The organism is Xanthomonas hortorum (assembly GCF_024339125.1).
Lineage (GTDB): Bacteria > Pseudomonadota > Gammaproteobacteria > Xanthomonadales > Xanthomonadaceae > Xanthomonas > Xanthomonas hortorum.
Genome location: NZ_CP101417.1, coordinates 690,621 through 746,057, shown reverse-complemented (window position 1 = coordinate 746,057; position 55,437 = coordinate 690,621). Strand labels below are relative to the sequence as shown.

57 protein-coding genes, 2 tRNA genes and 1 pseudogene (2 of these 60 running past the window's edge) are annotated in these 55,437 nt (G+C 63.7%); 31 read left to right on the top strand and 29 right to left on the bottom strand.

What is annotated here, in order from left to right:
• The 12 genes from NMB96_RS03070 to sctU all read right to left on the bottom strand — a co-directional run.
• Positions 1-798: the 5' portion of a pectate lyase gene (locus NMB96_RS03070; protein ID WP_043889717.1), read on the bottom strand. The gene continues 231 nt to the left of window position 1, outside the view; the window shows 798 of its 1,029 coding nt (coding positions 1-798); its start codon is at positions 796-798; its stop codon lies beyond the left edge, outside the window.
• 270 nt (positions 799-1,068) lie between these two features.
• On the bottom strand, positions 1,069-1,551 hold the full coding sequence (locus NMB96_RS03065) for a CesT family type III secretion system chaperone (RefSeq protein WP_023903171.1): 483 nt from the start codon (positions 1,549-1,551) through the stop codon (positions 1,069-1,071).
• Positions 1,552-1,607: 56 nt separating this feature from the next.
• Positions 1,608-1,889, bottom strand: coding sequence for an HrpE family protein (gene hrpE, locus NMB96_RS03060; protein WP_023903172.1), 282 nt, complete (start codon positions 1,887-1,889; stop codon positions 1,608-1,610).
• A gap of 84 nt (positions 1,890-1,973) precedes the next feature.
• The gene (gene hrpD6 / locus NMB96_RS03055; RefSeq protein WP_023903173.1) at positions 1,974-2,216 is read right to left on the bottom strand and encodes an Hrp regulator HrpD6; all 243 of its coding nucleotides are present in this window, start codon (positions 2,214-2,216) and stop codon (positions 1,974-1,976) included.
• Between the two features lie 10 nt (positions 2,217-2,226).
• Positions 2,227-3,174 (bottom strand): HrpD5 family protein, encoded by a 948-nt coding sequence (hrpD5, locus tag NMB96_RS03050; protein WP_023903174.1) that lies wholly within the window; start codon positions 3,172-3,174, stop codon positions 2,227-2,229.
• Entirely contained in the window at positions 3,171-3,986 is an 816-nt protein-coding gene (locus tag NMB96_RS03045) for a hypothetical protein (protein ID WP_023903175.1), read from the bottom strand. The genes hrpD5 and NMB96_RS03045 overlap by 4 nt, the downstream gene beginning before the upstream one ends.
• Positions 3,983-4,243: a type III secretion system export apparatus subunit SctS gene (gene sctS, locus NMB96_RS03040; protein WP_005994479.1), complete on the bottom strand. Its 261-nt coding sequence runs from the start codon at positions 4,241-4,243 to the stop codon at positions 3,983-3,985. Before sctS ends, NMB96_RS03045 begins: the two co-directional genes overlap by 4 nt.
• A gap of 4 nt (positions 4,244-4,247) precedes the next feature.
• A complete protein-coding gene (gene sctR / locus NMB96_RS03035; RefSeq protein ID WP_043889035.1) occupies positions 4,248-4,892 on the bottom strand; it encodes a type III secretion system export apparatus subunit SctR in 645 nt (214 codons plus the stop codon).
• Positions 4,879-5,832: a type III secretion system cytoplasmic ring protein SctQ gene (gene sctQ, locus NMB96_RS03030; protein ID WP_183086775.1), complete on the bottom strand. Its 954-nt coding sequence runs from the start codon at positions 5,830-5,832 to the stop codon at positions 4,879-4,881. The genes sctR and sctQ overlap by 14 nt, the downstream gene beginning before the upstream one ends.
• Positions 5,833-5,925: 93 nt before the next feature.
• Positions 5,926-6,564: a type III secretion system protein SctP gene (gene sctP, locus NMB96_RS03025; RefSeq protein WP_023903178.1), complete on the bottom strand. Its 639-nt coding sequence runs from the start codon at positions 6,562-6,564 to the stop codon at positions 5,926-5,928.
• Positions 6,564-8,486, bottom strand: a complete 1,923-nt coding sequence (locus NMB96_RS03020; protein WP_023903179.1) for an FHIPEP family type III secretion protein — start codon at positions 8,484-8,486, stop codon at positions 6,564-6,566. Before NMB96_RS03020 ends, sctP begins: the two co-directional genes overlap by 1 nt.
• An 8-nt stretch (positions 8,487-8,494) precedes the next feature.
• A complete protein-coding gene (gene sctU / locus NMB96_RS03015) occupies positions 8,495-9,568 on the bottom strand; it encodes a type III secretion system export apparatus subunit SctU (RefSeq protein WP_023903180.1) in 1,074 nt (357 codons plus the stop codon).
• 213 nt (positions 9,569-9,781) lie between these two features.
• Here sctU and NMB96_RS03010 point away from each other — a divergent pair, with 213 nt between their 5' ends.
• From NMB96_RS03010 to sctC, 9 genes are all read left to right on the top strand, one after another.
• The gene (locus NMB96_RS03010; protein ID WP_023903181.1) at positions 9,782-10,237 is read left to right on the top strand and encodes an HrpB1 family type III secretion system apparatus protein; all 456 of its coding nucleotides are present in this window, start codon (positions 9,782-9,784) and stop codon (positions 10,235-10,237) included.
• 33 nt (positions 10,238-10,270) lie between these two features.
• The gene (locus NMB96_RS03005) at positions 10,271-10,663 is read left to right on the top strand and encodes a type III secretion protein HrpB2 (protein ID WP_006451032.1); all 393 of its coding nucleotides are present in this window, start codon (positions 10,271-10,273) and stop codon (positions 10,661-10,663) included.
• Between the two features lies 1 nt (position 10,664).
• On the top strand, positions 10,665-11,429 hold the full coding sequence (sctJ, locus tag NMB96_RS03000) for a type III secretion system inner membrane ring lipoprotein SctJ (RefSeq protein WP_023903182.1): 765 nt from the start codon (positions 10,665-10,667) through the stop codon (positions 11,427-11,429).
• Positions 11,430-11,438: 9 nt separating this feature from the next.
• Positions 11,439-12,068: a type III secretion protein HrpB4 gene (locus tag NMB96_RS02995; protein ID WP_023903183.1), complete on the top strand. Its 630-nt coding sequence runs from the start codon at positions 11,439-11,441 to the stop codon at positions 12,066-12,068.
• Positions 12,053-12,754 carry a type III secretion system stator protein SctL gene (sctL, locus tag NMB96_RS02990; RefSeq protein WP_023903184.1) on the top strand — a complete coding sequence of 234 codons (702 nt, stop codon included), beginning with the start codon at positions 12,053-12,055 and terminating at the stop codon, positions 12,752-12,754. Before NMB96_RS02995 ends, sctL begins: the two co-directional genes overlap by 16 nt.
• Positions 12,744-14,072 (top strand): type III secretion system ATPase SctN, encoded by a 1,329-nt coding sequence (gene sctN, locus NMB96_RS02985; protein ID WP_023903185.1) that lies wholly within the window; start codon positions 12,744-12,746, stop codon positions 14,070-14,072. The genes sctL and sctN overlap by 11 nt, the downstream gene beginning before the upstream one ends.
• Positions 14,065-14,574 (top strand): type III secretion protein HrpB7, encoded by a 510-nt coding sequence (locus tag NMB96_RS02980; RefSeq protein ID WP_023903186.1) that lies wholly within the window; start codon positions 14,065-14,067, stop codon positions 14,572-14,574. Before sctN ends, NMB96_RS02980 begins: the two co-directional genes overlap by 8 nt.
• Positions 14,571-15,401, top strand: coding sequence for a type III secretion system export apparatus subunit SctT (gene sctT, locus NMB96_RS02975; protein ID WP_183086629.1), 831 nt, complete (start codon positions 14,571-14,573; stop codon positions 15,399-15,401). Before NMB96_RS02980 ends, sctT begins: the two co-directional genes overlap by 4 nt.
• 180 nt (positions 15,402-15,581) lie before the next feature.
• Complete coding sequence (sctC, locus tag NMB96_RS02970; protein ID WP_255086184.1) at positions 15,582-17,402, top strand: type III secretion system outer membrane ring subunit SctC; 1,821 nt, start codon at positions 15,582-15,584, stop codon at positions 17,400-17,402.
• Positions 17,403-17,480: 78 nt separating this feature from the next.
• Here sctC and xopA (NMB96_RS02965) read toward each other — a convergent pair whose 3' ends face one another.
• Positions 17,481-18,005 (bottom strand): XopA/Hpa1 family type III secretion system protein, encoded by a 525-nt coding sequence (gene xopA / locus NMB96_RS02965; RefSeq protein ID WP_255086183.1) that lies wholly within the window; start codon positions 18,003-18,005, stop codon positions 17,481-17,483.
• A gap of 1,221 nt (positions 18,006-19,226) precedes the next feature.
• Positions 19,227-19,658 (bottom strand): XopA/Hpa1 family type III secretion system protein, encoded by a 432-nt coding sequence (gene xopA, locus NMB96_RS02960; protein WP_255086182.1) that lies wholly within the window; start codon positions 19,656-19,658, stop codon positions 19,227-19,229.
• A gap of 429 nt (positions 19,659-20,087) precedes the next feature.
• Between xopA (NMB96_RS02960) and NMB96_RS02955 the strand changes: the two genes are divergently transcribed.
• The gene (locus NMB96_RS02955; protein ID WP_225970192.1) at positions 20,088-20,570 is read left to right on the top strand and encodes a lytic transglycosylase domain-containing protein; all 483 of its coding nucleotides are present in this window, start codon (positions 20,088-20,090) and stop codon (positions 20,568-20,570) included.
• A gap of 339 nt (positions 20,571-20,909) precedes the next feature.
• Here NMB96_RS02955 and NMB96_RS02950 read toward each other — a convergent pair.
• A pseudogene (locus NMB96_RS02950) lies at positions 20,910-21,173 on the bottom strand (hypothetical protein); the annotation flags it as partial.
• A 764-nt stretch (positions 21,174-21,937) separates the two neighbouring features.
• On the opposite strand from NMB96_RS02950, the gene xopX (NMB96_RS02945) reads away from it, so the two are divergent.
• Positions 21,938-23,914 (top strand): XopX family type III secretion system effector, encoded by a 1,977-nt coding sequence (xopX, locus tag NMB96_RS02945; RefSeq protein ID WP_183086631.1) that lies wholly within the window; start codon positions 21,938-21,940, stop codon positions 23,912-23,914.
• A 214-nt stretch (positions 23,915-24,128) separates the two neighbouring features.
• Positions 24,129-26,258 carry a XopX family type III secretion system effector gene (xopX, locus tag NMB96_RS02940; protein WP_183086778.1) on the top strand — a complete coding sequence of 710 codons (2,130 nt, stop codon included), beginning with the start codon at positions 24,129-24,131 and terminating at the stop codon, positions 26,256-26,258.
• Between the two features lie 291 nt (positions 26,259-26,549).
• Here the strand turns inward: xopX (NMB96_RS02940) and xopN are convergent, their stop codons facing one another.
• The 3 genes from xopN to NMB96_RS02925 all read right to left on the bottom strand — a co-directional run bounded on the left by xopN (position 26,550) and on the right by NMB96_RS02925 (position 29,850).
• Positions 26,550-28,703, bottom strand: coding sequence for a type III secretion system effector XopN (gene xopN, locus NMB96_RS02935; RefSeq protein WP_255086180.1), 2,154 nt, complete (start codon positions 28,701-28,703; stop codon positions 26,550-26,552).
• Positions 28,642-28,818, bottom strand: a complete 177-nt coding sequence (locus NMB96_RS02930; RefSeq protein WP_023902385.1) for a hypothetical protein — start codon at positions 28,816-28,818, stop codon at positions 28,642-28,644. The genes xopN and NMB96_RS02930 overlap by 62 nt, the downstream gene beginning before the upstream one ends.
• A gap of 738 nt (positions 28,819-29,556) precedes the next feature.
• Positions 29,557-29,850 (bottom strand): hypothetical protein, encoded by a 294-nt coding sequence (locus tag NMB96_RS02925; RefSeq protein ID WP_043888883.1) that lies wholly within the window; start codon positions 29,848-29,850, stop codon positions 29,557-29,559.
• A 114-nt stretch (positions 29,851-29,964) separates the two neighbouring features.
• On the opposite strand from NMB96_RS02925, the gene NMB96_RS02920 reads away from it, so the two are divergent.
• The 5 genes from NMB96_RS02920 (at position 29,965) to NMB96_RS02900 (ending at position 34,187) form a co-directional block, all read left to right on the top strand.
• On the top strand, positions 29,965-30,543 hold the full coding sequence (locus NMB96_RS02920; RefSeq protein WP_043888884.1) for an anthranilate synthase component II: 579 nt from the start codon (positions 29,965-29,967) through the stop codon (positions 30,541-30,543).
• 169 nt (positions 30,544-30,712) lie between these two features.
• Positions 30,713-31,345 (top strand): flavin reductase family protein, encoded by a 633-nt coding sequence (locus tag NMB96_RS02915; RefSeq protein ID WP_023902389.1) that lies wholly within the window; start codon positions 30,713-30,715, stop codon positions 31,343-31,345.
• 115 nt (positions 31,346-31,460) lie between these two features.
• Positions 31,461-32,498, top strand: a complete 1,038-nt coding sequence (trpD, locus tag NMB96_RS02910) for an anthranilate phosphoribosyltransferase (RefSeq protein WP_023902390.1) — start codon at positions 31,461-31,463, stop codon at positions 32,496-32,498.
• A 182-nt stretch (positions 32,499-32,680) separates the two neighbouring features.
• The gene (gene trpC, locus NMB96_RS02905) at positions 32,681-33,478 is read left to right on the top strand and encodes an indole-3-glycerol phosphate synthase TrpC (RefSeq protein WP_006451015.1); all 798 of its coding nucleotides are present in this window, start codon (positions 32,681-32,683) and stop codon (positions 33,476-33,478) included.
• Positions 33,471-34,187, top strand: coding sequence for a haloacid dehalogenase-like hydrolase (locus tag NMB96_RS02900; RefSeq protein ID WP_104549709.1), 717 nt, complete (start codon positions 33,471-33,473; stop codon positions 34,185-34,187). Before trpC ends, NMB96_RS02900 begins: the two co-directional genes overlap by 8 nt.
• Before the next feature lie 120 nt (positions 34,188-34,307).
• Here NMB96_RS02900 and crp read toward each other — a convergent pair whose 3' ends face one another.
• A complete protein-coding gene (crp, locus tag NMB96_RS02895; protein ID WP_023902393.1) occupies positions 34,308-35,000 on the bottom strand; it encodes a cAMP-activated global transcriptional regulator CRP in 693 nt (230 codons plus the stop codon).
• 137 nt (positions 35,001-35,137) lie between these two features.
• On the opposite strand from crp, the gene speD reads away from it, so the two are divergent.
• Both speD and NMB96_RS02885 read left to right on the top strand, forming a co-directional pair.
• The gene (gene speD, locus NMB96_RS02890; protein ID WP_006451012.1) at positions 35,138-35,932 is read left to right on the top strand and encodes an adenosylmethionine decarboxylase; all 795 of its coding nucleotides are present in this window, start codon (positions 35,138-35,140) and stop codon (positions 35,930-35,932) included.
• A 161-nt stretch (positions 35,933-36,093) separates the two neighbouring features.
• Entirely contained in the window at positions 36,094-36,405 is a 312-nt protein-coding gene (locus NMB96_RS02885) for a DMT family transporter (RefSeq protein ID WP_255086178.1), read from the top strand.
• 10 nt (positions 36,406-36,415) lie between these two features.
• Here NMB96_RS02885 and coq7 read toward each other — a convergent pair whose 3' ends face one another.
• Positions 36,416-37,069: a 2-polyprenyl-3-methyl-6-methoxy-1,4-benzoquinone monooxygenase gene (gene coq7, locus NMB96_RS02880; RefSeq protein WP_255086177.1), complete on the bottom strand. Its 654-nt coding sequence runs from the start codon at positions 37,067-37,069 to the stop codon at positions 36,416-36,418.
• Positions 37,070-37,250: 181 nt separating this feature from the next.
• Between coq7 and rplM the strand changes: the two genes are divergently transcribed.
• Positions 37,251-37,679: a 50S ribosomal protein L13 gene (gene rplM / locus NMB96_RS02875; protein WP_006451009.1), complete on the top strand. Its 429-nt coding sequence runs from the start codon at positions 37,251-37,253 to the stop codon at positions 37,677-37,679.
• 2 nt (positions 37,680-37,681) lie between these two features.
• On the top strand, positions 37,682-38,074 hold the full coding sequence (gene rpsI / locus NMB96_RS02870) for a 30S ribosomal protein S9 (protein ID WP_006451008.1): 393 nt from the start codon (positions 37,682-37,684) through the stop codon (positions 38,072-38,074).
• A gap of 155 nt (positions 38,075-38,229) precedes the next feature.
• Here rpsI and NMB96_RS02865 read toward each other — a convergent pair.
• Positions 38,230-38,303, bottom strand: a tRNA-Gln gene (locus tag NMB96_RS02865).
• A gap of 52 nt (positions 38,304-38,355) precedes the next feature.
• Positions 38,356-38,432 (bottom strand) — tRNA-Met (locus NMB96_RS02860).
• A 118-nt stretch (positions 38,433-38,550) separates the two neighbouring features.
• Between NMB96_RS02860 and NMB96_RS02855 the strand changes: the two genes are divergently transcribed.
• The 3 genes from NMB96_RS02855 to bfr all read left to right on the top strand — a co-directional run bounded on the left by NMB96_RS02855 (position 38,551) and on the right by bfr (position 40,175).
• Positions 38,551-39,168, top strand: a complete 618-nt coding sequence (locus NMB96_RS02855; protein WP_006451007.1) for an RNA pyrophosphohydrolase — start codon at positions 38,551-38,553, stop codon at positions 39,166-39,168.
• A gap of 80 nt (positions 39,169-39,248) precedes the next feature.
• Positions 39,249-39,458 (top strand): (2Fe-2S)-binding protein, encoded by a 210-nt coding sequence (locus tag NMB96_RS02850; protein WP_043888885.1) that lies wholly within the window; start codon positions 39,249-39,251, stop codon positions 39,456-39,458.
• A gap of 246 nt (positions 39,459-39,704) precedes the next feature.
• A complete protein-coding gene (bfr, locus tag NMB96_RS02845) occupies positions 39,705-40,175 on the top strand; it encodes a bacterioferritin (RefSeq protein ID WP_005990707.1) in 471 nt (156 codons plus the stop codon).
• Between the two features lie 85 nt (positions 40,176-40,260).
• Here the strand turns inward: bfr and NMB96_RS02840 are convergent, their stop codons facing one another.
• From NMB96_RS02840 to NMB96_RS02830, 3 genes are read right to left on the bottom strand one after another with little or no spacing between them, the layout of a single operon-like run.
• Entirely contained in the window at positions 40,261-42,564 is a 2,304-nt protein-coding gene (locus tag NMB96_RS02840) for an ATP-binding protein (RefSeq protein WP_255086176.1), read from the bottom strand.
• 1 nt (position 42,565) lies between these two features.
• The gene (locus NMB96_RS02835) at positions 42,566-44,506 is read right to left on the bottom strand and encodes an EAL domain-containing protein (protein WP_255086174.1); all 1,941 of its coding nucleotides are present in this window, start codon (positions 44,504-44,506) and stop codon (positions 42,566-42,568) included.
• A 38-nt stretch (positions 44,507-44,544) separates the two neighbouring features.
• Positions 44,545-45,171, bottom strand: a complete 627-nt coding sequence (locus NMB96_RS02830; RefSeq protein WP_095575128.1) for a DUF4126 domain-containing protein — start codon at positions 45,169-45,171, stop codon at positions 44,545-44,547.
• Positions 45,172-45,325: 154 nt separating this feature from the next.
• Between NMB96_RS02830 and NMB96_RS02825 the strand changes: the two genes are divergently transcribed.
• The 6 genes from NMB96_RS02825 (at position 45,326) to NMB96_RS02800 (ending at position 50,920) form a co-directional block, all read left to right on the top strand.
• Positions 45,326-46,063, top strand: a complete 738-nt coding sequence (locus NMB96_RS02825) for a DUF6776 family protein (protein WP_168958086.1) — start codon at positions 45,326-45,328, stop codon at positions 46,061-46,063.
• 4 nt (positions 46,064-46,067) lie between these two features.
• A complete protein-coding gene (locus NMB96_RS02820) occupies positions 46,068-46,517 on the top strand; it encodes a bactofilin family protein (RefSeq protein ID WP_154844370.1) in 450 nt (149 codons plus the stop codon).
• 83 nt (positions 46,518-46,600) lie between these two features.
• Positions 46,601-46,987, top strand: a complete 387-nt coding sequence (erpA, locus tag NMB96_RS02815) for an iron-sulfur cluster insertion protein ErpA (RefSeq protein ID WP_006451000.1) — start codon at positions 46,601-46,603, stop codon at positions 46,985-46,987.
• Positions 46,988-47,467: 480 nt separating this feature from the next.
• Positions 47,468-48,730, top strand: a complete 1,263-nt coding sequence (locus tag NMB96_RS02810; protein WP_255086172.1) for a lipase family protein — start codon at positions 47,468-47,470, stop codon at positions 48,728-48,730.
• Positions 48,731-49,056: 326 nt separating this feature from the next.
• Positions 49,057-49,947 (top strand): NAD(+) diphosphatase, encoded by an 891-nt coding sequence (gene nudC, locus NMB96_RS02805; protein WP_043888889.1) that lies wholly within the window; start codon positions 49,057-49,059, stop codon positions 49,945-49,947.
• A gap of 79 nt (positions 49,948-50,026) precedes the next feature.
• Positions 50,027-50,920 (top strand): membrane protein, encoded by an 894-nt coding sequence (locus NMB96_RS02800; protein ID WP_006450997.1) that lies wholly within the window; start codon positions 50,027-50,029, stop codon positions 50,918-50,920.
• A 215-nt stretch (positions 50,921-51,135) separates the two neighbouring features.
• Here the strand turns inward: NMB96_RS02800 and NMB96_RS02795 are convergent, their stop codons facing one another.
• The 4 genes from NMB96_RS02795 to NMB96_RS02780 form a co-directional block, all read right to left on the bottom strand.
• On the bottom strand, positions 51,136-51,546 hold the full coding sequence (locus NMB96_RS02795; protein WP_102250944.1) for a DUF2752 domain-containing protein: 411 nt from the start codon (positions 51,544-51,546) through the stop codon (positions 51,136-51,138).
• The gene (locus NMB96_RS02790) at positions 51,546-51,890 is read right to left on the bottom strand and encodes a CD225/dispanin family protein (protein ID WP_006450995.1); all 345 of its coding nucleotides are present in this window, start codon (positions 51,888-51,890) and stop codon (positions 51,546-51,548) included. Before NMB96_RS02790 ends, NMB96_RS02795 begins: the two co-directional genes overlap by 1 nt.
• Before the next feature lie 318 nt (positions 51,891-52,208).
• Complete coding sequence (locus NMB96_RS02785; RefSeq protein WP_023902409.1) at positions 52,209-54,131, bottom strand: MFS transporter; 1,923 nt, start codon at positions 54,129-54,131, stop codon at positions 52,209-52,211.
• Positions 54,132-54,199: 68 nt separating this feature from the next.
• Positions 54,200-55,102, bottom strand: a complete 903-nt coding sequence (locus tag NMB96_RS02780; RefSeq protein WP_023902410.1) for a LysR family transcriptional regulator — start codon at positions 55,100-55,102, stop codon at positions 54,200-54,202.
• A gap of 97 nt (positions 55,103-55,199) precedes the next feature.
• Here NMB96_RS02780 and NMB96_RS02775 point away from each other — a divergent pair, with 97 nt between their 5' ends.
• Positions 55,200-55,437, top strand: partial view of an MFS transporter gene (locus tag NMB96_RS02775; protein ID WP_023902411.1) — the beginning only. The gene runs 953 nt beyond the window's last position; 238 of the gene's 1,191 nt are visible here — the first part of the coding sequence; it begins with the start codon at positions 55,200-55,202; its stop codon lies off the right edge, out of view.

The window sequence follows — 55,437 nt, the reverse complement described above, 5'->3', positions numbered from 1 at the left end:
GCCGTTGACGGTGTCGCCCGACATCACCACGTCGGCAGCGCCGTTGTCCTGCACGACCTTGTCTGCGGCGTTCTTGAACGTGCAATTGATGATTTCGACCTTCGGCCGGCCGCTGACCTCGGGGCTGCAACCGGCAATCCCCGCATCGTGCTCACGGTTGCCCTGCCCATCGATGGTGACTGCATCCTCGCTGACATCTTCGTTGACGCAGTTGACCATCTTGCCGCTGGCCATGAAATGCACACCGTCGCCGGTGCCACCCATGCGGACGTTGCAGAGGCTGCCACCGTCCTCGACGACGAAAAGTGGCTGCTGGTGCTCGTTCTGGGAGCCATCGCCCAGGCCTGGGCCACCGGTGTAAAGCTGGCCCTTGCCGTCGAACACCTCGCCCTTGTGCACCACGATGGGCTTGTTCTGGATGCCGGGTGGCGCGGTGACGACCTTGCCGGGAGGCAGTGGCGCCTGCGTGCCGGTCGGGCCTGGCGTGCCGTGAGCACCGTCGGTGGGCGTGGGTGTTGGAGTCGCCGAGTGACCCGGGTTGGTGTGCGATGCGCCGTTGCCGGCTCCCGTTCCGGAGGTGTTGCTGCCGTTGCCACCGTTGCCACCGTTGTTGCCATTGCCATTGCCATTGCCGGCACCGCTGCCGTGTTGCCCGCCGGGGTTGGTGGAACACGGCGGGTTCGATGGCGGCATCGATGGTGTCGGATTGAAGTTGGTCGGTTGCTGACCGTCACTGGATGGCTGATCTTGTGGCTGCATCATGTCGCTGAGCAGGCGTTGCATGCAGTACGCCAGCATGCTCATGATCACCGCAGTGAGGGCTTGCTGCTCCGAAGGGGAGAATGAGGACGGCTGTAAGCTCGCAGTGGTATGTGAGGGAATGGCGAGATTCATTGGCGAGTGTCCTTGCAAGAGATGGATGGCGGAAGAAATCCTGCGGTGGGGAAATAACCGCGCGACAGCGTAGCGATGCTATACAGCGCAGCGGATGCGCAAAGCCCCGGCAGCGTGCTGCGCAGTCGTGCATGTCTGGCTAACACCATCGGCATGCAGGCAACGCCGAGCACCTCACGCGCGTAGCCACAGATAGTTTCCCGTTGCGATTCCTTCGAACATTTCGTCGTGTGCAATGAAGATGTTGTTGTTCCAGTAACGGCCATGCTCGGCATAGTGGGCGAGCAGATCGCAGATCCAGGCGCCGTCGACGTCGTCGTCCAGCGGAACGCGCACGACCAGCACGATCACGCCGGCATCGTTCAATCCGAGTTGCGCCTGGTCCTGTGCATATACCGACAGGTTGGCTTCCAGCAGCAGCCGGAAGACCGTCAGGGTCCGTCCCGCAGGAGCAAGGCCGTAGGAGATGCGTAGGTAAAGCGCTTCTTCTTCCGGCGCTTGCTGTGCGTCATCGTCGGTCTGGGCTGCAGGCATGTGCAGATAGACTTCAAACCCGTCTACCCAGAGCAAACGACTGCTGAGCACCCCCTGCACATCCGGCAGGTCCAGTGCTTCGCACATCTGCTCAACGATCGCTTCGAATCGAGCGCTGCTCATCCGTCTTGCAACCTGACGCAGGACCGCATACCGGCCCCGCGTCATGTCAAAAGCCGTTACTGACCGACCAGGCTTTTTGCATTGTCGCCGGCCTTGCCGATGAACTTGTTGAGCGCCACGTTGAAGTCGAGATCGTTCTTGAGCATGGTGATCTTGTTGTTCATGCGCTTTTGATCCTCGTCCGAGGCGGTGAGGTCGCCGAGCAGCGAGTCAATCTGCCCGCTCGCCCCATGCGTTGCGGCGGCACCGGACATTCCATTTGAAATGCCTCCGGTAAAGCCGTCCATGCCCTGGCCGACGCGCGAGTGCAATGAACTCATTTCGGGAAGTAAAGCCATACGAAGACTCCTTAGCAGTTAATTAAAACGGGGGGCGCCTGCCGGCGCGTTTTACCTGGTCGAGGCGACCAAGGAAATCGATGGTCAAGGCATGCCGGCAACATGCGCGACGATGTCGCGCGCGGCGTTGATGCCGTCGTGCAAGACAGTGAAATCGTTGCGCGCGGCCTGATCGCTCGCTGCAGACCAGTGCACACGGATCTGTTGCGCTGTCGTATGCAGCGCTGCCTCGACGTTGCGCAGTCGCTCGCCGGAGACATCCAGCGACTTGGTCTGCAAGATCTTGATCATATCCTGGGTGACCGTGTCGGTCATGGCATCGAACATGGTGCGGTTCTCATGGCGCCGCTTGCTGCGGCAGGGAAGTCAGGTGCTTGGTGCCGTCCGGGGTCTCCACATAGTTCAGACCTTCGACCAACAGGGCGGCGTCGTAGTTGACGGGAGGTTTCACGGACGGGTCCTGCTGCGCGATATCCACGTGCAGCTTGCGGATTTCCGGGCCCAGATCGCTGCGCAGGTCGGCGATCCGCCGGATCGCGCGCTCTGCGTTGTCGCTGCTGCCGGCAATGGAGAAAACGCCCTGGCCGTCGTAACGCACGCTCAGGTCGCGGTCGGCCAAGGTATCGCGCAGGGTTGCTAATACCTCATCCACCACCACCACATCGACGGTGACCGCATGTTGATACCAATGCAATTGTGCGCGCAGGCGTGCCGCATCCGCACTGCTTGTCACCAGGCCCTCGACCCGCACGCGCGACCCGACCTGCTCCACGCGCGCTTCGCGCAAGCCCAGCTGTTTCAGCGTGGACGCGACTTGGTTGAGCTGGTGGTTCTGGCTTTTGGAGGCAGCAGCATGTAAGTGAGATACCGGTAGCAGAGAGGGCAGCAGCGCTGCGGCTACCAGCGCTAGCATGGCGCCCACCACTGCACGCATCGCAGTGCGCCTGGACCTTCGTGGCGGGGGGGGTGCCGGCGTCGCGGCTGGGGACAGCAGCCGCTCCAGCAGCGCAACATCGTCCGGCCAATCGGCCGCAGCCTCGCCGATGCAAAGCACCAACGGACCAAAGCGCACCGGATGCAGCGCAACAAACGCTGTCGTCGGCAACGCGTCGCTGCGATAACGCACTTGACCATCTGCATCCACCTCGATGATGAGCGAACAATCAGGCCAATCTTCGATCCGGATTTCGGCTTGGGGATCGGCGCCCAACGTATAGCTGCCTGGCTGCAAATCTAATCGTGCGCCGGCATGGATTCCCGTCAGCACGCGAAGTTGCATGGTCATGCGCGAATCTCCTGAGCGGTCCGCTCCTGGTGCTCAATCAGCAATGTGTTCAAACGTGTGATGGCGCCGGTACGATCTAGGCGTTTACGTGGTTTTTCCGCGTTGAGCAGCACCAACGGAAGCAGTAGATGGAAATTGCGCAGCGCTGGCGATGGCTCCGGTTGCGCCGCCACCAGCTCCACCAGAAGCTTCCGTAACGCCTGCAGGTTTTCCGCAGCGGTGCTCGCGGTGCCGGAGCGCAGATGCTCGCGCATCAACCGCCAGACCATGGTCGTCAACTGTGCTGCGGCAGGATGGGCAATGCCGATCGCGCGCAGTTCGACAAGCGCAACGGCAAGCGCGCGTCGCCTGACCGTCGGGTCGGCCGCGCGTGTGGTCGCGTAGCGGTCGAGAACGTCGTCGACACGCGCACGCAAACCGTTGTCCAAGTGCACCGGCGAAGCGCTTTGCCCTCTCCCCGCCTGCGGATCGCCGGCCTGCGCGTTGCCGCCCTCGCCGTGCTGATCATCCTGGCGTTGCCCCTGGCCCTGTGGCTGAGCGACCGCAATGCTGACCCGGCCGCGCAGCGCCGAGACGCGTGCCGCTTCGGCTTCTTCCAGTTCGGTGGCGTCGCGTTCGTCGTCCATGCCATCCAGCGAGCGCATGCCGCGTCGCCGCTTGCGCGGTGGGGCGGGGCGCAGACGGGGGGCATGATGTGCAGTGTCCGCCGGCGGCTGCACGCCAGCATGCGCGGCATCGGCGTGGTGGTGCGATGCGCCGGGCGCGCTCGGCAGCGACGGCGGCACCGCGCCTGGCGAAATGCGCCGGATCATGGAAAGGCCGCCTGCATCAGCGCCTGACCGAACTGCATGATCGCCGAGGCGCCCCAGGGCGCAGTGACTGCAATGGCAGCCACCACCACCACCAGCTTGAGAGCGAACGAAATCGAGGCATCCTGCAGCGACATCACTGCCTGGATGAAGGCGATCAGCAGCCCGGCCACTGCGGCCACGCCGACCACCGGCAACGACACCTTGAGGCACAGCAACAAGGCTTCGGAAGTGAATCGCACCAGATCGTCGTGGTCCATGGCGTCACCGATAACTCAGGACCAGGCCGTGGATCAGCATGGACCAGCCATCCAGCGCCACGAACAACAGCAGTTTGAACGGAATGGCCACGTTGGTCGGCGTCACCTGCGAAAGGCCCATCGCCATCAACCCATTGGCCACCACCAGATCGATCACGATGAAGACCAGATACAGCAGGAATCCGATGCGGAACGCTTCGGTCAGCTCGCTCAGCGTGAATGCCGGTGCCAGCACCAGCAGATCGTCGGGCTTGAGCGTATCGGCCTTGTCCTTGGGCCAGATCTGCTGCGCCGAGCGAATGAAAAAGGCTTTCTCGCGCTCGCGGGTGTGCTTGAGCAGGAACTGCCGAAACGGTTCGCGGCAGGCATCGAGTAATACCACCACACGGCTGTTGTCGGCACCGGGACTGTAATTCTGCGCGGCCTTGAACGCCTCCATGCCCACCGGCGCCATCACAAAGCACGACACCAGCAACGCGACGCCGTTGAGCACCATGTTCGGCGGCACCTGCTGTACGCCGATGGCATTGCGCAGCAAGCCGAGCACGACCACGATCTTGGTGTAGGAGGTGACCACCATCGCTGCGAAGGGCAGCAGCCCCAGCATGATGACCACCAGCAGCAGCGAGCCGACATCAGGCATCTGCATGCGCAGTCTCCGACATGCTGAGGATCTGCACGCCGAGATGTTCGCCCACCGCCAGCAACCTGCCGATGCCGATGGTCTGGCCGTAGACGACCAGGCGGATGTCGGCCTGATCCACCGGCACCGACAGCTCGAGGATCTGGCCGGGCTGCAGGCCCGACAGCACCGACAGAGACAGCGCAAGCTGGTCCACTTCCAGCTGTACGGGCAGTTCCAGTGCCGCCACATCGGTGGCGGACGATGAGGAGTCGGACGCGGGCATATCGTGCTGCATGGTGGGGGCAGTCTCCAGAATCATCTGTTGCAGGGTCAGGCGTACCGGAGCGCGCAACACCGCACCTCCAGGGACGCCCCAGAGCAGCTCGCCGCTGCGCACGGGAGCCGTGGCAAGCGCGTGCAGCAGGACATCGCCCGGGCGCAGCGATTGCAGCAACGCCGCCGCTGCCGTGCGCTGGCCGATACGCAGGCGCGTGGTCACCCGCAGTGCGCTCAGCCAGGCCGGCAGTGGCGATGGCTGGGCCAGCGCAGCGCTAGCCGTTTGCAGCGCGGCAAGCAGCAGCGGGCTGGCGGTCTCTGCGATCGCGTCGATGCCGCCCAGCGTGATGCCGATATCGAGGCGATCGACTGCATCCGCACAGCGCTCGAAGGCGACGACCTCGGCAGCGCCTAGTCCCAGTGGTTCCAGGGCGCGCAGATCATCGCTCAACAGCACTCCGGCGATCGCCACGCGCAGGGCGTCATCGGCGTCGTTCAACAGCAGCGCCAGGCTGTCGCGTGCCGCGATCCGCAACTCCAGGCTGCCGCTGTCGAACTGCAGCTGCAGGCGCGCGGCGTCCGCAGCCCGGATGCCGCGGCGTTGCGCGGTGTAGCCGCAACGCTGTGCGGCATGCGGATCGCACAGCACTCTGCCGAGCTGCGCACGCACGGCGGGCACGTGGGTCAGCGCCTGCGACAAGTCGCGTGCCGGCGACGTCAGGCTCGGCTCTGTTGACAACACGGCGTCCCTCGCTATGGCTGGTTTGCTGCAGATGCAGCGCTAGACGACCTCGATGCTGATCTGAAGCGTGTCGCTGAGTGCAGCCTTCAATGCGGTATCCAAACGTTTTCTTCCATTCAAAAGTACCTCGCGCGTCTCCGGCGAGTCGCTGTCGAAGCGAAGCGATAGCTGGTCTGGCGAAAGCCGCAAGAACAGCGTGGTCTGCGGCAGGATGTCGTGGTTGATCTCCAGCCACGCTTCCCAGGTACCTGCGCCGCGTACCGGCGTGGCGTTGCAAAACTCGGCCACCCGCAGCGCGATGTGGTTGATGGCCAGCTGCGCGCGTTGGGTGCGGATCCACTCGGTGGCGATCTGCCGACCCAATGCGTCGCCGTCGTCGCCTCGAGCGATCTGTCGACAATTGCCCTCATCTACGCAGGGCGTTGCGCTTGGCAGCGCTGCGGGTCCGTGATCGTCGCTGGCAGCATCCACCACTTCCGGCAGCGTCGGATCGTCGTCGTCGCCGTCCTCCGGCAACACCGTGTCCGGCAATCCGGCCAGCACGCTGCTCAGGCGTCGTCGCAGTTGCATGAAGCTGACACGTTGCGTGGCACGCACCGGTGCTGCCGCTGCGTGCGGCTGCAGCGGTGCGCCGGCAATCGGCAGGATGCGCACGTGGCGGACCGGTGGCTTGCTCATCAGGCCACCACTCTGCCGATCGGCTGCAGCTGCACCTCTGCGCCCAGTTCCTGGAACGAATACACCTCCAGCCAGTTCAGGCGCGCCTCGATCATGCGGCGCACATAACGTCGCACGTCCATCGAGGCGACCACTGCCAGTGGATGCCGTGCCTGATCTTCGACGATGCGTTCCACCTGCTCGACCAGCTGATTGGCCTGCTCCGGTGGTAGGGCCAGGAAATTGCCGGCCGGCGTGGCGCGAATCGACTGCCGGATCAACTGTTCCACCGCGTGGTCGAGCATCACCGCAGGCAGCTGACCCGTGCCTGCGGTCGCAGTGTGCGCAAGATAGCGGCCGAGATCGCAGCGCACATACTCGGTGAGCATCAGCAGATCCTTTTCCTTCGGTCCCCACACCACCAGGCTCTCCAGGATGCTCTTGATGTTGCGCACCGGGATGCGTTCTTCCAGCAGCCGCCGCAACACATCGGCGATGCGCTGGGCGGGCATTGCCTTGTTGACCTCTGCAACCAGCCCGGGATAATCCGCGCCCACCTGTTCCAGCATCCACTGCGTCTCCTGGATGCCGACGAACAGATGCGCGCGTGCATGCAGCGGCGCGATGGCCTGCTGGGCCAGCGCTTTCGGCATGTCCGCCGTATCGCTCAACGCGCTGCGGGTTTCCGGCACATCGTGGATCAACACTTCGTATTGCATGTCCTGCAGGGATTCGCTCTGCCAGATTGCAATGCCCGGAAACGGCAGACCCAATAGCTCCACCAATTGCCGGCGCTCGCTTTCGATCGCCTGATCCAGCAGTGTCGGGTCGAGCCGCGCAGCCAGTTGCGGCGACAGCCGCATCGACAGGGGCGAGGCGAAATCCGGCGCGCTCTTGCGGATATGCGGCGCATCGCCCTTGGCGCCCTTGCGGCTGGTCGATGGCAGCGTGGGCTGATCGGTAACGCTGACATCGCGCTGCTTGCGCCAGATCGTATAGCCGCCAGCGCCCACGGCCGCCGCCAGCAACAGGAACAGCGGTGCGGGAAATCCCGGAACGAACGCAAAGCAGGCAAGCAGGACGCTGGCTGCCAGCAAGGCGCGGGCATTGCTGGTGAGCTGGCGGCCGATGTCGAGCCCGAGCGAGCTGATCTTGGCCTCGTTCTCGTTGGCCACGCGGGTGATCATAACGCCGGCCGCCACCGAGATCAGCAGCGAGGCGATCTGCGACACCATCGCATCGCCGACCGACAGGATCGCAAAGCGGTTGGCCGCCTCGCCTGCGCTCATGCCGTGGTAGGTCACGCCCACCACGATGCCGGCCAGGATATTCACCATGGTGATCACCAGGCCGGCGATGGCGTCGCCCTTGACGAATTTCATGGCGCCATCCATGCCACCGTGCAGTTGACTCTCGATGGCCAGCCGCGCGCGTTTGCGTCGTGCTTCGTCCGCGGTCAGGTTGCCGCCGCGCAGATCGGCATCGATGCTCATCTGCTTGCCGGGCATCGCATCGAGGGTGAAGCGCGCACCGACTTCCGCCACGCGCTCGGAGCCCTTGGCGATCACGATGAACTGCACCGTGGTGATGATCAGAAACACCACCAGGCCCACCACCAGGTTGCCGCCGACCACCAGCTCGCCGAAGCTTTCGATGATGTGGCCAGCCTCGGCATGCAGCAGGATCGATTTTGTCGATGCGATGTTCAATGACAGCCGCAGCAGCGTGGTGAACAGCAGCAATGAAGGAAATGACGACAGCGAGATCGAGTCGGGCACATACATCGTGACCATCAGCAACACCACGCTCAAGGTGATGTTGATGCCCAGCAGCGTATCGATGAGCGGGGTGGGCAGCGGCAGGATCATCAAGCCGATGACCGCCACCACCAAGGCGGCGATCGCCACTTCACCGGTGTATGAGAAATACCGTGTCAGGCGCATGCCATCTCCTAGCAGGGCAGCGGGCCGCTGCGTTCATCGTTGTCGCGGCCCAGGTCTTCGACCCAGCGCAGTACGACCGCAACTGTTTCGAACAGCGACTCAGGAACTGCGTCACCTAGATCGACCTCATGCAGAGCACGTGCCAGCGGTGGGTTCGCGACGATCGGAATGCCCTGGTTTTGCGCATATGCACGCAGTTCCAGCGCACCGTCGTCCACGCCCTTGGCAACCACCTGCGGCAGACCGAAGCCGTCCGGTTCGTAGGCGAGCGCGACGGCGTAATGGGTCGGGTTGACCACCATGACCTTGGCCTTGGCAACACGCTCGCGCGGGTCGCCAAAGACCAGTTCCTTGGCGAATTCCTTGCGTTTTCCCTTTACTTCCGGGTCGCCTTCGCTCTCCTTGTGTTCGCGCTTCTGCTCGTCCTTGCTCATGCGCTTGTCGCGAATGAACAGCCAATGCTGCACGCTCCAATCCGCCGCGCCGACCAGCACGAACACCAGCACCGCCAGGGCGCACAGAATGCCCAGTGCGCGCCAGCCGATCTGGGCGATGTCGGGCGTTGGCTGGTAGGCGAGCCCGATGATGGTCGGCATGAGTGCACGAAGGCCATACCACAGCACCACGCCGATCACGGCCGCCTTGATGCCCAGCTTCAGCAGGTTGATGAGACTGCGTAACGAAAAGAGTTTTTTGACGCCGTTGACAGGGTTGAGCGAATCGAATTTGGGCGTGACCGGTTTGAGCGAGGCATTGAGCCCGGTCTGCACAAAGGTGCCGATCAATCCCGCGGCCAGGCAGGCCGCCACGAAGGGCAGCGTCAGCAACACGCCCTGGATGCCGATGCGACCGAGCGCACGGTGCAAGGCGGTGGCATCGCGCGTATTGGCGGTGAAATCGAAACCGATCGACATCAATGCACGCAGGTGTTCGACAAAATAGCCGCCTGCCAGTTTCAGCACCAACAGTGCTGCCAGCAGCACCGCGGCGGCAGTGACATCCGGGCTGATCGGGACTTCCCCATCCCTGCGCGCATCCTGCAGTTTCTTTTCGGTCGGCTTCTCGGTCTTCTCATCCGACATGGCGATCTCCGGCCGCTGTTGCTGCACGCCCATAATGGGCGTGCAGCCGCCAGACGGTCCGCTTCCAAGGCGAACGTGTGCATGGGGGCGCGAAGCAGTATCTGTTTGTTCGCGATGGCATTCCGATGTTCGCTTCTAAAAAGTCTTCCTTGGCGCGGACGCGTAGCGTTATGCACGCATGCTGTCCACAGCCATTGAATGACGAGGTGCTGTATGGAAAACATTGAGTGTCCCGGTTCGGCCGTGAGCGGGCTGATCGAACTGATCACGGTCGGGCTGACCCACGAAAAACTCGAAGAGGCCGCATTGGTGCTGGCCGCCGTGAGGGTACTGCGGCCAGAGCTGAAGGCGCTGGATACCTTCGATGCCTGGATTGCGATCAAGCGCGGCAGTTATCTGGAGGGCGCGCGCCTGCTGCGTGATCTTGAGGCCGATGCGGGCTCCAAGCCGTTGTGCAAGGCGCTGTACGCGTGTTGCTTGTTTGCGGTGGGCGACCCGTCGTGGCATGGCATTGCAGACGGTCTGATTGAAGAGGACGCCGATGCCGACGCCGTTGGCCTGGTCAAGGCGCTGTCAGGACGCTATACCCCGGCACCCGCGCCGCTGGAAGCGGCGGCCGAATCTGCCGCGCCGATGGAAGTTCCCAACGCCCAGTATCTGCGCGCCTGAGCCGGACTCCCCCCCCAGCCTGCGGAACATGTCATGACGCTCATTCCTCCTGTCCCAGCAATCACAGCCAGTACCGGCCTGTCCACGCCAGCGGTGTCGCCGACGGCGGCGCCGAACCAGGCGCTCGTCAACCGCTTCCAGGCGCTGATGCAGTCCTCCAGCCCGTTGCCGCCAGCCATGCAGCGTGTGGGCGAGCCGAGCATGATGAGCCGCATGGTCGACGTGCAGAACGATGGCGTGAGGACCATCACCGAGCATATCGATGCCTTCAGCATGCAGGCGCCGACCATGGGTCTGCAGGAAATGGCTTCGCAACAAATGAAGTTGATGCACGAGCTGACGATGGTCGGCTTCAACCTCAATGTCAGCGTCGGCGTGGCACAGTCGGGCAAGAACGCCGTGCAGACGCTGTTCAAGAACCAATAGCATGCGAAAGCTCAGATACCTGCTGGTGTTGCTGCTGGCACTGCTGCTGTCTGGCTGCGACCAGCAGCTCTATTCCGGGCTGGCCGAGAATGACGCTAACGACATGCTGGCCGTGCTGCTGACGGCCGGTGTGGATGCAGAAAAGCTCACGCCCGACGACGGCAAGACCTGGGCGGTCAACGCGCCGCACGATCAGGTGGCGTACGCGTTGAACGTGCTGCGCACGCATGGCATGCCGCGTGAGCGGCACGCCAATCTCGGCGAGATGTTCAAGAAAGACGGCCTGATCTCCACACCCACCGAAGAACGCGTGCGCTTCATCTACGGCGTGTCGCAGCAGCTGTCGCAGACCTTGTCGAATATCGATGGCGTGATCGCGGCCGATGTGCAGATCGTGCTTCCCAACAACGACCCGCTGTCCACCTCGGTCAAACCCTCCAGCGCTGCGGTGTTCATCAAGTTTCGCGTCGGCAGCGATCTGACCAGCCTGGTGCCCAGCATCAAGACCCTGGTGATGCACAGCGTGGAAGGACTGACCTACGAAAACGTCAGCGTCACGCTGGTGCCGGGCGGGGCGGAGAGCGATGCGCAGCTTTCTGTATCCGCGCCTCCGCGCGCATGGCCGTGGCCGTGGCTGGCCGGATGCGCGCTGGCGCTGTGTGTGGCGATTGCTGCGGCAGCGCTGTATTGGTGGCCGAGCGCCGATGCACGCCGCTGGGGCGGCTGGCAGCGCCTGCGCGCGTTGTCCAGAAAACATGCTGGGTGAGGCCGGGGGATGGACAAGGAACGCATCGACAACGCGGCACTGTGGCTTCAGCGATGGACGGCGGCCGTGTCCGTACTGGCGCAATCGCTGGAGGCAGAGCGGGTGGCGCACTGGCTTGGTCCGGTCGCTGCGTTGGGTTGGGAACGGGCACCGGCGCAGCGCCGTGTGCGCGTGATCCAGGCCTGGTCGGGATGCTCGCGCATGCCGGTTTCGGCGCTGTATCCGCTGGCCAATCGGTTGGTCGTGCTCGCGCCGGATCTGCTCGCCAAGGTGTTGATGAGCCGCGCAGTGTTTTCGCGCGCACTGGCGCTGCGCCGCTGTATCGAACGCGAGCGCCTGACCTGGTTCGAGCAGCGTGTCGGGCCGGTGGTGCTTGAGCATGTGCGCCATCGCGCAGTCACCGGCATGACAGTGCCGCTGTTGCCGCGCGATGCCGAGCACGCGGCATGGATCGGCGATGGCTGGCGTCGAATGGAGGCCGATGGTGCCTGGCCAGACCCCTGCATCGCCAAGGTGCTGGCGCTGTCCTTGCCGTTGGGCGCTGCCCGTGTGGCGCCCATCGCGGCAGATGGCGCGAGCGATGCGTTTCTGCAGACGCTGCCTACCTTGTTGCCGGAGCTGCCATGCGTCTTTGGCTGAGGTCCACACCGGAGGCAGTCGGCCTGGACTGCGAGGTCATCCCACGCGAGGCCTTGGCCTGTGTGCTGGAACTGGACGCAGCGACTGCACAGGTGCACGCGCGGTGCGCGCAGACGCTGGCGGACGCCCAGACGCGGGCGCAGGCGCTGATCGACGACGCCCAACAGCAGGCCGAGGCGATCCTCCAGGATGCCCAGGACAAGGCCGAGCGCAGTGCACGCCTGGGCTATGCCGCCGGGCTGCGCCGTCAGCTCGACGCGTGGAACGAGCGCGGCGTGCGGCATGCCTTCGCGGCCGAGGACGCCGCGCAGCGCGCCCGCGCGCGTCTGGCCGAGATCGTCGCGCACGCTTGCGAACAGGTCCTCCACGGGCACGACCCCGCTGCGCTGTACGCGCGCGCCGCACAGGCGCTGGACGGCGCCCTGGACGAGGCGAAAGCGCTGCGGGTGAGCGTGCATCCCGATGCGCTGGACGACGCACGGCGCGCCTTCGATGCGGCCGCCGCGGCCGCAGGCTGGGCCATGCCGGTGGAACTGTGCGGCGATGCGACGCTGGCCTTGGGTGCCTGCGTGTGCGAATGGGATACCGGCGTGTTCGAGACCGATCTGCGCGATCAGCTGCGCAGCCTCCAGCGGGTCATCCGCCGCGTCCTGGCCGCGCCACAGGCGGTGCCGGATGTCTGCTGAGATGGCGGTGCTGGAGGCAACGCTCGAGCGCGAACTGGCTGCGTTGGCCTTCGGTCGTCGCTACGGCAAGGTGGTCGAGGTGATCGGCACCATGCTCAAGGTCGCCGGTGTGCAGGTCAGCCTGGGCGAGGTATGCGAGTTGCGCCAGCGCGACGGCACGCTGTTGCAACGTGCCGAGGTGGTGGGCTTCAGCCGCCATCTCGCCTTGCTGGCGCCGTTTGGCGAGCTGGTGGGCTTGTCGCGCGAGACGCGCGTGATCGGATTGGGGCGCCCCTTGGCGGTGCCGGTCGGGGAGGCGCTGCTGGGGCGCGTACTCGATGGCCTGGGTGAGCCGGCGGACGGCCAGGGGCCGGTCGCCGGCGACGGCTGGGTGCAGATCCAGGCACAGGCGCCGGATCCGATGCGCCGGCGCCTGATCGAACAGCCGCTACCGACCGGTGTGCGCATCGTCGATGGCCTGATGACGCTGGGCGAAGGACAGCGCATGGGCATTTTCGCCGCCGCCGGCGTCGGCAAGAGCACCTTGATGGGGATGTTCGCGCGCGGCACGCAGTGCGACGTCAACGTGATCGTGCTGATCGGCGAGCGCGGGCGCGAAGTGCGTGAATTCATCGAGATGATTCTTGGCCCAGACGGTCTGGCGCGCAGCGTGGTGGTGTGCGCCACCTCCGATCGCTCCTCCATCGAGCGCGCCAAGGCCGCCTATGTCGGCACCGCCATCGCCGAGTATTTTCGCGATCAGGGCATGCGCGTTCTGCTGATGATGGACTCGCTGACGCGCTTTGCCCGCGCGCAACGCGAGATCGGCCTGGCCGCCGGCGAGCCCCCCACACGGCGCGGCTTTCCACCGTCGGTGTTCGCCGAGTTGCCACGCCTGCTCGAACGTGCCGGCATGGGCGAGACCGGCTCGATCACCGCGTTTTACACCGTGCTGGCCGAAGACGACACCGGCAGCGATCCGATCGCCGAAGAGGTGCGCGGCATCCTGGATGGCCATCTGATCCTGTCGCGTGAGATCGCCGCCAAGAACCAGTATCCGGCCATCGATGTGCTGGGGAGCCTGAGCCGGGTGATGAGCCAGATCGTGTCTGCCGAGCAACGCCAGTACGCCGGCCAGCTGCGGCGCCTGCTGGCCAAGTACAACGAGGTGGAGACCTTGCTGCAGGTCGGCGAGTACCGCCAGGGCAGCGATGCGGTCGCCGACGAGGCGATCGCCAGGATCGATGCGATTCGCGACTTCCTCAGCCAGTCCACCGATCAGCTCAGCGACTATGACGCCACCCTGGAGCAGCTTGCCGGCGTGATCGACGATGCGTGAGCGTGCCGGCACCTGGGCGACATTGCAGCAACTGAAGACGCGCCGTCATGAGCGGATGCAGGAGCACCTGAGCGACTGCAAACGGGCGCTGGAGCAGTGCGACCGCGAGCGCGCCAGTTGCAGTCAGGAGGCCACCGCCTGCACCACGCGCCTGGACGCATTCGATACCACGCTGGCCGACAAGGCCGGCGCGGGTGAGCCGATCGGCATCGAGGCGATCCTGCAGCACCAGCGTTTCCGCGCCGTGCTGGAAGAGCGCTGCCGCGCCGCAGAGCAGGCGCTGGCCGCAGCGACGCAGGCGTTGCAGAGCGCACGCGATGAGGCCGCAACGGTGCAACAGACAGTGAGCAAGTTGCAGGCGCAGGCGCAGGTGTATGCGGAAAACGCAGCCCGCGCGCAGCGTGCCTGGCAAGCCCAGCGCGAAGCGGCCGAAGAGGAAGACGCGATCGACGCCTTGCTCGGGCTGCGGTTGCATCGTGCCGCGCGCGGAGTGGGGCAATGAACGACACCGCCACCGCACTGCTGGCGCTGTCATCCCAGGGCGTGTCGCTGCTGACCTTGCTGGCGCTGTGCGGGGTGCGCGTATTCGTGATGTTCTTCGTGCTGCCGGCAACGGCGCAGGACAGCCTTCCCGGAATGGCGCGCAACGGTGTGGTGTATGTGCTCAGTTCGTTCATCGCCTACGGACAACCGGCCGATGCGCTGGCCAGAATCGAAGCGACCGGCCTGGTCGGGCTGGTATTCAAGGAAGCCTTCCTCGGCCTGCTGATCGGGTTTGCCGCATCCACGGTGTTCTGGGTTGCCGAGAGTGTGGGCCTGCTCATCGACGATGTGTCCGGCTACAACAACGTGCAGATGACCAACCCGCTGAGCGGTGAGCAGAGCACGCCGGTCTCCACGGTGTTGATGCAGTTGGCGATCGTGTCCTTCTACGCGCTGGGCGGCATGCTGATGCTGCTCGGTGCGCTGTTCGAATCGTTTCGCTGGTGGCCGCTGAGCCAGCTCACGCCGGATATGGGCGCGGTCGCCGAGTCCTTCGTCATCCAGCAGACCGACGGCATGATGGCCGCAATCGTCAAGCTGGCCGCACCGTTGATGCTGGTGCTGGTGCTGGTGGATCTGTCCATCGGCTTTGTGGCGCGCGCCGCCGACAAGCTGGAACCTTCGAATCTGAGTCAACCGATCCGTGGGGTACTGGCGCTGCTGCTGCTGGCATTGCTGACCAGCGTGTTCATCGCGCAATCCGGTGACGCTCTCGGCTTCCTCCATTTCCAGCAGCAGTTGCACGATGCCGCGAACGTTGGCGGCAAGGGGGGCGCAGCGAATTGATCATTGTTGAGACATCGCCTGCCGTGCGCTGCCTACACTGAACCGCATGCGCCCTCAATGTGCTGCTCGACGCTGCAGTACGCAGCACGGCGCTGCATCCGGCACGCAATCCCCGGCCGACGCCTGCCTGTCAGGCGTCGCCCTATCGACTTCTTTCACTTGCCTCGCAGAGGGAACGCCATGGCATACGCCTGTCCTCCAGTTCACCGCCATCGGCGTGCGCCATTGGCCGCCGCGTTGCTATTGAGCCTGCTGCCGCTGCTGCCGCCGCATGCCGATGCTGCGCAGGTGCAGTGGCATTCGCGCAGCTTCAAATACGTCGCCGATCACAAGGATCTCAAGGAAGTGCTGCGTGACCTGTCCGCCAGCCAATCCATCACCACCTGGATTTCACCGGAAGTGACCGGCACGCTCAGTGGCAAGTTCGAGGCCAGCCCGCAGAAATTCCTCGACGATCTGTCTGCGACATTCGGCTTCGTCTGGTATTACGACGGTGCCGTGCTCAGGATCTGGGGCGCCAACGAAACCAAGAATGCAACCTTGAATCTGGGCGCCGCGTCGACCAGTGCGCTGCGCGATGCGCTTGCGCGCATGCGGCTGGACGATCCGCGTTTTCCGGTCCGTTACGACGAGGCGGCGCACGTGGCGGTGGTGTCCGGCCCGCCGGGTTATGTGGATACCGTCACCGCAATCGCCAAGCAGGTCGAGCAGGGCGCACGCCAACGCGACGCCACCGAAGTGCAGGTATTTCAGCTGCATTACGCGCAGGCGGCCGATCACAGCACCCGCATCGGTGGGCAGGATGTCCAGGTGCCGGGGATGGCCAGCCTGTTGCGCAGCATGTACGGCGTGCGTGGCGCGCCCACGGCGGCGCTGCCCGGGCCGGGCGCAAATTTCGGGCGGGTGCAACCGATCGGCGGCGGTTCGTCCAACACCTTCGGCAACAACGGTCAGGGTCAGAATGGCGGTGGCGGCAACACCGGCATTCTCGGATTGCCTGCGTCGTGGTTCGGCGGTGCCTCGCCGTCCGATCGCGTGCCGGTCAGCCCGCCGTTGCCGGGCAGTGGCGCCAATGCGCCGGCCAGCGTGTGGCCGGAGATGAGCCAGGCCCGTCGCGATGCGCCGCTGGCGGTGGACGCCGGCAGCGGCGGCGAGCAGGCTTCCGACGCGCCGGTGATCGAAGCCGACCCGCGCACCAATGCCATTCTCATCCGCGACCGTCCCGAGCGCATGGCCGCCTATGGCACGTTGATCCAGCAGCTCGACAACCGCCCCAAGCTGCTGCAGATCGATGCCACCATCATCGAGATCCGCGACGGTGCCATGCAGGATCTCGGCGTGGACTGGCGGTTCCACAGCCGGCGGGTGGATGTGCAGACCGGCGACGGCCGTGGTGGCCAGCTTGGCTACGATGGCAGCTTGAGCGGTGCAGCAGCAGCGGGTGCAACCGCGCCGTTGGGCGGGACGTTGACCGCTGTCCTTGGCGATGCAGGGCGTTACCTGATGACGCGCGTCTCGGCGCTCGAGCAGACCGACAAGGCCAAGATCGTGTCCACCCCGCAGGTGGCGACGCTGGACAACGTGGAAGCGGTGATGGATCACAAGCAACAGGCATTCGTGCGTGTCAGCGGTTACGCAGCCGCAGACCTCTACAACCTGTCCGCAGGTGTGTCGCTACGCGTATTGCCGAGTGTGGTGCCGGGCTCGCCAAACGGACAGATGCGCCTGGATGTGCGTATCGAAGACGGGCAGTTGGGCACCAATACCGTCGATGGCATTCCCGTCATCACCTCCAGCGAGATCACCACGCAGGCATTCGTCAACGAGGGCCAGAGCCTGCTGATCGCCGGGTATGCCCAGGATACCGATCAGACCGATCTGAACAAGGTCCCTGGGTTGTCCAAGATTCCCCTGGTCGGCAACCTGTTCAAGCATCGCCAAAAGAGCGGCTCGCGGCTGCAGCGGTTGTTCTTGCTGACCCCGCATATCGTCTCGCCCTGAACAACGCTTCGGGGAGTAGCCGATGCTGTGAGAACGTGCAGGCTGCCGCGTGGCGCGGCAGCCTGCACGCATTGTCAATCAGGCTTGGCCGGTGATGCTCGACAGGTTGGCGTTGAAACCGCCACCCACACTGTTGCCGCCCAGGAGGCAGCTGTTGACCGAACCGCCACCGCCCATGCCGGCGCCGCCCTGGTTCTGCATCAGCTGCATCACGATCTGCATCAGCATCTGCGTCAACGGACTCAGGCCTTCCTGTTGACCGTTCTGCGGTTGGTCGTTGCCACACTCCTGATTGGCATCGCTGCCCTGGCTCTGTTGCAGCATCATCATGATGAACATGGCGAGCAACTGATCCAGCTGCTGCTCGGAGCCAGCCGAAGGCGATGGCTGCCTGGAGTTCTCGTTTTGCTGGGGCCCGATGCCCGCATTATTCATGTGCTTCTGATCTTCGCCAGACACGTAGAGGTCATAGAGAAATCCATTCATCTGTTGCTGCGCACCAGAGACGGCGTCGTTGCCTGAGTTCTGGTAGGGAAGACCGTAGTCACTCGAATCTGGGCCGTAGCCACGATGAGACAAAACATTATCTGGACGTATTTGCATAGGAAGGCTCCTTGAGGCAAAGAGATGCGCGATGGCGCGCTTGGCACTGCGGTGTTACCAAGTCAAAGCGACCAGGTAACTATCGGGTTAAGGGCGCCGTTCGGGGTCCATTTGCCCTGTAGGGTCGGGCGAATGATTGCTATGGTTGGCCGCGTTGTTCCGAGGTGTTTGATCAAGGGTCGATTGGGAGAGACTGTTGAGAAATTCCAACTGCTGGTTCCGCCCGGGGGCGACTGGGTTGTCACCTGAATTTACGAAAGTATGTTCGGATGGGCGACTGGATTGCGTGCCGCCCGTACGCCCTCCGGTGCCCATTTGCTGTTCGAAGTTGACCGGATAATTAGTGTGAGGAGTGGGCGCGCGGGTCGGCGTCAGCCAGCTGGTCATGTTGTTCATGCGTGTTTGATCTTGGTATACTTGGTATAAACTTTCAAGAAATTCGACGTTCTGGTTCTGCGCGTCAGCGACGGGGTTGTTACTTGTACTTGCAAGAGTGGGTTCGTAGAGGAAATTAGGTTGCGTGCTGACCGTTCGCCCGCCACGCGCCTGTCTGGTTGTGGCATGCCCGGGCCGCTGACGGCTGGCCAATCCGAAGAGAGTACTGACAAAAGCATCGCCCTGTTGCCTCGCAACATTGAGGGCGTCGGCGCTTGAGTTCGGGTAGGGAAGGCGGGAGTCTGGGGCGTTCGACTCTGGGCCGTTGGCATGATTAGACCGACTATTTGCTGGACGTATCGTCATAGTGAAGGAATCCTTGATGCAGTGAAATGCGCGAGGGCGCACTTGCGGAGTGGAAGTGTTCCAAATGATCAGGTAACTGTGTCGTCAAGACATGCAGACAATACTGTGCACGGTCTGTAGTTCCATGCCATCCAATGCGCAAACCCGCTGGCCGGTAATCTCCAGCGCCACTTCACATTGCGCTATCGTTCTTTAATAATGGCTGCATGATCTTGTGTTGCGAGATATCGATAAGTAGCGGGGAAACAGCCCAGCCAGTGTCGCATCAGTGAGAGCGATTCCAACAAAGTTCGCTGGCGTCCCAGGACCCCACTCTGCGGCACCCTGTTCAAGCATCGCCAAAAGAGTGGCTCGCGGCTGCAGCGGTTGTTCTTGCTGACCCCGCATATCGTCTCGCCCTGAGCAACGCTTCGGGGTGTAGCCGATGCTGTGAGAACGTGCAGGCTGCCGCGTGGCGCGGCAGCCTGCACGCATTGTCAATCAGGCTTGGCCGGTGATGCTCGACAGGTTGGCGTTGAAACCGCCACCCACACTGTTGCCGCCCAGGAGGCAGCTGTTGACCGAACCGCCACCGCCCATGCCGGCGCCGCCCTGGTTCTGCATCAGCTGCATCACGATCTGCATCAGCATCTGCGTCAACGGACTCAGGCCTTCCTGTTGACCGTTCTGCGGTTTTTCGTTGCCACACTCCTGATTGGCATCGCTGCCCTGGCTCTGTTGCAGCATCATCATGATGAACATGGCGAGCAACTGATCCAGCTGCTGCTCGGAGCCAGCCGAAGGCGACTGCTGACTGGAGTCATCCTGTTGCTGAGCCCCGATCCCCATCGTCTGCAGATTGCTGATATTCGAAAAGTTGTAACCTATAGAGTCCATGGTGATTCCCGTCTCATGTGGTTGAACTGGATACATCGCGGATTGCCGGAGAGCTGCAACGGCAAGATCGCAAGGGGACGCTGCGCTGCCCCTTGCGCAAAGTAGAAGAGGCAACGGCGGTGCATCTGCCAGGACGCGAAGGTGCGCTTTTGCTTGCGAACGTGACTGCGGAAAACGCAGAAAAAACCCTGGAAAACAGCTGTGTTGCAACGCTGCGTGTTGTGATTTCGTTTACGTCATAGACGCTTCGTGCAGCGTGTGCATGCGGATGCACAGCACCGTTATGGTGTCGCGATCGAGCGGAGCGTCGGACCAGCCGGGAGTGTGCGTCCACTCCGCTACGTTGCTGGAATGAACGACGATCAGGTGACAGACATGAAAGAGACCGATACGCCGACCACGTGTGCGTCTGTGCACGGCACGGATGTCTGCCGTCAACCGTGTTGTGCCACGCTTTCGAGAAACATGCGCGTAGGCGCGCGATGGTGCGCCCTCCAGCCCAGGCATGCTGCCGCTCCTCGGCGACGCGTGTTGATTGCGGCGGCGTTGCTGTGCGCCGCGCCGCTCGCACGCGCAGACTGTTTTGAAGAAGCCGCCGGCTATCAACATGTCAATCCATGGGTGCTGCGTGCCATTGCATGGCAGGAATCACGCGGCCGTGCCGACGCGATCCATCGCAACAACAACGGCACGATCGATTATGGAAAGATGCAGATCAATTCGATCCATCTGCGGCGTCTTTCCAGTTACGGCATTTCCAGGGATGCGTTGATGCAGCCGTGCGTCAGCGTGTATGTCGCCGCATGGCGGCTGCGCGAGATGACCAATAAATACGGAAACACCTGGGCCGCTGTTGGCGCTTATCATTCCGAAACGCCCGCCGAGCGTGACAAATATGCACATGCCATCCACGCGATTCTGACCAAGCGCGGCGTGGTTGCAGAATAAAACTGTTGCTGCCTTGGCGGGGAGTGTGATGCAGGGCATGGCATGCGGAATATGTCAGCAGGCTTGTTGTAGTCTCGCTAAAGCGGCCGGCAAGATGCGTAATAACCGCGGCGACCGGTGCGTGATCATCGGTCGCCGCACATGCGGTGCTTGAAGTGGCGTATAACCTCGCAAGCAGTCGGAGGTGGTTGCCGCAAGCGCGTCTGCAGTAATCCAGCGGCTGCGCAACCGGCTTTGGCGTTCCCACATGGCCTGTCCCAGTGGCATGTGCCACTCGGACACTCCGTTTCTAAGATTGCCGCCTGAACCCACGTGACGATCGCCAGCTATATTTTTTAACTACTCTTGCTCAGCCTGTGAGCAAAGTGCTTCGGCTTCGCGAACGGCCGCCTCGGCCTGCGATGTGGCCACGATGGTCTTGTATTGCAAGCCGGCGACTAACCCTGACGCCGTATTGGAGAGCAACGCGCTTCGTGCGGGGGTCAATCCAAGCCACGCACCAACCATATTGATGGCGGTGCCGAGTGCGATATTGGAGCTGATTGCAGCAGTGCGCGTGATCGACTGCTCCATGACGCGCTCGTAGTCCTGACGCTTGCCCTTGTTGGAGGTGTATCAACCGGTTCCAGGAAGTTTCTGGTGTTGTGGAAGTGCTCGCTCGTGCTTTCTTCGTCGTGCAGGATCGAGGCGCCCGAGGCATGCAGCAGCGGGCTCTCACCAGTGTGCAGGTTTCTGTCGGCAGCGCTGCCAGATCCGTTGCCTTTCTGAACTGTTGCGTCGTCGGAAGCTCTGCGCCCCAGGCCCGACAGCGCAGGGTCCGGCGAGGGTGCTTGTTGGTATGACGTGAGACCACCGCATCCTTGGAGACTAGACTCTGCACGGGTGTGGCCTGACGCGAGAAGGCAGATATCCCATTGGCGGCCTTTTCTACGGGCACATCGAAATGCCAGATTTCTGCGGTCTCGGCAGCTCCAGCCGCTAAGGCGAGGGAGAGCAGTGGCGCAGCGCACACCTTCTTCAAATACATGTTGTTCCCTGATAAAGCGGTCCACGCGGTAATGCCCGGAACTCATATCGCAAGGACGAATCGGTCCCGATTTTCCTTCTAACGATTGCTTGAGATGGTGCTCGCGTGAGCAGAAATGCCGCTATCGGCGATCTGCCTAGGATCACAGCGTGCCCATCCATGCGCAGCTGGCGGCATCGGAATCAACACGTCGGAGCTTCTATCGCTGTCACCGCGTGGTCGAGCACTTCCGGTGGCAGCACGCCAGTTCGCATATCCGGTTGAGTTGGAAGCTTGCGCGCGGATCATGAAAGAACACTAAACACCGCGATTTGGTGCCCCCACCGAACGGAGATATCCGATGGAGATCAAGAAAGCGCAGTCGGCAGGCCCGTCCTCGCCAGCCGAGTTGCAGGACGCACGCGAGCGCGATGAAGGTATCGTGGAACTGCAACCTGCCGCATCGCCGACACACTCCCCGGTCAACCCGGTGCTATCCGAACTTGACCCGCGCAGCCGATCGGGCAGCTCATCTGCCACATCGGCTACGGCGACTATCACCGCGCACGTGAAGTCCGCATTGGCAAACGGCGTCCGCCACGCATCCACCGCTGTATCGCGAGCCGCGTCCGATCTGTGGTCGCTCTCCGATCTGCGCACGATGCTGCAGATGCACGCAAACGATCCCGCATTTCTGGCGATCCTGCGCGGCAGCGATCCGGAACAGGCCACGCAACACACCTTGGCGTCCTGTAGACAACAAATGGATGAGCTCGGCGAGCTCATCAAAAATACAGAAGGGCTGGGGACACATCAGCGCAAGCAGTTGCTGGGCGACATCAAGGCAGTAATGAACGCCCTGCAGCCGCTCGACCACGCCACACCGGCCGCCTCACGTGTATTGAAGTCGATCGGCAATCTCATCAATTTCTGGCCGGTCGCGGTTCCCAGCCCGCTGATGGCCAAGCAGGCAAAAACCTTCGCCTTCACGATGTCCACGGCCACTAAGGGCGTGCTTGCGATGTCAGCCTCGGCGTTGCGCCCCAGCGCCGACGGCTTGCCGTTTCCATTCGCTGGAGGCCAGCTGGGGCGCGACGCGAACGAAATGCATCTCTACAACGTGCTGATCAACACGCTGTTCCTCACCACCGAACTTCCAAAGAAATTCGGCGATCAGGCGTTGCGCAGAAACGCCGAGGCGGTCAGCCAAAGTGTGGGATATGCCGCAGGCATTTCCGTGGGCTTCACGGCGATTATGTTGACGCCATTCCTGTGGAACAGCCTCAGCAAGCTCGGCAGCGCGATGCTGGACACCACGGCAGGCCTGGGCGCGGCGGCAGCACAGGCAGCGGGTCTGACCAACCAGGCGCAGCAACTGCGTGCCCGCCTGACGCCTGCCCGGGTCAATCAAGAGGTGCGCTTGCAGCTACAGGAACTCCGCGAACAACTGGACGCCTCCTGCGACGCCTTTCAGCAGGCGCGCAGCAGCTTCGTCAATCAGGATGGAGGGCGGGAACTCACCAGGACGGTGAATGCACAATGCACGCACCTGCTGGAGACCTTGGACATGTGCAGCAAACGGCTCGCCAGCGTACTGCATCTGGATGGCAGCCAGACGCCAAGTCTGCCGCGCGAATTACGCAACCAGGATGTCTCCTCCAAGGTGGCACTGATGATACTGGCCACTGCGGTGACCGGCTCCACTGTCTTCCTCGTCCAACCGGATCGGTTGGGCACGATCAATCTGCTAAGCGACACCTGCATCGTGACGGCGGTGATGGCGCAGTCGGCATGGAACAAGCAGGCCACGCGGCAGGATGCAATGGACCGTTTCAAGGCCATGTGCGGCGGCAGCATGGTCATCGCCCTTGCGCTTGGGGCGGAGAAATTTTCCAAGATGCTCACCGACAAGAGCCTGATCGAGTCATCGCCCAACGCGCAGTTCTATGCCGGTGCCATCATGTCACTGATGGCGGTAACGATGCCGGGCCCGATCGCACGCGGTGCGGAGTTGGCGATGAACTGGAGCGGACGCCAGCTTGGTCGCATGTTCACCGGACCGGATGGCACCCCGCTGGCAACCAGTGTTCCCTCCTCTGCCGAAGAACTGCAGGAGAGGACGCGGACCACGTTGGCCTATCTGATGCGCCTGACACCGGAAGAGTTGGAGCAGTACGAGCAGATCGCGGGGGAATCCATACTTCAAGAGATCCAGCAAGCCGGCCACGCGGCGCAGGCCGGGCCCAGCAGCAGCGTCACCATCACCGAGATCGAAGACAGCCAACCTGCCTCGCTCGAGCAGGTTCCGAAGGACGCTGACAAGCCGCGATCTGATTGAGCGCCTCCGCACAGGCGTGACGTCGCAGCAACCGTGCTTAAGCCTACAGACCGCCGATGCTGCAATGGCATGTACGTCGGTCACATCAGGACTCGACCGCTGCGGATCGGAACGCACCACTCCGAAGGCTCTGCTTCGTGCATTGGTTGACGAAGATGTTCCTGCGCTGACCGGACCGATCTGCATCGCCCGCAATAACACCAAGGAATCCTCCATGCACATCAAGCAAAAAAACCCAGTGGCAGCGGCGTCTGACAGCCGGCTACGCGAGCAAATTCCGCAGGAAACGGCACCGGCGAGATCGCAGCCTAGTTCCCACGATGCAGTATCCCAACTTCATGGTGATCCAAGATTGAGCGAGCTCCCCCAGCGCGGAAGCAGGCCCTCTTCGCCAGCCGCTCGCTCCGACATCGAGATCGCCGAAGCAGACATATCCAGCGCCGATAGTGATGCTGCACGGCGCCAAGACACCACGCTGCGGAGCAGGTCTCCTGCAGCGCATGCGCCCAATGCTCTGTTTCGCAGAGCAGCCTCCGGCTTGACCGAGGGGGCACTGCAACTCTCCGGGACGCTAAGAAACGCCGCTTCCAATCTCTGGTCACTGACGGATCTACGCACCATGCTGCAGATGCACGCAGACGATCCGGCATTTTTGCAGATGGTGCGCCACGCCGACCCGGAACAGAGCCAGCCACACTCTCTGGCCGCGTGCCGCCAGCAGATCACGCAGCTGCGCGGCGCCATCGAAACGGCAACCGGTCTGGAAGCACGCTTCCGCAAGCAATTGCTCGGCGACATCAAAGCCGTGGAAGACGCGCTGCAGCCGCTGGAGCAGGGGACGCCTGCGGCAGGGCGGGCGCTGAAGTCGCTGGCCAATCTGGTCAATCTCTGGCCCCTGGTGGTGCCAAGTCCGCTGCTCGCCAACCAGGCCAAGACTTTCGCTTATTCCATTGCCACAGCAACCAAGGGCGTGATGAGTCTATCGGCATCGGCGTTGCGCCCCACTGCAGACGGACTTCCGTTCCCGCTCATGGGCGGGCAGCTCGGACGCGAAGCCAATGAAATGCATTTCTACGCCATCCTGCTCAACGGAGTGTTTCTCACCACCGAACTTCCCAAGAAATTCGGCAACCCATCTATGCGACAGCAGGCCGAAGCGGTGGAAAACAACCTGGGATTTGCCGCAGCGGCATCGACTGCATGCGCGGCGATGGTGCTAACGCCTTTCCTCTGGAACAGCCTCAATGTACTGGGCAATCGACTACAGAATTGTGTCTCCCACCTGGGCGCAGGTGTCGCGGACTTTGTCGGCTTTCAGACGCAGGCTCAGCGGCTGCGCGCGCGCCTGACCCCCGGCCAGATCAGCGCGCAACTGCGCACACAACTCAACGAAATCTGCGCCGCTCTGGAGAACGGGCGCCATGCTTTTCAACAAGCGCGCCAAAACTTCACCGAACCCGGCACAGGACACGAACTCACCCGCACGCTAAATGCCCAGTGCACACATCTGCTGGAGACGCTCGATCAATGCAGCAAGCGCCTTAGCGCTACATTGCAAGTCGACCAGGACCAGCCCGCCAGCATCCCGCACCAGGTGGCCAATCACGATTTTTCCGCCAAATTGTCGTTGGCATTATTGGGGGCTGGGGTGACTGGACTGACCGTCTACCTGATCCAGCCTGATCGGATCGGCACGGTGGATCTGCTGGCCGACACGGCCGTGGTGACGACCGTGATGATGCAATCGGCATTCAACCGGCACGCGGCCCGTCAGGACGCGATGGAGCGCTTCAAGGCCATGTGCTCCGGCAGCATGGTCATGGCGCTGGCGCTGGGTGTGGAGAAGCTGTCCAAGACATTCGCAGACAAGAGTCTGATCGAAGCATCGTCGGCGTCGCCCTACTACGCTGGCGCGATCATGTCGCTGATGTCGATGACGATGCCTGGCCCCATGGCACGTGGCGCGGAACTGGCGATGAACTGGGGTGGACGCCAGCTTGGTTGCATGTTCACCGGACCGGATGGCACCCCGCTGGCAACCAGCGTTCCCTCATCTGTTGAAGAACTGCAGGAGAGGTCGCGGACCACGTTGGCGTATCTGATGCGCCTGACACCGGAACAGTTGGATCAGTACGGGCAGATGGCGGGGGAATCCGTGCTGCAAGCGATCCAGGAAGCCGGCGACGCGGCGCAGGCCGGGCCCAGCAGCAGCGTCACCATCACCGAGATCGAAGAGGAGAGCGAGCACGCCGTGGAGTGGACCTCTCCGAGGACGACCGACGGTACAAACGCAGTTTCGAGCGGCGATGAAGCCATCACACATGCTCCATCGCCGCTTCATTGATCGCGTGTATGGCGGCGTATTCGGCGTTGCTTGATGCGGCTCGGTCGGAACAAAAAGCCACGCCGTTCGGCGGGGTTTGATCAACCAGAGAACCGATGGAACTGGATATCAGAAATCCATGACGCCCATGCCATCTCCGGCTGGTATTGCCGGCTCGTCCTTCTTCGGTGCATCGTCCACCATGGCTTCGGTGGTGATCATCAGGCCTAATATGGTCGAGACGAGATGGCCTTGCCGGCCATCCCGTTTTTGTTGCGTCGCTTTTGATGCATCGCCGCGGTCGGCGCCGCATCATGCCGGTTGCGGCGCCTGATCGTCCTCGATCTGCACGATCACTTCGTGCGACTGCGATGTGGGCGCTGTTCCCTGCCGCAGCCGCTCCACTGCCTGCGGCAGGGTCAGCGACGGCGCGGCCTGCGCTGCGGAGGACGTGGCACCGTGCGGTTGGGTGAGCGCCTTGGCCTCACCCAACAGCTGTTCCACATCGTTGCCTTGCAGTAGCGCGTTGATCGCTTGGCTCGCCTTGGTCGCCCGACGCTGGGACAGCGCTTCGTTGGCCCCCCCCATCACGCCACGTAAGACTTGCTGCTTCAATCCGATGTCGGTGTCGCCCTCGCGGCGATTGTTCTTGACGGTGATGGCGATGTGCTGATTCAGCGCGCCGACCGCAGCCATGCCTCCCGACAGGGCAGAGATCGCCAGGGTCTGTGCGGTCGGCACGTTGCGCGTTCCACCCTGCGCTGCAGAGCTGGCCTTGCCGATCACCGAGGATGCCGCGCTGCCCAGCACGCCGAGATGGAACATCTGGCCAATGCGTTGGGCGGTCTGTGCGGAGAACTCGCGCGAGGTGTACTTCTTGGCGATATCGCTGATCAGTTGCTCCGACACCACCGACTTCTCGGCGCCGAGCAGCACCGCTGCAGCGACACCGTCTGGATCGAGTTCGTCCAACTTGCCTTCGCGCAAGGCTTGCAGATCCCGGCTCAGCAATTCCAGCGCCTTCGCCGGGCCGGCGCCGTGGCCCGATTCCAGATCCAGGTCGTCGGCGTCTGCCGTCACGTGCGGCGAGGGCGATGCCTGCACCTCCGCCTCCGCCTTGAGCGCGTCTTCCATCGACGCCAGTCCGTTGATGACGCGTTTCACCAGAGCCTGCGTGGGCGACTGAATCAGTTTGCGCAGCTTGCCCTGATCGATCTCCTCTGCCGCAACCGGCTCGCCACATGCAAGTTTCGACTTGCCCGCTTCGGTCAGTACATCGGCGTACAGCAGATTGAGCTTGTTGTTGTAATCCTGTTTTGCCTGTTCGTCGAATCCAGCGGCCACATGTTGCGCAGCTGTCATCAGCAGGGCACAGACAGTCTGCGCGGTCGGCGACAGTGCCCGTATTGCGCCGGTCTTGCTGAGCAGGCCCAGCGTACCCGCCAAGGGCGAACGCAGGATGCGCGGGACGGCCTGCCAGCGATTGCCCATCCATTGCCGGTCGTGCGCGCCCTGGGTCATGACAAAGTCTTGCTGCGCCTGATGCAGGCGCTTGTAGGCTTCCCGCAATTGGTGGGCAGCGGCGATGAGGGCGTCAGTTGGCTGTGCGACTGCGGCACGGTTGAGTTGTCTGAAATTTTCTAAGCACCCGCTGAATTCGACAATATGCCTTTCCAGCGCCTTCGCAAGGTCCGGTAGCAAATGCTTGTCGTTGATCTGATTCTTGTCCGGCACGATGACGTGACCGCCATGCTCGCGGATGGATTCGCACAGGCTGACCACTGCCGACTGCTGGGCCGCATTCATCGGTGCGGCGACGGCCGCTGTGGCAAAGCCGAATCCTGCGCCTGCCCAGGGCTGACGGGTTGCGTAGTTGATCCAGGGCGAGACGATGTACTGCATCGCATTGTTTAGGAAACTACCGGTGGGATTGGGCATGCCGGACAGCAACGCGGTGCGTCGCAAGTCGGAAACCTCGACCTCGCTCAATCCCTGCGCCTTGTACCAATCCATCGCATCCGTTTCGTGGATGCGGCTCAACAGATCCGCGTGTGTCGCTGCGCGTTCTTGCACGCCGGTGGTGTCCGGCAATTTCATCGGCCTGATCTTGTTGATGAGTTCGGCGGCCAGCTGCGGCTGGACCGGGCGCCGGTTGTCGGCAGCCAGTTTCTCTTTGAGTCGCACCAGCGACGCTCCGCCATGATGCGACGGCATTACAGGCTGCGGAATCTGCAGACCAACCGAGCCCAGGTGGCTAGCCGTATGAGATGCCTGCGCAGTGGCGTCTGTGGTCCCCTTGCCGCGCTTGCCCGGGCGGCGCGACAGCATAATCAATGCGCCATCGGGCTGAGCGTCGGAATGTCTGCGCGAGGCGTCCGGTATGGCTTCTTGTTCAATCTCGTGGCTATTCGGGCTTGAGGTTGATGCACTGCGGTTGAGTGGAGCGGCGGATACGGAAGGCTTCATCGGATATCTCCTGGCCCTGCATGAAGTGGCGGCACCGATCAATCGCTGGTGCCGAAAGTGCGATCGCCACGTATTCCGGAGTTAGGGCGATGTCGACGAGCGGTGCGGTGGTCATGGTTCGAAGAAAACTCGAGGTCAAGCGCGCGACGCAGCCGTTGGCGAGAAGAAAGATCCAAGCGCGACCGCATTGCGGTTGGAGTGAATCACTCCCCAGGCAGCTTCCTTGCTGAACAGCAGAACCGATGTCGCCGTACCCGAATCGTCCTTGTATGCGCATACGAGGTCAGGCGTGTCGTTGGCCGATGACAGGGTTGGGTGAGGCGGTCACGCAGAAACGAAGTCGCGCGTGTGCACGCGCGCGCGACCCGAAGGCGATGGAAAAGCGCCGGGATGCACTGCGCCAATGAGCGTGACGGTGTATTACCGGCGCAGCCAAGGCTTGGAGTGGAACCGGCTGTAATCGCCGGCGCGGCGGTGCCCCACGCGCAGCCGATGCGCAATCGCCTGCATCGCGTCCTGATCATAACGCCGCATCCGCCAGGGTGCAGAAGTCTCCCGCAAGCGCGGTGAGTGAATGTCCGCTCCCTGTATGGATCGCGGTGGCCGCAGGGTGCTCATGGCATTCAGCCTGAGGACGGTGTTGGGGAGCGCTCAACAGCGTCACGAGTACGTCGACCACCAACGCCGTGCCCCGCAGCGACGACCACAGCCGGGACGCGGCGTGGTTTGGCCCGGGAGCCCAGATCAAGCAGCGGGCGTGGGACGATGTGATGAAGCTGGTGGCGTGTCAGCGCGCCCATGGGTCATCGACGCACTAGAGATCGCCGGCGCCAAGCGGGCACTGGCAGATCCTTCAGTTGCGCAGGATATGACGGACGCCCGAGTCGAAGACCGCATAGCTAGCCTGAGAGACGGGCAGATAGCGCATTCGCACGCAGCCCTCGGCCTGCGTCATGAGTGTTTTCACGCGTTGCTGAGTCCTGGATAGCCCTGTAGCAGTGGCCTGCCGCCAAGAACGCTCTTGGCGGCTGAGCTGCTGTCCTATGTCGACGCTGAACTGAATCGCGCTATTTCTGCAAAGTTTTATGCGCAGGAAAAGACCGCTTGCGGCACAAAGCTGGAGCTGGCCCATGCGAAGATATGCCATTGCATGACTCGCCCCGAAGCGACTTGGGTATCAATTAAGTTAGCGGGTATCGGAGGGGTGTCGTCTAGGTTTTCCGGATTGCGGATCCTTAAAAAACAAACGGATACGTCAGAAATGCTGCTGATGCTCGATAACTATGACAGCTTCACCTACAACCTCGTGCAGTACCTGCAGGCCTTGGGCGCGGAGGTCACGGTGGTGCGCAACGATGCGATGAGCGTCGATCAGATCGCCGCGCTCAAGCCGGAGCGCATCGTGATCTCGCCCGGTCCGCGCACGCCCAACGAGGCCGGTGTCTCGCTGCAGCTGATCGAGCAGCTGGGCCAGACCACGCCGATCCTGGGCGTCTGTCTGGGCCACCAGAGCATCGGTCAGGTCTATGGCGGCGATGTGATCCGCGCCGGCAACATCATGCACGGCAAGACCTCGCCGATCCGCCACGAGGGCAAGGGCGTGTTCGCCGGCCTGCCGGACAGCTACGAAGCCACGCGCTACCACTCGCTGGTGGTGGACAAGACCACCTTGCCCGAAGCGCTGGAAGTCACCGCCTGGACCGAGAATCCGGATGGCTCGGTGGAAGAGATCATGGGCCTGCGCCATCGCCAGTTTCCGGTCGAAGGCGTGCAGTTCCATCCCGAATCGATCCTGACCCAGCACGGTCATACCTTGCTGAAAAACTTCCTGGAGCGCTGACCGAAATGCGCACCGCGCACGTCGCCCGCGTCTATACAGCAGTTGTCGATGCAGGCTTCAGCAACGTCGATGCACCAGCTGCCCATGCATGCGATGCCCGCAATCATCTGTCCTGCATGGCAGAGATGGTTGGCCGTTTCGTTTATTCAACGCCTGCATCCGGATCACGATGAGCACCACTGGCGACAACGTCCACTTCTACGAACCAAGCCAGGGCCACGGGCTGCCGCACGATCCGTTCAACGCCATCGTCGGCCCGCGGCCGATCGGCTGGATCGGGTCGCGCAGCGCCGAGGGCATCGCCAATCTGGCGCCTTACAGCTTCTTCAACGCCTTCAACTACGTGCCGCCGATCGTCGGCTTTGCCAGCATCGGTCGCAAGGACAGCCTGCGCAACATCGAAGCCACCGGCGAATTCACCTGGAATCTGGCCACGCGCCCGTTGGCCGAGGCCATGAATGCCAGCGCGGCGATAGTGCCCTCGGAGGTGGACGAGTTCGCACTGGCCGGCTTGCAGATGGCAGCTTCGCGCCTGATTGATGCGCCGCGTGTGGCGGCAAGCCCGGTGAGTTTCGAATGTCGGCTCAGCCAGTTGCTGCCGCTGCAGAGTGCAAGCGGGCAGGCCATCGAAACCTGGCTGGTCCTGGGTGAAGTGGTGGGTGTGCATCTGGCGCACGCGGCGCTGCAGGACGGCATTTACGATCCCGCTGCCGTGCAGACGATCCTGCGCGCCGGCGGTGCCGCCGATTATTTCGAAGTGCAGGCCCAGGCGCGTTTCCGCATGCGGCGTCCCGGTCAATGAGCGTCGGTGCAACGCCGCTGCATGGCATTGCACCGACGCTGGCATGTCTCTCCACGCCTGATCGATCCACAGTCCTCTCGCACTTCTCCCACGTTTTTCCACGGTCCTCTCGCCCATGCCCATCACGCCGCAAGAAGCCCTGCAACGCACCATCGAACACCGCGAAATCTTTCACGACGAAATGGTCGAGTTGATGCGGCAGATCATGCGCGGCGAGGTCTCCGACATGATGGTCGCGGCCATCCTCACCGGGCTGCGGGTCAAGAAGGAGACCATCGGCGAAATCGCCGGTGCGGCCACGGTGATGCGCGAGTTCTCGCGCCGCGTGGAAGTGAGCGACCGCCAGCACATGGTGGATATCGTCGGCACCGGCGGCGATGGCTCGCACACCTTCAACATCTCCACCTGCGCGATGTTCGTGGCCGCGGCCGGTGGTGCCAAGGTTGCCAAGCACGGCAACCGCAGCGTCTCGTCCAAGTCCGGCAGTGCCGACGCGCTGGAAGCGTTGGGCGCAGTGATCGAACTGCAGCCCGAACAGGTCGCCGCCTCGCTGGCGCAGACCGGCATCGGCTTTATGTACGCACCGGTGCATCACCCGGCCATGAAGATGGTGGCGCCGGTACGTCGCGAAATGGGCGTGCGCACCATTTTCAATATCCTCGGCCCGCTCACCAACCCGGCGGGCTCGCCGAACATCCTGATGGGCGTGTTCCATCCGGATCTGGTCGGCATCCAGGCGCGCGTGCTGCAGGAGCTCGGCGCCGAGCGCGCGCTGGTGGTGTGGGGCCGCGATGGCATGGACGAACTCTCGCTCGGTGCCGGCACCTTGGTCGGCGAGCTGCGCGATGGCCAGGTGCGCGAATACGAAGTGCATCCGGAGGATTTCGGCATCGCCATGTCGGCCAGCCGCAACCTCAAGGTGGCCGATGCCGCGCAATCGCGCACGATGCTGTTGCAGGTGCTGGACAACGTGCCCGGCCCGGCGCTGGACATCGTGGCGCTCAACGCCGGCGCGGCCCTGTATGTGGCCGGCGTGACCGACAGCATCGCCGCCGGCGTGGTGCGTGCGCGTGCGGTGCTGGCCGATGGCTCGGCGCGCGCCAAACTGGATGCCTATGTCGCCTTCACCCGTCAGGCTGCTGCGCAGTCCTGATCCATGCATTGTCCGCACCCTCCACATCTGCGATGTCACCACGCCGGTGTGGCCTGCCCCGAGAAAGCGGCAACCGCTGGCCGGCATCGTCACGGTGCCGCTGGCATGCTGTGCACTGGCGTGCGGCCACCTCAGTTGCGGCCGTGTTGACCGATAATGCCCGCCCGCCAGGACCCGATACGATGAGCGATATCCTCAACACCATCCTTGCCCGCAAGGCCGAAGAAATCGCCGAGCGCAGTGCACGCGTGCCGCTGGCCGAGCTGGTCGCGCGCTGCGCCGACCTGCCGCTCACACGCGGCTTTGCTGCCGCCATGCAGGCCAGCATCGCCGCCGGCGACCCGGCCGTCATCGCCGAAGTGAAGAAGGCCAGCCCGTCCAAAGGCGTGATCCGGCCCGACTTTCATCCGGCCGACATCGCCGTCAGTTACGAGTTCGGTGGGGCCAGTTGCCTGTCGGTACTCACCGACGTGGATTTCTTCCAGGGCGCCGATGCGTATCTTCAGCAAGCGCGCGAGGCCTGCACGCTGCCGGTGCTGCGCAAGGATTTCACTGTCGACCCCTATCAGGTCTACGAAGCGCGCGTGCTCGGTGCCGACTGCATCCTGCTGATCGTTTCGGCGCTGGAAGACGCGCAGCTGGCCGATCTGTCGGGCCTGGCCATGCAACTCGGTCTGGATGTATTGGTGGAAGTGCACGACATCGACGAGCTCGAGCGCGCCGTGCAGGTGCCGGTGCCGCTGGTGGGCATCAACAATCGCAACCTGCGCACCTTCGAGGTCTCGCTGCAGACCACGCTGGACATGCGCGCCGCGGTGCCGCGCGATCGCATCCTGGTCACCGAGAGCGGCATCGTCACTCCGGCCGATGTGCAGTTGATGCGCAGCCACGATGTGAACGCGTTTCTGGTCGGCGAGACCTTCATGCGCGCGCCCGAACCCGGCGAGTCGCTGCGTCAGCTATTCTTTGCGCATGACTGAGTCGTATCCCGCACCGCGCGACGACGCCCCGCTGGTGGTCTTCGATTTCGACCACACACTGTACGACGGCGATTCCGGCAGCCATCTGTTTGCCTGGCTGATCAAACGCAATCCGTTGCGTCTGCTGGTGGCGTTGTTGGCTTCGCCAATCCTCGGACCGATGGTGGCGATGCTGCCGACCCGCAGGCGCGGTGTCTCCGGCTATGTGTGGATCGCCACCTTCGGCCTGCATCGCACGCGCGAATTCAATCGTTTCATCGACGCGTACGTGCTCAAGCATGAAGCGCAGATCCGGCAGCGCTTGCTGCCGCATGCGTTGAAGGTGTTTACCGATCATCGCGCCGCCGGCGATCGGGTCGTGGTCGCCACCGGCGCACCGCCAGAACTGGCGCGTGCGATTCTCGGCTTCGTCGCGCATCAGGATGTGCCGGTGATCGGTAGTCTGGTCGGCCCACGCCTGGGTGCGGTCACCGCGCGGCGCCACTGCCACAACGAAGAAAAGATGCGCATGCTGCGCGAGCGCGGCTATGCCGACATCGCCATCGCCTATTCGGACAGCACGGCCGATCTGCCGTTGTTGAAGGCCGCACGCGCACCGGTGGTGGTCAACCCCAAAGCCAATCGCGAAGCACTGTTCCGTCAGGTGCTGCCTGCAGGCACGCCGATCCTCAACTGGGGCTGTCGCGACCGCGGTGGCAAGGCGCTGTAGCGCCTGACACGCCCGGCAATCGATGGCGGAACGCGCCCGACTACATCGGTCCGCATGCCTTGCGACATGCGGTTCAAGCTGCGGTCGGTGCGAAGCCGCACCAACCGCGACCGCTACTGCTTAGCGCGTGCCGTACAGCACGACGGTCTTGCCGCGTGCATGCAACAGACCATCGGCCTGTAGCTTTTTGAGCACGCGGCCGGCCATTTCGCGCGAGCAACCCACCAGGCGTGCCAATTCCTGCCGCGAAACGCGCAGCTGGGTGCCCTGCGGATGGCTCATCGCTTCAGGCTCCTTGGACAGATCGTGCAGCGTACGTACGATGCGATCGGTCACGTCCAGGAATGCCAGGCGGCTGGCTTTCCTTGTGGTATCGAGCAATCGCTTTGAGAGCTGAACGCCAATCGCGTACAGGATGCGGGGCGCATCCGGTGACAGACTGGTCTGGAACAGTTGTTGCAGCCGCTCGTAGCTGATTTCCGCCAGTTCGCATTGGGTGCGGGTGCGCAAGATCACCTCGCGCGTATCGGATTCGATGAACAACCCCATCTCGCCGACGAACTCGCCACTGCCGAAGTAGCCCAGCACCAACTCACGATCGTCATCTTCCTCGGCGATGATGCTGACCGAGCCGCTGACAACGTAGTAGAGGGTGCCGGCCGGGTCTCCTGGCCGGAACACATCGGTCCGGGTCGGATAGCGCCTGCGGTGGCTGTGCGCCAGAAAACGCTCAATCGTGCCAGCGTCCAGTGCCAGATAAGGGGTAGCGTTACGTACCGTCGTGGTGACAACCGTCGTGTTTCCTGGGTTCATGGTAGTTCCGCTTGTAATTCCTGAAGCTTAACGGCATGAGTCATGCAAGGTAAACCATTCTCAACGTCGGCATTTCGTTGCTGGGATCTTTGGCTCATAATTGACTCCTTTCCCGCCTTCCATAAGGACAGACCGACGTGGTCAAGCCGTTGCCTCGCCTGAGGCTACAGGGGTTCAACAACCTCACCAAGGCGTTGAGCTTCAACATCTACGACGTCTGTTACGCGCGTACCGAAGAGGAGCGTCAGCGTTACATCGAGTACATCGATGAGCAATATGACGCGGACCGTCTGACGCAGATCCTGACCGACGTGGCCGAGATCATTGGCGCCAACATCCTCAATATCGCACGTCAGGACTACGATCCGCAGGGCGCGTCGGTGACGATCCTCATCTCGGAAGAGCCCGTCATCGACAAGAAGCAGGCCGGCAAGGAGTTGATTCCTGAAGCCGTGGTTGCTCATATGGACAAGAGTCATATCACTGTCCATACATATCCCGAGACGCATCCGCAGGAAGGTATCGCGACATTCCGCGCCGATATCGACGTCGCCACGTGCGGTGTGATCTCGCCGTTGAAGGCGCTGAACTACCTGATCGAGAGTCTGGAATCGGACATCGTGATCATGGACTACCGTGTCCGTGGCTTTACCCGCGATGTGAAGGGCAAGAAGCACTACATCGACCACAAGATCAACTCGATCCAGCACTTCATGGCCAAGAACGTGAAGTCGCGTTACGAGATGTTCGACGTCAATGTCTATCAGGAAAATATCTTCCACACGAAGATGCACCTGAAGGATTTCGATCTCGATCAGTACCTGTTCGAAGAGCGCGCCAAGAACCTCTCGTTCAAGGAGCGCATGAAGATCGAAACGTTGTTGAAGCGTGAAATCGAAGAGCTGTTCCACGGGCGTAATCTGAGCGAATAAGCGCAGGATTCGACCTGTTGCGTGCTTGTTTGCAAGCGCGCGCAAGATGCAAGGCGGGACGGCCCGCCACGCGATGACCTCGCGTTCCACAGCCGACGGCGGCCCAGTGTGCAAACACTGGGTCGCTTTTTTTTGCCCGTTTTCTAGTGAGGAGTGATGCGATGCCCTGGATCTATCTGTTGTTGGCCGGCCTGTTCGAAATCGGCTTTGCCATGGGCCTGAAGTACAGCGACGGTTTTACGCGCCTATGGCCGACCGTGCTGACGATTTGCCTGGCAGCCATCAGTCTGTGGTTGTTGACGCAGGCACTGAAGACCATTCCGGTGGGAACCGGTTACGCGATCTGGACCGGCATTGGCGCAGTCGGCGTCACCATCGCTGGCATCGCGTTGTTCGGCGATAGCGCGTCGTGGCCGCGCCTGGCGTGCATCGGCCTGATCGTTGCCGGTGTGATTAGCTTGAAGCTCGCCTAAAACGAACCGCCTAAAAGCGGTAGGTGATGGTCTTCATGAGCTTGGAGGCCAGGGCCATGGCGCTGGGAATCGGCGGCGGCAGGATGCGGGCGCCGGCCTGTTCGGCCTGATCGGCGTGGCGTGCTTCGTCGATCTTCATCACGCGCAGGATGGCGCGACTGCGCTGGTCGATCGCGGGCAGGGTCTCCAGGTGCTCGTCCAGATGGGCTTCGACCTGGCGCTCGGTCTCGACCACGAAGCCCAGGCTCCAGTCGTCGCCGCGCAATCCGGCCAGTGCGCCGAGGGCGTAGCTGCCGGCGTACCAGAGCGGGTTGAACAGGCTGGGGCGGCTGTCCAGTTCGTGCAGACGGTCGGCGCACCAGGCCAGGTGGTCGGTTTCTTCCTGCGCCGCTTCCAGCAAGTGTTGCTGGGTGTGGGCATCGCGGGCGACCGCCGCCTGGCCAAAATACAGGCCTTGCGCGCAGACCTCGCCGACATGGTTGATGCGCATCAGTCCGGCGGCATGCCGGCGTTGGTCTGGTTCAAGCGCGATGTCGGGCGTGTCGGCGGCTGGATTGGGTCGCTTGGCGGGCGGATTGCCGAATACCGTGTCCAGCGCGCGTTGGGCTTCGACCAGGAGCCGGTCGAGCGGGCTATGCAGTCGGAATGAAGAGGTCTGGGTCATCCGGCGATTCTGGCCCCCGGCCGGCGCGCTGCCAACCGCCCATCGCCGGCCGGTGGGGCGACTTGCGCCGCCGCGGGGCGTCCCGTACAATCCCGCCTCTTATGTTTCGCCTTCACAACGCGTGGCAAAGTTCCAGCGGTCATCGCCGCTGCAATCCGCCCGACTACTCAAGAGCTTCCTCATGACTACGTTCACCGCCAAGTCCGAGACCGTCCAGCGCGACTGGTATCTCGTTGACGCCGCCGGCAAGACGCTTGGCCGTCTCTGCACCGAACTGGCTAGCCGCCTGCGCGGTAAGCACAAGCCGATCTATACCCCTCACGTCGATACTGGCGATTACCTCGTGGTGATCAATGCCGAAAAGATCGTGGTCACGGGCAACAAGCTGAAAGACAAGAAGTATCACCGCTTCACCGGCTACATCGGTAACTTGAAGACCGAGAGCCTGGAGCAGGCGCTGCAGCGCCACCCGGAGCGCGTGATCGAAATCGCCGTCAAGGGCATGCTGCCGAAGGGTCCCCTGGGCCGCACCATGTACCGCAAGCTCAAGGTCTATTCGGGTGCCGAGCATCCGCACGCCGCTCAGCAGCCGCAAGTTCTGGATATCTAATCATGGCTATCACGCAAAACTACGGCACCGGTCGCCGCAAGTCCTCCACCGCTCGCGTGTTCCTGCGCAAGGGTACCGGCAACATCTCGGTCAACGGCCTGCCGTTGGATAAGTTCTTCGGTCGCGAAACTGCGCGCATGATCGTGCGTCAGCCGCTTGAGCTGACCAAGAACACCGAAAGCTTCGACATCCTGGTCACCGCCTCCGGCGGCGGCACCACCGGTCAGGCCGGTGCGATCCGTCTGGGCATCGCCCGTGCGCTGGTCGAATACGACGAAACCCTGAAGTCCGAGCTGCGCAAGGCTGGCTTCATGACCCGTGACGCCCGCGAAGTCGAGCGTAAGAAGGTCGGTCTGCACAAGGCCCGTCGCGCTACCCAGTTCTCCAAGCGCTGATCCATCGCGTTTGTTGCGTCCCGGCTCGCCGGGGCGCCTGCTTCAAAAGCCCGGTTATGCCGGGCTTTTGTCGTTTCTGGGATGTGGAACTGCGCTTGGCTCAAAACCATCAGGCAACAAAAAAGGCCCGATCTTTCGATCGGACCTTTCGTGTTTGGCTGCCCCGGATGGATTCGAACCACCGATGCCTGAGTCAGAGTCAGGTGCCTTACCGCTTGGCGACGGGGCAATAAAACGTGTTGGGCCAAGATTATCGCATGCCAGTGTGCGCATGAATACCTTGGTGGCTATGGGTGGACTCGAACCACCGACCCCAGCATTATGAGTGCTGTGCTCTAACCGGCTGAGCTACATAGCCTAGGGAGCCGGCAATTCTTACCAAGCGTCCGTGTGTTGTCAAGCATTTCGTTTTCAGCTTGTGAGCTGGCCGTCGCCGTGGCAGAGTCGGTGACAGTAGATTTTCAGGAGTCCGCATCGTGATCGATCCGGACGGCTTCCGGCCAAACGTTGGCATCGTGCTGATGCGGCAAGACGGTCAGGTGTTCTGGGCACGACGTGTGCGCAGGGACGGCTGGCAGTTCCCGCAAGGTGGCATGAATACCGACGAGACACCCGTCGAAGCCATGTACCGCGAGTTGCGCGAAGAAACCGGGTTGTTGCCCGAGCATGTGTCCGTGCTCGGCGCCACCCCTGGATGGCTACGCTATCGCCTGCCCAGCCGGGCGGTGCGCCGCAACGAACGCCAGGTGTGTATCGGCCAGAAGCAGGTCTGGTTCCTGCTGCAATTCACTGGCGAAGAATCCCACCTCAAGCTCGACCATACCGATACCCCGGAGTTCGACCACTGGCGCTGGGTGGATTTCTGGTATCCGGTCGAGCATGTGGTGATGTTCAAGCGCGGCGTCTACGCGCGTGCGCTGCGCCATCTGGCGCCACTGGCGCAGAACCTGGCGGGGCCGGCCGCTGTTGGTGTGATGCCCGAGCGTGCGCTGGAGGCGTGGTTGCCAGGCAGCAGCGCTGCGGGACATGACAGCCCACGCAAGCGTCCGCGTAAGCGCAGCGGGGCTCGCACGGTGCGGATTAATAATGATTAACGTTTGGAATTGACACCTATTCTCGTTTGCGGTGCAATCAGTCCCGGTCCTCTCCGGATCGCCAGCACCCGACCGATACCGTGTACGTCTGCATCTGTAATGGGGTCACTGACCACCAGATCCGCGAAGCGGCCCAGAGTGGCTGCGCCAGCCTGGCCGAGCTGACCATGCGCACCGGCTGCGGTTCCAACTGCGGTTCGTGCCTGGAGATGGCCGGCGACCTGCTGAGCCAGGCGCATGCGACCCGCGCGCTGCCGTTGCCCATGCTGGGGCTGGCGAGCGCAGCCTGAGGCGTGCGACGTCGCGCGCTGTGACGGCCGGTAGCTCCGACCAGCGTCTCTCGAACATCTCTCCAGGATTGCGCCGTCCACGGTTTTCCTTCGAGATCGAGCGCGAGGTCGTCCCAGGCTAAGGCCGGTACGGCGCTCCACACAGCGGTCGACCCACGCGTCCCGCAATTGATCACGATTCGCGTTCCTTCATGCGTCGCGCCAACGCGTTAGAGTGCGGCCGGCTCACTGTCTCGGAGACATCGCATGAAGGGCGATACCAAAGTCATCGAGTACCTCAACAAGGTGCTCTACAACGAACTCACTGCGATCAACCAGTACTTCTTGCACGCCAAGATGCTGAAGAATTGGGGCCTGAAAGAACTGGCCGAGCATGAGTACAAGGAATCCATCGACGAAATGAAGCATGCGGACAAGCTGTCCGACCGCATCCTGTTTCTCGAAGGGCTTCCCAATTTTCAGGCGCTAGGCAAGCTGCGTATCGGTGAGAATCCGACCGAGATGTTCCGTTGCGATCTGGCGCTGGAGCGCGAAGCGGTGGCTGTGCTACGCGAGGCGGTGGCGTATGCGGAGACCGTCAACGACTACGTGAGCCGTCAGCTGCTGGTGGACATCCTGGAGTCGGAAGAAGAGCACATCGACTGGCTGGAAACGCAGCTGGATCTGGTGGCGCGGATTGGTGAGCCGAATTATTTGCTGACCAAGCTGGACGATTGAGGTCTGCTGAGAGAGCTGTCGGGTTGTTCTTGGGCGGCGCGTTTTGCTGGCTACCTGGTATGACTCGGCACAGGCTCCTGATCGCTCAGCTGGCGGCGTGGGTCTTGGCTTGCAGGCGGGCGACCTGGCCTAACAGTGCCAGGCGGGCGCGCGCGTATTCGGCGATGACCAGCGCCACCATGACCGAGGGGCGTTCGACGGTGCCGGTGCGTGCGGCCAGTTCGATGCGGCGTGCTGCGTTGGAGACCGCCTGGGCGCCGACGTTGGCGCTGGACGACTTGAGCGTGTGGGCCAGATCGCGCAGCTGCATGCTGTCGCGATTGGCTGCTGCGGTTTCCAGTCGTTCAATGATGCCCGGCGCATCTTCCAGGAACAGCTGCAGGATGGTGATGGTGTCTGCGCCCGCCACCTCGTACAACTCGTCAATGACGCTGTTGTCCAGGATCGGCAGCGCACGCGCCTGAGCGGCGTTGCTGGCGCTTTCGGACTCCACGCTGGCTGCACCACTGGTCGGGCCGGGCAGCGCCGGCTGGCGTGGCAGCCAGCGCTGCAGGCAGGCATCCAGTTGCTCGCGTGCGACCGGCTTGGACAGGTAGTCATCCATGCCGGCGGCCAGGCAGCGTTCGCGATCGCCGGCCATGGCGTTGGCAGTCATCGCCACGATCGGGATCGGGCGGCCGCCACTTTCGGTTTCCATCGCGCGCCAGCGCCGGGTGGCGGCATAGCCGTCCAGTACCGGCATCTGGCAATCCATGAAGACCATGTCGTAGCGGGTGGATTCCATGCTGCTCAGCGCGGCTTCGCCATCGGTGGCGGTGTCGGCGTCGAAGCCGAGTACCGCCAGCAGCTTTTGCGCGACCAGCAGGTTCACCGGGTTGTCTTCCACCAGCAGGATGCGCACCTCGCGTGCGTTGGTCAGCGGTGGCGCCAACGGCTCGGGGATCATCGCCGAGGCCAGCGTGAGCGATTGGGCCGGCTTCGGATCGGGCGGCAGCACCAGCGAGCGCAGCGTCTCGTCCGGACTCTGGCGCGGCACCAGGGTGGCGTGGTCCTGCAGTTCGGACGGCACCGGTTCGTCGCCGTAGAGCCAGATCAGGCGCGAGCCGCCGAGGTCTGCGGGCTGGGCCAATGCGCGATGCACGGCGCGGGCGCTGTAGCGCAGCGTGTCGTGGTCGGCGATGACGCAGCGGAAGCCTTCGGTGTCGCTGTGGCGACGCACGCGCTCCAGCGCTTCCTGGGTGGTTTCCATCAGCACATTCGACACGCCCCAGCTGTCGAGCAGGCGCTTGAGGCGCTGCGACAGGCGCGTGTCGGAACTGATCACCATGACGCGTGCGGCGTCGGCGCCGGTGTTCTGTTGCAGGTCGCCGATGACCTTGAGCAGCGGGATCTCGAACCAGAAGGTGGCGCCGCGCCCGGGCTCGGATTCCACCCCGATGCGGCCGCCCATCAGGTCGATGATGCGCTTGCAGATCGCCAGCCCCAGCCCGGTGCCGCCGTACAAGCGGGTGGTGGAGGCGTCAGCCTGGGCGAATGAGCGGAACAGACGCGCCTGCTGGTCCTGCGCAATGCCGATCCCGGTGTCGCGGATCTGGAAGCGCAGCAGATGCTGAGCGCGGGTTTCGCCAAGACGACGCAGCTGGATATCCACGCTGCCACGTTCGGTGAACTTGATTGCATTGCCGATCAGGTTGCCCAGCACCTGGCGCAGGCGGATCGGGTCACCGCGCACCAGCAGGCGCACCGATGGCTCGATCTCCAGACCGATGCGCAACTGGCGGCCTTCGGCGGTGCGCTGCAGCAGCTGCACGACGCCGTCGAGCAGTTCGCGCAGGTTGAAGGTGGTGATCTCCAGTTCGAGCTTGTTGGCTTCGAGTTTGGAGTAGTCGAGGATGTCGTCGACGATGCGCAGCAGCTGCAGCGAACTGCCGGTGGCGGTCTGCAGCATGTCGCGCTGGTCCAGGCTGAGCTGGCCGCTGGAGATCAGTTCCAGCATCGGAATGATGCCGTTGAGCGGGGTGCGGATCTCATGGCTCATGGTGGCCAGGAATTCGCCCTTGGCCAGCGTGGCGGCCTCGGCGGCCTGTTTGGCGCGCAGCAGTTCCTGCTCGAGTTCGCCCTGGCGTTGCAGCTCCTGCTGCAGGCGCTCGCGTGCGACCTCGGCTTCTTCGAGGCGTTGTGCCAACGCATGCTGCGCGTGTGCACTGCGATACGCGGCGATGGCAGCGCACACGCCCAATACCACCGCGAGCGCTGCAGATGTTGCGGTCAACGCCAGCCAGGGACCATCGATGGCAGACCACTGCAGGCCTGCCCCCAGCGCTGCGGCAAGGGCGGCCAGCGTGGCCAGGCTGCTCCAGGCGCGAAGGCCTCCTGCCCGCGCTGTCACTTCACAGCACCGCGTTCGTGAAGTCGAAGTCCAGTTCCTTGCCGACCGTCTGCACCAGGTTGCCCTGGATGAAGTCCACGCCGCTCATCCACATCGCTGCGGCCGCCTGCGGATCTTCGATGCGCTGGCCGATGATCAGCAAACCGCGCTGATGGGCGATATCGATCACGCTGCGCAGTTGATCGCGCACTGTGGCATTGCCGTGGGCGTCGGCAAAGCGGTTGGCCATGCGCACGAAACTCAGCGGCAATTGGCTCAACAGCGCGTTGGCTTCGTCGCCGGGCTCGAACTGGCTGAGGCAGAACTGCACGCCAGCCGGCATCAGCTTGGCGCAGAACTGCTGCACTGTGACCGCGTGGATCAAGGCATCGTCCAGGCGCAGATCCACGATCAGCGATTGCCCGGCCACGCCGCGTTCGACCAGCGCCGTGAGCAACCAGTCGGCGAAGGCATCGCGCGCCAGTGTGCGCGGGGATTGCGAGACGAACAGGCGCAGCGGCGGATGGGCATGCTGGTACAGATGCAGCAGGCCGAGCGCGTGGTCCATGACCTGCTGGTCCAGATCGGCGATGCGCCCGGCGGCTTCGGCGGCGGGAATCACCTGGCCGGCCGACAGCAGCGTGCCATCGGCCTGGCGCAGCCGCAGCAGCACCTGGTACTGCGCGGTGTCGCCGCCGGCCACCGCCACGATCGGCTGGTAGGCCAGTTCGAGCTGGCCTTCGACCAGGCGCAGTTGCTCCTGTTGCTCGGCCTGGCTGGGGGCCAGATAGACCTGCACGCCGTCGCTGCGCAGGCGTGCCTGCAAGGCAGTGCGTTCGACCGCTTCCAGCGCGCTGCCGGTGTCGTCGAAGCCAAGTCCCAGCGGTGCGACGCCAATGGCGCAGCGCACGTGCACGGATTCTTCTTCGCGCACCGAGAAGGCATTGGCGGACAGCCGCTGGCGGATCTCCAGCGCGTGCTGTTCCAGGCTGTTTTCGGGCATGTCCACGCCCAGCAGCAGGAAGCTGTTGTCGTTCAAACGCGCCAGTGGATACGGGTGCGCAGCGCTGGCCAGGCGATGGCCGGCCTGGGTCATCAGGCGCTCGTAGGCGGCATAACCGTAGCGCTCACGCAGGCCGAGCGCGCTGGCGATTTCGATGAAGAACAAGCCGCCGGACTGCTTGCGCGCCAGCGCCTCGGCGAGCAGTCCCATCACATGGTTGCGCGTCGGCAAGCCGGTTTCCGGATTGCTGCGCACGCTGACCTGTTCGCCGGTCTGTTGCAGCGCCTGTTGGCGCGCGCGGCGAATGCGGTTGGACACTGCGGCGATCAAGTGGCGCGGGCGGATCGGCTTGGTCAGGAAATCGTCGGCGCCGCTGTCGAGCACTTCGAACTGGCGCTCCGGATCCGGGTCGCCGGTCAGGAACACGATCGGCAGCAACTGCTGGCCGGGTTGTTGGCGGATCAAGGTGGTCAGGCGGATGCCGTCCAGCTCGGGCATGTGCAGATCCATCAGGATCAGATCCGGGTGGTAGTCCTGGATCGCCTGCGGCACGCTGGCGGCGGTCATTTCCACCTGCGCATGCATGCCGGCACCGTGCAACACGCTTTGTGCGAACAAGGCTTGCGAGCGGTCGTCTTCGACGATCAGCACGCGATATGGCGCATCTGCCGCCACGCTGCCGTCGCCTTCGCGGGTTGCCGCCTGCGTTGCGGATGGCGGTGCTGCCGGCGTGGCGCGCGCAGCGCTGATCGAGGTCACCGTTTGCGCTTGAACTACCGGCGCCGCCACGCCCGCAGGTGCGGGAATGATTGCCGCACTCACCGGCGCAGCGCTGTCGGAAGCAGCCGTCTCGTCGACCCAACGGCGCCAATATTCGGCCGGCGGCGTTTCTGCGCGCAGCAGACGATTGCGCGTGGCGGTGTCGTCACGGGTGGAAGGAACCGGATCTCGGGCGGCCATCGATACTCCCTGCAGTCGCGATGATTATGCGATGAACTTCACGATAGTGGGGACCTGCGTGCAGCCGGCGTGGTGGCCGGGCGCGTGGGTGCGACCAGTCGACGCATGCCCCGCCACAGCAGGCGCCATACCCACCACACCACCAGCGCGGCGAGCACGCTGGAGCCCACTGCAACACTCAGTGCCAGCCACGGATGCGCCAGTGCCAGCGCCAGTGCGGTGGTGGCGACGGCGTCTTCGGTGAGCGATGCGATCCAGTTGCTGGCCGGCTCTGGCGAGGTGTTGAGCAAGGCGCGGGTGCCGGCCTTGAGCGTGTGGCTGGTCAGCGCCACGCCTGCGCCGGCCGCCAGTGCGCCCGTGCCCAGATCGCCATCGGGCGAGAGCGTGGCTGCAGCCAGAAACGCACCGGCCGGCACGCGGGCCAGCGTCTGCAGCAGGTCCCAGCCCGAATCCACGCCGGGGATCTTGTCGGCGAAGAATTCGGCCACGGCCAGTGCGCCCGAGGTGCCGAGCACCCACCAGGACTGTGCCGGGTGCAGGGCGGGCGGCAGTTCGATCCAGCCGAGCAGGCCGGCCAGGCCGACGCCGAACACGGTGAGATAGACACGGATGCCGGCCAGCCAGGCCAGCAGGATGCCGATCACGAACAGGTGGGCTTCGCTCATGGCGTCGTCAGTCTCTGCAAACAATTGCAGAACTATCGCAGAATTTTGGCAGAACTTTGGGCTAACCGCCGGTCCAGCGCCAGCACGACGGTCGGTGGCGCTCTGGCACACTACGCCGCCCATGACTGCGCCGGCCTGTCCGGACCCGATGCCCATGCGACCAGCCGCACGCGTTCAGATCGTCCAACGTGACTCGGGTGGTGGCCGTTCCAGCGGCCGCTGGCTGTGGTTGGTGATCGTCCTGGTGTGGCTGGCATCGCTGGGCGGGGTGTGGTGGATGGCCAGCCGCACAGCCGCGCCGCGTCTGGTCGAGGCCGAGGCGGCGTTGCAGCAGGCGCAGCGTAGTCAGGCCCAGCAACGACGGCTGATCGAGCAACTACAGCAGCGCCAGGTCAATCTGGCGATGTCCGACAAGATCAGCCGCGCCGCCAATACCGAGGTGCAGGCCTCGCTGGCAGAGCGCGACGAACAGATCGCCGCACTACGCGCCGATGTGGCGTTCTACGAGCGGCTGGTGGGCTCCACCGCGCAGCGCAAGGGGCTCAACGCGCATTCGGTGCAGTTCACCGCCGAGGCCGGCGGCACCTGGAATTACAGCGTGGTGCTGACCCAGAACCTCAACCGCGGCGCGATCAGCCAGGGCCAGCTGCGCTTTGCGGTGGAAGGCGTGCGCGCCGGCAAGCTGGTGACGGTGAGCTGGAACGAGCTGCACCAGAAACCCGACGCCGCCGGGCAGCCGTACTCGTTCCGCTATTTCCAGCAATTGGACGGCAGCGTGATCCTGCCGAAGGATTTCACTCCGCAACGTGTCAAAATCTCCCTGAGCGGCGATGGGGCGCCGGTCAATCAGACATTCGACTGGAAAGTCGCCGGCAATGGCGCGGGGGAGTAGCTCTATGTTCGGAAACAAGTCCAACCGTGGTGCGCAGACCGTGGTCGACACCTTGATCGGGCCGCAAGTGATCATTCGGGGCGACCTGATGTTCAGCGGCGGGCTGTATGTGGAAGGCCGCATCCTGGGCAAGGTCATTGCCGAAGACGGCGCCAGCGCCATCCTGACGGTGGCCGAGCAGGGCAGCATCGAGGGTGAAGTGCGCGCGCCGGTGGTGATCATCAACGGCCAGCTGACCGGCGATGTGCATGCCGCCGAGCGTGTCGAACTGGCCGCCAACGCGCGCGTGGAGGGCAATGTGCATTACCAGGTGGTGGAGATGAGCGCCGGTGCGCAGCTCACCGGACGGTTGATCCACGCCGCCAGTGCAGGCGCAACCGCTGCGTTGCCGGCGCCGGACGCCAGCCGCGCCGAGCCGGTCAAGGCCCTGCAAGCCGAAACCGCCGACGCCTGAATGCCTTGTGCGCGGCTGAAGCGCGGCATCGGGTTCGGCAGCCACCGCTTGAAGTGGGGCCGCCTGGCCCCCATGCTGACGCCATGAGCACGCTCGTTTCGCTTCCAACCGCCGCCCCGGCACCGGACTATCAGTCCATCGACCGGCCACTGAACTTTTCCGTGGCCGCCGCCGCCAAGGTGCGCGAGCTGATCCAGGAAGAAGGCAATGCCGAGCTGGCATTGCGTGTGTACATCCAGGGTGGCGGCTGTTCCGGCTTCCAGTACGGCTTCGAGTTCGATGAGAACCGTGCCGAAGACGACCTGTCCGTGGCCACCGATGGGGTGACGCTGTTGGTCGACCCGCTGAGCCTGCAATACCTGATGGGTGCCGAAGTGGACTACACCGAAAGCCTGACCGGTGCGCAGTTCGTGATCCGCAATCCCAATGCCAAGACCACCTGCGGGTGCGGTAGCAGCTTCAGCGTCTAAACCAGGCGCGGTTGCTTCAGCCTGCGCGTGTCGTTGATGCGGTGGTCGATTTTTTTAAGCGCCGAGTGATGGGATCCACGCACTGCGCGGATGATCGCCGAGGTGTCGGTGGTGCGCGATGCGCCACCAGCGCGCATGTCTAACGCGTTGCAAACATTTCCGTGCTGCGGGTTTCGCCGGGCGCGCGCAAGCTTCGTGCGCGCGAGGTGGCGCGCGCGTGGCGGCGGCCATACTGCCCGCATGCTCAATGCCGGTGCTACGACATGCCCGCCTTATCCCTGCATCGTGTCTCGACCTGACGCGCGCTGGCGGTACTCGCCATTGCGCCGAGCGAGCGTGCCGCACACAGCACCCATCCCACGCCATGGCGTCGCGACCACATTGCCAGCTCCCGCGTGTTGATCGGACAGCTAGATGCCGATCCTGCGTGCGGTAGATCGCTGTTGCCCGTTCCGTTCCTTCACCAGAGAACGCCTCATCATGTTGCAACTCACATCCCGATCGGCGTTCGGCCTGTTGACCATGCTTGGCATCGCCGGCGCGGTGTTTGCGCCCAGCGCCCAGGCATCGCCTGCACGTGGCACCTTGCTCAACAGCAATTTTCTGACCAGCTACACCCGGGATGCGATTGCCGTATCGCTTGCCTCAGAGCCAGCGGCCGAACAGCCCAAATGCAATGTGCGCGTGGCCGAGTTCACCTATGCAACGATCGGCGTCAATGGCGAACCGGCCACCGCATCGGGCGTGGTGCTGATTCCGGGTGGGGAGCGCTGCAGCGGGCCCTATCCGCTGCTGGGCTGGGGCCGGTCGACCGCGACCATTCGCAATGAGGAGCAGGCCAAGGACATCCGTGACGCCAAGGGTGACGACCCGCTGGTCACGCGTCTGGCCAGCCAAGGCTATGTGGTAGTCAGCAGTGATTATCTGGGGCTGGGGAAATCCAACTACGGCTTCCATCCTTATTTGCATAGTGCGTCCGAGGCGAGTGCGACGGTCGATGCACTACGCGCGGCGCGCAGCGTTCTGCAGCGGTTGAACACGCCGCTGTCCGGCAAGGTCATGCTGTCGGGGTATTCGCAAGGCGGCCATGCCGCACTGGCCACCCAGCGAGAGATCGAGGCGCATCTGTCCAAGGAATTTCAGTTGGTTGCCAGCGCGCCGATTTCCGGGCCCTATGCGCTGGAGCAGACCTTTGTGGACAGCTGGAGCGGAAGCAACGCGGTAGGCGAAAGCAGCTTCGGCATCATTTTGGGCAGCTACGCCATCGTCGCGATGCAGCACACCTATCGCAATATCTATCTGGCCGCGGGGCAGGTGTTTCAGGACCCGTGGGCGGCCCGGGTCGAGGCGCTGTTCCCCGGCAAGCTGGGCCTGACCGATCTGGTCCTTGGCGATACGCTGCCTGGGATCGATCAGCTCAAGGCGTATTTCCAGCCCGGGTTCTACCGTGATGTTGCCAGCAACCCCAACAGCCCGTTCCGCAAGGATCTGGCGCGCAACGATCTGCTGGACTGGAAACCGCAGACGCCAACGCTGCTGTGCGGTTCGTCCAACGACGCGACCATCCCGCTCAAGAACGCGGTGACCGCGATCGCCGGCTTCAAACGTCGTGGCAGCACCCAGGTCGCGCTGGTCGACATCGGCAGTGGCGACCCCAACGACAACTCGGCATTCGTCCATCTGACGACCAATGAACCGTGCATCGTCGCGGTGCGGCATCAGTTGCTGGACAAGCAGCGCTGACGCGACGGTCATCGGCTCGATTCGATTCGATCTGCCGGATGCGGATGATCTGCAGGTCAGGGATCTGTCGAAAGCCTGCCCAGTGACGCCGTCGCGCAGATGCGAGCGGCGAGGCGGAGGATGACGGCGGAGTCGGACATCGTTGCCTGAGTGCTGTGACAACTGCGCGCTGCCTCGCGATCCGGGCAGCGCGCGCCTTGCTGTCACCATGCGGCAATCAACCTGCTGGCGCTGCTGGCTCCACGTCTGAACACGCGCCGGTAGCGAGGCCGTCAGAGCGTGTGCGACGGTTGCAGGCGATGCCGATTATCGGCAGGCTTGCGCCGATGTCCGAGCCTCTCTTTTCAACCTCCGAATGTGCCTTCACCCACGCGCCGCTCGATCGTGGCGATCTGTTGCGTGACGATCCCGATGCCTTGGCGCGTCTGTGGCCGCAGGGCCGCGTCTTGTTGTTCGATGCCAAGGGCGCTGCGCTCGCCGACGCGCAGGGCCAGCCCTTGCTGATCGATGGCGCCGTGCTCGGCGACGGGCCGGAGGCGGCGATTTTTCTGGGCCTGCGCGATGACGTCGGCTGGTTTTGCTTGCCGGCCGATCAGAGCGGCGTGCAGGCGCCGCAAAGCATCGATCTGCGGCAGGCCGCTGCCGATTGGCCGGCCGACATCGCCACAGCGTTCGCCTATGCGCGTGCGATGTTGCATTGGCAGTCGCGCACGCAGTTTTGCGGCGTGTGTGGCGGGGCGATCGCCTTCCGGCGTGCCGGCTTCATCGCGCATTGCACGCAGTGTCAGACCGAGCATTACCCGCGCGTGGATCCGGCCATCATCGTGGCGGTCAGCGATGGCGCGCGCGTGTTGTTGGGGCGGCAGGCAAGTTGGGCGCCGGGGCGGTATTCGGTGATTGCCGGCTTCGTCGAACCGGGTGAGTCGCTGGAGCAGACGGTGGCGCGTGAAGTCTTCGAAGAAACCCGCGTGGTGGTGCAGGACTGCCGCTATCTGGGCGCGCAACCGTGGCCTTTCCCGGGTGCGTTGATGCTGGGCTTTACCGCGCGTGCTGCAGCCACCGAGGTGCCGCAGGTGACCGGTGAGCTGGAAGACGCGCGTTGGGTCACGCATGCCGAGGTCACCGCTGCATTGGCGGGCGAGGGCAGCATCGGCTTGCCGCCACGTATTTCCATCGCGCGCGCGCTGATCGAGCACTGGCACCGCACGCATGGTTGAGCCTGGCCGATCACTGCAACGCGGGCAGATCAGGTGCGCTGTCGTCGGCTCGGCTAGACTCGGCTGAGGAGGCCCACCCATGTTCACCACCCTGGTTGCTGTCGTCGTCGCACTCGCACTGGGGCACTTGGTGCCTGCTCACGTGGTGCGGCTGCGGCGTTTTGAATGGTTCGCCCACTGGTTGCGCCGGCTGGACAGTCATGCGGCCGGGCGCGGTGCGTGGCAGGGGCGCTATGGCGTGCTGCTGGCGCTGTTGCCGGCCTTGCTGGTTGTCCTGCTGCTGCAATGGCTACTGGACGACGTGTGGCGCGGGTTTTTGGCCTTGCTGTTCGGTGTGGCGGTGCTGGCCTGGACCTGGGGGCCGCGCGACCTGGATCGCGATGTGGAAGCGGTGATCGATGCCGACGAGCCCGGCGCGCGGCGCGATGCGATTGCGCAGTTGCAGGCAGCCGGCGGCAGCGTGCACGAAGATGCGCCGTCGTTGGTGGAAGCGGTGGTGGTCAACGGCCTGCGGCGCTGGTTCGCGGTGTTGTGGTGGTTTTTGCTGCTGGGGCCGTTCGGGGCTGTGCTGTATCGGCTCACGGCATTGGCGGTGGAAAGCCCGCTGTCGGTGCTGCTGCCGCCACGCAATCTGGCCGGCGCGCGCTGGCTGCTGGCCGCGCTGGAGTGGCCGGTGGCGCAGTTGATCACCGTCTCGATGGCGCTGGTGGGCAATTTCGACACGGTGTTCCGCGCCTGGCGGCAAGCGCACGGCAATCGGTGGTCGTTGGAGCCGCATTTTCTCGGTGCGGTGGCGCGTGCCAGCGTCAGCGCCGAGCTACGCGAAGAAGCGCATGACTACACCGATTCCGGATTGGTGCCGGTGTGGCGCCGCCTGCCGGAAGTGCGCGATGCGATGAGCCTGGTCTGGCGCGTGCTGCTGCTATGGATGGTGGTGCTGGCGTTGCTGGTGATTGCTGGGTGGGTGCGGTAACACCGCTTAGAGGCAGTTAATCACCCGTGCAATCGGTGATAGAAAGCTCAAGAGCATCGCCATTGACGTCCATGAAGAGCCGGCTTCCATCTTCGAACTGGATGGCGACTTCGCCAGGTCGGTGACGTCTAACAGACTTAACAATCTTTCCGACTAGTAGCTCAGTGGCGCGCTCGGATTCTTGCTCTAAGTTCACAGAGTTGATCCTTAACGGTCTAAGCCGGCGCCAGAAGCGTAAACGGGTACCACGGCAAATTCCTGGCAACCCAATACGTCGGCAACGCCCATAACCAGAACTTCGGCTCGGACATCACTGCCACGACGGGTGCGAACCAGCGCGCGCGCCAGCCGGCTTTCCAGGCGATCAGGCCGGGCAGGGTGAACAGGCCGAGCACGGCGGCGGGGTTCATGGCGAAGGCGCCGGGCAGATCGAAATGCACCAGCGCGTACAGCGCGCGGGTCATGCCGCAACCGGGGCAATAGCAGCCGGTCACGGCACGGAACACGCAGGGCGGGAACGGGCTGTTGCTCGCGTTCGGATCGAAGCGATACAGCAAGCTCACGCCAAAGGCGGCCACGCTGGTGGCCGCCCCGAGTCCAAGCCAATGGCGTGGACGCAGCTCCATTACTGCATGTGCTGCAACTGCTGCATGTAGTCCATGTAGCCCTGCATGCCGCCGGTGGCGACCATGCCGATGTTGATCAGCAGGCCGATGACGGCCAGCACGCTGGTCACGATGCACCAGGTCTTGGCGGTGTTGGAGGCGCGACGTGCGCCGTCGATGTCGCCCTGGTTGAGCAGGCCGTTGACCTTGCTGGAGAACACGATCGCCACGATGCCGCTGATCAGGGCCGGGCAGCACAGGCAGAAGCCGAGCACGGTGGAGACGATCGCCCAGATCAGGTGGTTGGGGACCGGGCCGGGTGCGGCGCTGGACGAGGGGTGGATCGGCGGTGGGATGGCACTCATGGTGAAGCTCCTTGGGTGGTAAACGACTGCGAACTGATAAGTGAGTGGGGAGGGTTATCGGGTGGGTGCCGCAGCACTGGCGACGGTCGTAGGCACGGGTACACAACGGCCGCACATGGCTACCGGCGCGATCGCCGGCCGCTGCAATGAGCAGCAGCAGCCGATCGCGGCAGATGCCTCAGGCGCGATGATGTTGAGCACGACGACTTCCCCCAAGACGACCTGTCGCGTTCGCCAGGCGAGCGCGGCGGCAAAACGTGTGATGGCGCACAGGCTACTCGCGGCGCGCGACGGACGCAAAGCCCGCGCTCGCCGCACTTATGGCTGATCCTGACGCAGCGCCCGCACCTGCTGTTCGAGCAGCGCGGCGGTCGCCTCGTTGCCGGGAACCGCTGCCGCGGCGGCCACTTCGATATGCGCGCGCATCCTGCGTGGTACGCGCATGCGGCCCAGACGGGTGTCGCGGCGGCTCCACATGCTCGACCACATGCCGCGCAGCGCCATCGGAATCACCGTCACCTGGCGGCGCTCGAGGATCTTTTCCACGCCTGATTTGAACGACGCAATCTCGCCATCCTTGGTCAACGCGCCCTCAGGGAAGATGCACACCAGCTCGCCGTCGGCCAGCGCGGCATCGATGCGGTCGAAGGCCTGCTGCATCAGCGCGGGGTCTTCGCGCGCGCCGGCGATCGGAATCGCCTTGGCGGTGCGGAAGATCCAGCGCATCACCGGGATACGGAAGATCTTGTAGTACATGACAAAGCGTACCGGGCGCGGGATCACCGCCGACAGGATCAGCGCGTCCATGTAGCTGACGTGGTTGCAGACCAGCAGCGCGGCGCCTTCATCGGGCACGTGGCGGTCGATGTCGCGCGCGCGCAGCCGATACAGCACGCTCACCAGCACCCAGCTGAGAAAGCGCATCAGGAACTCGGGCACCAGGGTGAAGATCCACAGCGCCACCAGCGTGTTGGCCAGCGCCAACGCCAGAAACACCTGCGGAATGCTCAGGCCCGGCAGCGGAATGCGCACGCCGAACAGCACCAGCTGCGGCAACTGCAGCGCGATGCCGATGATGGCGGCGGTGACTATGAACAACGAGTTCTGGATGTTGAGCCCGGCGATCACGCGCGAGAGTTCGGCCTTGGGCGTGCGGCTCTGGATCAACGCGAACAACGGCACCACGAACAAACCGGTGAACAGGCCGATGCCGACCAGGTCAACGATCAGGCGCACGCTGCCGGGCTGCTGCACGAACTGGCCGATCGAGAGATCGGTGGTAGGCGCAACGCCGGGACGCGCGAAATAAAGATCCAGCAAAAACGCGCTGATGCCGAACGCACCCAGCGGCACCAACCCGATTTCCACGGTGCGCCCGGACAGCCGTTCGCACAGCAACGAACCCACGCCGGTGCCGATCGAAAACAGCGCCAGCGCGAACACGTATAGATCCTGCTGGCCGCCTAGATTGACCTGCGCGTAAGTCGGCAACTGGGCGGTCAGCACGGTGCCGACGAACCAGAACCACGACACCCCGAGCACCGCGTTGCGCACTGCCGGCGTGCGCCGGGTCAGGCGCATGATGGCGCGCGATTCGGGAATGGGGTTCCAGTTGATGGTCAGCTCGGGCGCGCCGGCATCGACCTTGGGCACCAGCCGCGCGACCAGGTTGCCGGTCACGGCAATCGCAATGACCGCAGTGGCCGCGGCCTCCGGGCCGTGGCTGCCGGCGATCTGGAAGATCAGCCCGCCGAAGATCATGCCGCACAGGATCGAGATCGAGGTGCCCATCTCGACCAGGCCGTTGCCACCGGTGAGTTCCTCAGGCTTGAGCACCGAGGGCAGGATCGAATATTTCACCGGCCCGAACAGCGTGGACTGCAGGCCGGTGCAGAACAACGCGATCAGCAATATCACCATGTTCTCGGTGAGAAAGCCCACCGCTGCCAGCGACATGATCGCGATCTCCATCGTGGTGGTGATCACGATGAGTTTCTGCTTCTCCAGCTTCTCGGCGATCTGGCCGGCCAGCGCGGAGAACAGGAAGTACGGCAGGATGAACAATGCCGGCGCCAGATTGGTGTAGAGCGTGCGCTGCGCCGCATCGATGCCCAGGTAGAACAACAAGCCGATGATGGCTTGCCGATAGACATTGTCGTTGAACGCGCCCAACGCCTGCACGGCGAAGAACGGCAAGAAGCGGCGCTGCCTGAGCAGGGCGAACTGACTGTGACCGGACATGCAGTTTCCTTTGCGAACGCGCGCAGCCTAGCAGGCTTCCACGGCGGGCTGGTGCATGGCCGATGCGCTCAGCGCGGCGCGCGTGCCGATGGCGCACGTCGCGCGGCCTGGGCGCGCAGCAACGCCATGAAGGCCCGTGCGGCCGGGGTGGGATCGGGCCGCCACACCGCATAGGTCAAAAAGCCAAAGCGCTCCTTCAGCGCGACCGTCACCACCCCGCGCATGGCCGCAGCCATGGTCTGCGGCACGATGCCCACGCCCAGGTCGGCGGCAACCAGTTCGCGCACCAGATCGGCATGCGTGACCTCGTATTGTTGACGCTGCCGCAAACCGGCCTGCGCGAAGGCCGCATCGACGATGCCGCGCACGCCGGCTCCGGCGATCAGCCCGGCCATCGGTTCGTCGTCCAGCTCGGCCAGCGCGACCCGCTTGCGCGTGGCGAAGCGATGGGTGGGCGCCACGATCAAGGACAGGGCTTCCTCATGCAGCAGCAGGCGCTGGTCCGGCACTGCGACCTGCGGGCCGACGCCGACCAGGGCCACATCCAGCCGGCCTTCACTCAGGTCGTGCAGCAGGGCCTCGCTCATGGCGGTGCGCAGGTGCACATCCACCCGCGCATGCGCGCTGCGAAACGCGCGCAGCAACGTCGGCAGCTGCACGGTGGTGAGCGAGGAGATCTGCCCCAGCGTGAGCCGGCCGCGCACCGTGCCCAGGGCCTGGGCCATTTCCTCGTGCAGGCGCTCGGCCGCGCGCAAGGTTTCGCGGGCGTTATGCAGGAATACCTCGCCGGCTGCGGTGGGCCGCACCTGGCGGGTGCCGCGTTCGAACAGGCGCGCGCCGAGGGTTTCCTCGATCTTGGCGACCTGGTGGCTGAGCGCCGATTGCACGGTGTTGCAACGGCGTGCGGCAGCGGTAAAGCCGCCTTCCTCGGCCACGGCCACGGCAAATTCCAGTTGGCGCAGGGTCAGCATGCGATCTCAAAACGCGATGGACACGGTGAAAACAATACATTGGAAAGATGCAGCGTCGCTGCCCACACTGCGCCCATTCCTTCAGTAGGCACCTGCCATGACCGTCGAACCGATTGCCCACCCGCCATTGCCGCGCCGGGTGGTGCTGCTGATGGCCGCCGCCACCGGGCTGGCGGTGGCGAGCAACTACTACGCGCAGCCCTTGCTGGAGACGTTGGCACAGGCATTCGGGATCCAGGTGCGTAGTGCCGGGGCGGTGGTAACCGCTGCGCAGCTGGCCTATGCGGCGGGGCTGCTGTTGCTGGTGCCGCTGGGCGACCGGCTGGAGCGGCGCG

Bases quoted from the DNA above. Each gene is read 5' to 3' on its own strand.
- NMB96_RS03065 (WP_023903171.1), bottom strand. From the start codon at position 1,551: ATGAGCAGCGCTCGATTCGAAGCGATCGTTGAGCAGATGTGCGAAGCA.
- hrpE (WP_023903172.1), bottom strand. From the start codon at position 1,889: ATGGCTTTACTTCCCGAAATGAGTTCATTGCACTCGCGCGTCGGCCAG.
- hrpD6 (WP_023903173.1), bottom strand. From the start codon at position 2,216: ATGTTCGATGCCATGACCGACACGGTCACCCAGGATATGATCAAGATC.
- hrpD5 (WP_023903174.1), bottom strand. From the start codon at position 3,174: ATGACCATGCAACTTCGCGTGCTGACGGGAATCCATGCCGGCGCACGA.
- NMB96_RS03045 (WP_023903175.1), bottom strand. From the start codon at position 3,986: ATGATCCGGCGCATTTCGCCAGGCGCGGTGCCGCCGTCGCTGCCGAGC.
- sctS (WP_005994479.1), bottom strand. From the start codon at position 4,243: ATGGACCACGACGATCTGGTGCGATTCACTTCCGAAGCCTTGTTGCTG.
- sctR (WP_043889035.1), bottom strand. From the start codon at position 4,892: ATGCAGATGCCTGATGTCGGCTCGCTGCTGCTGGTGGTCATCATGCTG.
- sctP (WP_023903178.1), bottom strand. From the start codon at position 6,564: ATGAGCAAGCCACCGGTCCGCCACGTGCGCATCCTGCCGATTGCCGGC.
- NMB96_RS03020 (WP_023903179.1), bottom strand. From the start codon at position 8,486: ATGCGCCTGACACGGTATTTCTCATACACCGGTGAAGTGGCGATCGCC.
- sctU (WP_023903180.1), bottom strand. From the start codon at position 9,568: ATGTCGGATGAGAAGACCGAGAAGCCGACCGAAAAGAAACTGCAGGAT.
- NMB96_RS03010 (WP_023903181.1), top strand. From the start codon at position 9,782: ATGGAAAACATTGAGTGTCCCGGTTCGGCCGTGAGCGGGCTGATCGAA.
- NMB96_RS03005 (WP_006451032.1), top strand. From the start codon at position 10,271: ATGACGCTCATTCCTCCTGTCCCAGCAATCACAGCCAGTACCGGCCTG.
- sctJ (WP_023903182.1), top strand. From the start codon at position 10,665: ATGCGAAAGCTCAGATACCTGCTGGTGTTGCTGCTGGCACTGCTGCTG.
- NMB96_RS02995 (WP_023903183.1), top strand. From the start codon at position 11,439: ATGGACAAGGAACGCATCGACAACGCGGCACTGTGGCTTCAGCGATGG.
- sctL (WP_023903184.1), top strand. From the start codon at position 12,053: ATGCGTCTTTGGCTGAGGTCCACACCGGAGGCAGTCGGCCTGGACTGC.
- sctN (WP_023903185.1), top strand. From the start codon at position 12,744: ATGTCTGCTGAGATGGCGGTGCTGGAGGCAACGCTCGAGCGCGAACTG.
- NMB96_RS02980 (WP_023903186.1), top strand. From the start codon at position 14,065: ATGCGTGAGCGTGCCGGCACCTGGGCGACATTGCAGCAACTGAAGACG.
- sctT (WP_183086629.1), top strand. From the start codon at position 14,571: ATGAACGACACCGCCACCGCACTGCTGGCGCTGTCATCCCAGGGCGTG.
- sctC (WP_255086184.1), top strand. From the start codon at position 15,582: ATGGCATACGCCTGTCCTCCAGTTCACCGCCATCGGCGTGCGCCATTG.
- xopA (WP_255086183.1), bottom strand. From the start codon at position 18,005: ATGCAAATACGTCCAGATAATGTTTTGTCTCATCGTGGCTACGGCCCA.
- xopA (WP_255086182.1), bottom strand. From the start codon at position 19,658: ATGTATCCAGTTCAACCACATGAGACGGGAATCACCATGGACTCTATA.
- NMB96_RS02955 (WP_225970192.1), top strand. From the start codon at position 20,088: ATGCGCGTAGGCGCGCGATGGTGCGCCCTCCAGCCCAGGCATGCTGCC.
- xopX (WP_183086631.1), top strand. From the start codon at position 21,938: ATGGAGATCAAGAAAGCGCAGTCGGCAGGCCCGTCCTCGCCAGCCGAG.
- xopX (WP_183086778.1), top strand. From the start codon at position 24,129: ATGCACATCAAGCAAAAAAACCCAGTGGCAGCGGCGTCTGACAGCCGG.
- xopN (WP_255086180.1), bottom strand. From the start codon at position 28,703: ATGAAGCCTTCCGTATCCGCCGCTCCACTCAACCGCAGTGCATCAACC.
- NMB96_RS02930 (WP_023902385.1), bottom strand. From the start codon at position 28,818: ATGACCACCGCACCGCTCGTCGACATCGCCCTAACTCCGGAATACGTG.
- NMB96_RS02925 (WP_043888883.1), bottom strand. From the start codon at position 29,850: ATGGCATATCTTCGCATGGGCCAGCTCCAGCTTTGTGCCGCAAGCGGT.
- NMB96_RS02920 (WP_043888884.1), top strand. From the start codon at position 29,965: ATGCTGCTGATGCTCGATAACTATGACAGCTTCACCTACAACCTCGTG.
- NMB96_RS02915 (WP_023902389.1), top strand. From the start codon at position 30,713: ATGAGCACCACTGGCGACAACGTCCACTTCTACGAACCAAGCCAGGGC.
- trpD (WP_023902390.1), top strand. From the start codon at position 31,461: ATGCCCATCACGCCGCAAGAAGCCCTGCAACGCACCATCGAACACCGC.
- trpC (WP_006451015.1), top strand. From the start codon at position 32,681: ATGAGCGATATCCTCAACACCATCCTTGCCCGCAAGGCCGAAGAAATC.
- NMB96_RS02900 (WP_104549709.1), top strand. From the start codon at position 33,471: ATGACTGAGTCGTATCCCGCACCGCGCGACGACGCCCCGCTGGTGGTC.
- crp (WP_023902393.1), bottom strand. From the start codon at position 35,000: ATGAACCCAGGAAACACGACGGTTGTCACCACGACGGTACGTAACGCT.
- NMB96_RS02885 (WP_255086178.1), top strand. From the start codon at position 36,094: ATGCCCTGGATCTATCTGTTGTTGGCCGGCCTGTTCGAAATCGGCTTT.
- coq7 (WP_255086177.1), bottom strand. From the start codon at position 37,069: ATGACCCAGACCTCTTCATTCCGACTGCATAGCCCGCTCGACCGGCTC.
- rplM (WP_006451009.1), top strand. From the start codon at position 37,251: ATGACTACGTTCACCGCCAAGTCCGAGACCGTCCAGCGCGACTGGTAT.
- rpsI (WP_006451008.1), top strand. From the start codon at position 37,682: ATGGCTATCACGCAAAACTACGGCACCGGTCGCCGCAAGTCCTCCACC.
- bfr (WP_005990707.1), top strand. From the start codon at position 39,705: ATGAAGGGCGATACCAAAGTCATCGAGTACCTCAACAAGGTGCTCTAC.
- NMB96_RS02835 (WP_255086174.1), bottom strand. From the start codon at position 44,506: ATGGCCGCCCGAGATCCGGTTCCTTCCACCCGTGACGACACCGCCACG.
- NMB96_RS02830 (WP_095575128.1), bottom strand. From the start codon at position 45,171: ATGAGCGAAGCCCACCTGTTCGTGATCGGCATCCTGCTGGCCTGGCTG.
- NMB96_RS02825 (WP_168958086.1), top strand. From the start codon at position 45,326: ATGCGACCAGCCGCACGCGTTCAGATCGTCCAACGTGACTCGGGTGGT.
- NMB96_RS02820 (WP_154844370.1), top strand. From the start codon at position 46,068: ATGTTCGGAAACAAGTCCAACCGTGGTGCGCAGACCGTGGTCGACACC.
- erpA (WP_006451000.1), top strand. From the start codon at position 46,601: ATGAGCACGCTCGTTTCGCTTCCAACCGCCGCCCCGGCACCGGACTAT.
- NMB96_RS02810 (WP_255086172.1), top strand. From the start codon at position 47,468: ATGTTGCAACTCACATCCCGATCGGCGTTCGGCCTGTTGACCATGCTT.
- nudC (WP_043888889.1), top strand. From the start codon at position 49,057: ATGTCCGAGCCTCTCTTTTCAACCTCCGAATGTGCCTTCACCCACGCG.
- NMB96_RS02800 (WP_006450997.1), top strand. From the start codon at position 50,027: ATGTTCACCACCCTGGTTGCTGTCGTCGTCGCACTCGCACTGGGGCAC.
- NMB96_RS02795 (WP_102250944.1), bottom strand. From the start codon at position 51,546: ATGGAGCTGCGTCCACGCCATTGGCTTGGACTCGGGGCGGCCACCAGC.
- NMB96_RS02790 (WP_006450995.1), bottom strand. From the start codon at position 51,890: ATGAGTGCCATCCCACCGCCGATCCACCCCTCGTCCAGCGCCGCACCC.
- NMB96_RS02785 (WP_023902409.1), bottom strand. From the start codon at position 54,131: ATGTCCGGTCACAGTCAGTTCGCCCTGCTCAGGCAGCGCCGCTTCTTG.
- NMB96_RS02780 (WP_023902410.1), bottom strand. From the start codon at position 55,102: ATGCTGACCCTGCGCCAACTGGAATTTGCCGTGGCCGTGGCCGAGGAA.